This is a genomic window from Myxacorys sp., assembly GCF_059501405.1.
In genome coordinates, this window is record NZ_JCACCM010000161.1 from 1 (window position 1) to 56,483 (window position 56,483).

Here is a 56,483-nt window from a genome sequence, read left to right on the forward strand (position 1 = left end):
TCGTCACTTGAGTTATACCATCTGTAGCCTATCTTTGGAGATTTGGTATTATTCAGCCATTTCTAGATAAATTGACTAAAATTGTCGCTTTAAAATTTGCGTTTTCAGTGATCGCAGCCCTGCGATCACTGAAACCCTTGGTTGATGCCGCTTTTAATGTATTGCTAAATACGTTAGAGAACGAAATTTGCAGAATTTGAGAGTTTAGGTGATTATCTATCTTGCAAGTGACAACTTCAGAAGAGAATTTCGCTATGTTTGAAAGATAGCGAAATTTATTCCTAAATTCTGATATTGTCCGAATCGCTGGTCTAATTCATCCCGCAAGGCATGTCCAGGTTAATCTTTCCAAGGAACTCTTACTATGGAACCTGAATTGAAACAAGTGGAGTATTCAGACAACTCCCCCACTAGTGTCGCTGAGCCTACGACTCCTGCCATTAACCTAGAAGATGCAGGTTCCTTAGCGACAGTCTCTCCTGAGCAAAACGAGCAATGGCGTCAAGTAGGCGAAAAAGCTTACACGATCTTGTCTGCGCTGCCAGAGTATCTAGGAGCGTTCTTCTCGGAATATCGCAAGCCTCTTATAACGGTGGGTTTAGTTTTCGGATCGATTGTTTCCGTGAAGCTAACCTTAGCCCTCCTGAGTGCAATTAACGATGTTCCCCTTCTGCAACCTACCTTTGAACTGATTGGGTTAGGATACACCGCCTGGTTTGTTTATCGCTATCTCCTGAAAGCTTCTAATCGTCAAGAACTGGGTCAAGAGTTCGACAAACTTAAGAACCAAGTTGTTGGTAACGAGTAGTCTTTCACCTCTAATATCTTCACCTCTGTGATATGAAGTGCTGAAAGGGACGCAAAAAGCGTCCCTTTCTTCGTTGCGCAACGACGCATTTGCGATACAAAATTTGGGTGAGCAATCCTCTAAACTTCGCGATCGCCTTCAAACACTTTAGCTAGGCGAATAAGAACCACGATTTAATCTAAATAGAAAATCTCCTATCCCTCTATGCCGCCCTTCATTGTCTCTCCTCGTCGTCCTCTCCTCGCTTGACCTTTGACCCAACTTCCTTCATATTCAGTGAATAGATATCTACCAATTTTTTATTTCTCTACCAGGAAAAGTAACGCTTTATCACGGTCAGGCACAGCAGAATCATAAATCGAGTCTGTAGTCATAATAATTTAGTATTCATTGTTAGGGCGAGTTATGCGACTGAGAGTTCTAGGAGCTATTGGGATCAGTGTGATGATGGCACTGCCTGCTCAAGCACAAGTTACAGAAGTGCAGGTAGGACGAGCGGTAGAAGCCCTTCGCCAAGCCTCAAAGCCAGATAAACCAACTCCCAATTTATATAGTGATTGGCAGGTTGAACCCGCTAACATCGGTCGGTGGTCAAGGCTATGCACAGGACGAGAAGTGACGCCGCTCCAGTTTCAAAATAGTCCTGCAACGGCGCGATCATTAGTGACATGCGTTGTCCGCGATGTGCTGAAGCAGGAATACAAGGCGAGCCGCAATAATGAATTGCTGGCAGTTCAGCGCTTAGCAGCGTGGTGGTTGACGGGTAATTCTAATCGATACAATAGCCCTGAAGCGTCGCCCTATGTCAAGAAGGTGAGTAGTGCTTACCAGTCCATAGGGCCGATCGCGGCTGTTCGCAGCCCAGAAACTCCTGCCAAGCCAACCAGTCCAGCCGCGCCCACAACTCCTGCCCAAGCGCCGAAGGTTACACCAGGAAAGCAGACAACGTTCTACGATCGCTACATGCAAGCGGGCTATGCTGCCACCCAGAAGAAGGACATGCAGACTGCCATGCTCTACTTCAAACGAGCCTTAGATGAGCGTCCCCAAGATACCTTTGCATCTCAAGCAATTCGGAACTTGGAGGCAGCTAGTAAGCCCAACCGAGCCACAAATCCTACCCCTGCCAAGACTGATCCTGTGAAACGCTAAACCCGCCGTGACTGCGTTTAGATTCTGTTGCCTTTCCACACTGACTATATTTTTGCCTGAGAGATTGATCTATGAATCCGTTCTTGAAATTTCTGGTCGCAGGCGCATTTCTAGCCTACAGTCCTTCTGCGCTAGCCGTAGAGTGGACTAAAATTACTGAGAATTCTGTTAACGATAAGTTCTTTGTCGATGTCAGTTCGATTCAGCGTAACGATCCGTATGTTTGGTACTGGGAGTATCGAGAGTTTCCAGGGCCTAACAATGCGCTGTTAGACACGACGGTAGAGCAGCCCATTTACGGAGCGGTTATGCGTTGGTCAGTCGATTGTACGAGTAAGACGCAGCGGCTGCGAAAGGTGAATGCCTACACCAAAAATCGGCAGTTGATCCAAAAGTTTGATTATGGGGATAGTGGCATGCTCAGCCAGCCTAAACGGGGAAGCAGCGCATTTACAGTAGTAAATTATGTCTGTAGCCCAGAAACGAACGCTGCTCAAGCTAAGCCAGCTCAACCTCAGTAAGCCTGTTTAAAACTCAACCTTTTTAGAAGAATGGGGAAGATGAACACTTCATCTTCCCCATTCTTCTTCTGCTTAACCACGATTGCGCTCTAACAGAAGCATCATCAACAAGCTGAGCAAAACTTGAGGTTCTTCATCATGGCCCAGTTGATCGACCTGCTGAATGGAGAACACTCTTGATAAGAACGTGGGCTTTTTAGAAAGCCGCATCACGGTTCTGCCATCCGGGCGATTCACTAAATAGGTTGGGTTAAAGAAATACCCAGTAAACATTCCAATCACAGGAACCTCTGCAAACAGGGTATCTACTACTTTGACCCAAGGATTTTCTTCTTGAATGGTAAAAGCGACGGTTCCGCCGTCTAAAACATCATAGTGAGTTCGCCAGAGCGATCGCATTCCTTGCCGTTTGACCGCACCCAAGGTTTTGCCGTTGGCATCTGAGAAGTGGTAGCAGGCGGAGAAGTCAATAATGCGATCGGCTTTGATCTCATAGACAAGAGTGCTACGCTGGCTGTCTGAAAAAACGTGAATGGCTTCTTTCAGTTTGAACAGTTTTTGGCGAACGTATAAAACAACGTTGCCTTGAGCATCTTTTACTGAAATCTGGGGGGCTAATGCCCAAAATTTGAATGTGAGTTCCAAGGGATACTGCATACTGTTGTGGAGTAAAGATCTGCATTCAGTAATTCCCAAGGTAGGAGATCTGGGAACAGCAGAAGATAGGGTAGATGATCGGTTCAAGTTCCTAAACAGGATTCATCAAACAGGCAATAAAAAAGACGCAGGTACTAAAAACCGCGTCCGTTTGTAAGATTGTGAACAAAAGCAGGATGCTATTCGTGTGAGACGGACAACATAACTTTGAAAACAAGTTAGTTATCGTAGGTACTTCGCCTCAGCTTCAAGCATTTTTAGCAAGTTCTCGTCCCCTCTAGCTCTTGCAGCTTCCATACGGCGCTGAAGATTTTTTTGAAGATTTTCGCGATGGATATTCGCAACTTCTGTAGAATTAAAACGATTTCTGTTCATTGTAAACATTCCTAAAGGTAAAGGTGTGCATGCTCTTAATTCAATACTAGCATTTTAGGATCAAACGGTAGTTTAAGCTACCAAAGTTTACAGTTAACCTTATTTTTACTTCGGAAATAAAATCTGATTGAAACGGCTAAGAACGAAGCTATATATGATTCTTACTCTTTTGACCGACTTTGGATTAAGCGATAGTTATGTGGGGGTTATGAAGGGCACGATCGCGGGCATCAACCCGGCACTTCATGTGATCGATCTGACTCATCAGATCCCGCCTCAAGATATTGCTATGGCACGATTTCAGTTGATGAGCGCCTATCCTTACTTTCCGTCGGGGACAGTGCATGTAGCGGTGGTTGATCCTGGGGTGGGCAGTTCGCGGCGATCCATCGCGATTCAGTGTGAGTCTGGATTTTTAGTTGGGGCGGACAATGGTTTGTTTAGCGGGGTGTTGAGTCAGACAAGCGCGATCGCGGCTGTGGAGTTGACGAATTCTAACTATTGGCGCACTTCCACTCCAAGCAACACATTTCATGGGCGGGATATTTTTGCTCCGGTGGGCGCTCATTTAGCAAGCGGAGTGGCGATCGAAGAATTGGGAGATGCGATCGCGATCGATACTCTAGTCCAGCTTCCAATTCCAGAGGTGGTTTCGACACCAATGGGAGTGCAAGGCGTGGTGCAAGCGATCGATCACTTTGGCAATCTGATTACAACGATTGAAGGACAGCACGTTCGCGATCGCAACTGGTCGGTTGAGTGTAATCTCAAGCGGTATCCCGGTCAGCAAACTTACGCAGATGCGGCTCCGGGAGAGATGATTGGACTAGTTGGCAGTCACGGCTGGGTTGAGATCGCCGTGAATCGGGGTCATGCTCAAGCTCAGTTAGGTCTAGTCGTAGGTAGTCCAGTCAGAGTTAGGTTCGCTTAGCGACGGATTTGACCAATGGTTCGAAGGCGGGAATGAGGTCAGCATAGCTAACGACCAGTGTGGGATACGATCGCTGGGTGTAGTCTTTGCCGACCGTCAGCGGAAAGGTTGGCTCTGATTCTAAAGAGTACCAAACTGCCCCCGCCGCTTGCACAATCACCCACACGGCGGCAATGTCCCAAATCTTTGGAGTGGCTTCGACGCTGCCGAGCGTGACGCCTGCCCCTACAGAGAGCAGATTGTAGGTGGCAACACCCAGAATGCGAATTTTGGCAGGAAACGGATTCTTGAGAATGCTGACGCTGCGAGCGCAGATGTTAAAGAATTCGTTGTTAGATAGGGTGGCTCGGCTTGCTTGAATCGGCGTGTTGTTGAGAAATGCACCCGACGGCATCTCTAAGTCTGACTTGCCTTGCCAGAAACCATGAAACGCTTGTTGGAGCGGCGGCAGGTAAACGTAGCCAAAGACGGGCGTGCCGCGATAGAGCAAGCCCAAGGAAATTCCCCAAAGGGGTAAGCCGCGGGCAAAGTTGGTGGTGCCGTCTATGGGATCGATGATCCAGCACCATTCGGTGTCGGGGAAAATGTGTTCGACTTCTTCACTCAAGACGCCATGATCGGGAAAGGCTTGTGCGATCGCATTCCGTAATTCTGCATCTGCCCACTGGTCGGATTGGGTGACTAAGCTACCGTCGTCCTTTTCGGATGCGATCGCGTGTCCAAAGTCTTGAAGGAGCTGAGCGCCGACACGCTGAGTGGTGGATTCGGCGAAGGATTTAACAGTCGTCCAAAAATCGGGCATGAAGGGGATGGAAGATGGGGGGTAAGCGATGATGAACCTCTGCAACGCTCGTGATCAGGAATAGCGGCTTGAGGTTCTGACATCAGTAATCATAGTGTATCGAGCCTCGTCGGTTTGTGGAGGATTGAGTGTGAAGGATTACGCTAGGTTGGTCGAGATTCAGCTTTCGAGCGTGAATTTCTGTGGGCTAGTTGAGGAAGGTAAACCTTTAATGACAAAGGTTGAAGGTTCAAGCGCGAAGGTTTGAACTTCAAGCGTGAATGTCTGGGCTTCAAGCGTGAAGGTTTGAGCTTCAGCGTTGAATGTTTAAGCTTCAGCGTTGAATGTTTAAGCTTCAAGCGTGAATGTCTAAGGTTCAACGTTGAATGTCTGAGGTTCAAGCGTGAAGGTTTGAACTTCAGCGTCGAATGTCTGAGCTTCAGCGTTGAATGTCTGAGCTTCAAGCGCGAATGTCTGAGGTTCAACGCTGAATGTCTAAGCATCATTGCTGAACCTTAATCCATAGCCGCGCTAGTTTGACGAGAGAGCAGGTGCAGGCGCAGATTTGGCAGGCTTACTCCGAAAGGCTTTGAATAAGTTGCCGAGTTGTTCTGAAATAGTTTTCAAACCGGGGGTTTTCTTGGCGGCTGTCTTGATGTAGTCATAGACCGTTAAGCTGCTGCTCATCGCTTCGCTGCCGACCGCTAGAAGAGTATCATCGACTTGCTCAGTCAGTTGAGTGAGCAGCATGAGGAGTTCGCTGAGGTCAGTGGCGAGTTGATAGTCGTTGGAAAACCCTTGCAGGTCAAAACTAGCCGGAAGAATGTTGGGATTGCTTTGAGCCGCTGAGAGACTGTTTTGCACAAAGGCAAGGCGTTTGTCGCCCATTTTGTAGAGACGTTGGCGATCGTCAGCACTGAGGGTAATGAGGAAGGGCATCTTTTGTTGAATCAGTGCGATCGCTTGCTTAATGGCTTGACGATCAGAGTCGCTCAGCGTGGTGTTGATGTCTGTGTAAGGCATGGGTAAATCTTTTAATCATGGATTATGAGATGCGTTGAGGGGGTTAGTGTAGAATTCCCGGCGGGCAAAGGGCAGGAACATTACGGCCACTTTCGAGTCCAACGGTAGAGAAGAGCAGGTATAAAATGAATCTTGCATTCGATTCTTTGCATGGCAGCCTGCTCTGAAGCAAAGTCCGAGCTAAGCAGGAAAAACCTGTCTCAACAAACGACAATCGTTTCCTTGCTCTCCTCAACAAACTTGAGGTAACCAATCTTCGAGAGAGTTGCTGGTGAAATGGCAGTGCATCGAATCAGAACTGCTAATACACGCCTTGATTTCTCTAGCTTTTGTCAGGAATGCTTAGAGTTGCTATTGATGTAATAGATTAAACCTCTGCGATCGCTAGACTACCCAAAGCAGCTTAATCAGCATAGTGCGGATCAAACATGAAAGATTCCAAAGAACTTTTTGACTACTGGCACGAACAAGTGCGGCTTAAAAACTTTGATCTCATTGGTGATTCACAGCCTGTGCCGACTCAGGACTTACGGCATAACTGTACAAATTACGACGAATTGCGGCATCTGCGTGAAGTGCTGCTACTAGATGAAGAAGAGAGAAGCAAAGTCATTGCCGTAATCAAATATCAATGTACGGCGCAAGTGTTGCAGCGCCGGGTCGGACTCCTACGGGAAAAGACAGACCAGCAAGAGGAAGCTTACCAAGACCTAGAGCAAAAGCAGTCTCGTTTTCTACAACTCCTTCGCGTTTTGCAGCAAAAACTACTCGGCAAAGATCAAGAACTTGCGAAGCTACAAAATCGCATCACTGGGCTAAAGACTGAAAATGAAGCCCTCAGAGCCGAAGCTGAAAACACTAAAGCTTATGCGGAATTGCTCCAAGAGCTTGAATCACTAAGAAAACAGTACGAGAGCGAGAAAAAGAAAAGAGAAGCACTCGGTCGAAATAATCAGCGTTTGGGAGGACAAGTCTCTCATGCCAAACGAAATAAACAGAAACTCGACGAAGCAAGAGCGGCTCTTGCAGAATGTCAACGGCAACTCACGAACCTAGCCCAAGACAATCAGCGTCTTCAGCACGAAAACCAATTGCTGCTTGCCAAACTAGAAGAGGTTCAGCAATTTCTTAAACAGAACAGTCATGAGAGCCGCAACCATGAAACTTCATGAACTGAAAACTCAAGTGTTTGAGTTGGCTGAGGTAGAAACAACTCAACAACTCAAGGCGAAATGTGCAGCCCTGCGATCGCTAGATATGCGCTACACAGCTTCTTGGGAAAAGGCGCTAACCGTTCTCAAACCCTCTGACTCTGAGTTTCAAGCTTGGCTCGACAACCCTCCCGAAGAGTACCGCGAAGTGTTTGCTGAGATTGACACAACGGCTAAACAGTTTGATCAAGTGTTGACTCAGGCGCGGCAATTAGGACAAGACATCAACGCGATCGCGGAGAGTCTTGAAGAATCTGTTGCTGACTTAGAAGCCGAAGCAGAACAGTTGCAGCAAGAAATAGAGGTCGGTCGCCGAGTTGCTAAGCAAGCGGAGCGAAACTAGAGGACAAAATCCGCCTCTTTAACAGTCCGTACTGCTTCGATCAAAATGACGTTAGGAGATGCAGTCCGCTTGCAGCACAATCACACTTTCACTTTCAAATGCTGAGCAGTCCTTGATTCGCGTTGTCAATGCAGGGACTTTTCCTTGCTGCAAACTTGTTAACGCCTGATCAAAAGCTGGCTGAAAACTTTGAAGCCATGTCTTGTCCGTCAAATACTGAGGCATAAACGCCGCGCGATCGAGCAACCAAAAATCAACGCCATACTTGCGGATCACTTGCTGCACGGAGGCTAAGTTTTGGCTGTACTGAGCCTGAATTAACTCAATGCTGCGCTGACGAATTTGGCGATAGTAGCCGAGATGAAACGGAAGCGCATATTCTTTCCCAACCAAAACAGGTCGTTGAGCAAACGTTGGAATATTGTTTGCCTCATCCGAGAGCGTTGCAATCAGGCTATCTTGAGGCTGTTGCTGTAGAAACTCGTAGAGTGCCGCCTCGCCTGACACACGATAGTTCGTCGCTGGAAAATTTCGCGTCACCGTCGGAAACAGAAAGAAGACTGCCCCAACAGCGATCGTCAACGTGAGTTTCCAGACCACCGATTTCCAGCGACCAGACCTCGCGAGTTCTGCACACGCGAGCAGCATTGCATCTAGCAAGACGGTCAGCACAATGCCCGATGCGATCGCTAAAACAATGCGCCACGTATGAGTCGTGTATCGAGTTGGAAAAAATAGCCTCAGCAACAAGGCATGAGCCGCTAAAAACAGTCCCAAAGAAACTAGCGCCGTTTGAGCGAGAACGACGACTTCACCTTTAAGCTGTTTGACCAATGGAAAACGTGACGATCGCGACACGATCGGTAACGCTAACCCAACCCAGATCAGCGGCGGCAACAGTGGCGGTAAGATGCCGCTATGTTGTCCGGTCAGCCAGAACCTCCAGGGGTTGGGATCAAAATAAGGATGTCGTCCACCCGGATAAAGTTCTGGCATCGTCAACGCTTCAGCCTTAGTTACAAGCGGAGCAAACTCAGAGGAAGAAACCGCATAGGGCAGGAGTGCCAAACACGCCAATCCTGCTGCCACTCCAAACCGTAGAATGTGTCCCGGCTGAAACCGAGGTCGCCAACGTTGCCAGTTCCACAACCGCAGAAACAAAACTGCGATCGTAATGAACACCAACGGCGGATAAATGAAAGCTTGCAGCGCGATCGTGATCATCACACCCAGCCGGACACGGCGCAGCAAATAATATAAAAACGCCAGAAACAGCGGATACACAAACGATCTCGGAGTCGAAGAACTCAAATCATCTCTAAACCACAAACTTTGATTCAGCAACACCATTGCCATAAAGCCAGAGGCAGGCACTGGAAACAGTTGCAAACAGACGCTAAATCCGTAAAGCGTCGTTAGTACGCCCAATATCATGGGCAGAAGCTTACTCAACAAAAGTGGTTGAATGCCGAGAGTTGCCACGAGATGGTAAATTGCCGCATATCCGCTAGGCGTAATCGATTTAAAGTAGTCGGTAATTAAATCCTGCGGAAATAAGGCTGGATTGACAAATTGCTGCATCCAAAACACATACTCTCGGGCATCGTCTTGAACAACATAGTCAGCTCTAAACGCTTTTTGAAGTCCTAAACTGCCGTAATAGATAGCAAATCCGAAGCTTAGAGCTAGCCAAACTGCGGTTCCATCGGAGTTGCGCTTTGCGCTAATCGCGATAGACGTGTCGCGACGAGAGGTCTGATCAATCGGCGTGGTTAAAAGGCGACGCAGACGCAAAAATGGCATGACTCGTTCGGTAAGATTTCAGTCTGTCCTAGTCAGCATCGTTTTGGATGACTGCCGCGATCGCATCTTTTGCATTCGCGCGAAACTCTTGCACGCTGACTCGACTCAGCAACCAAACCGCTAAAACCATACAGCACGCCTGCAACGTAAACACTAATCCATACGCAATGACAAGATTAGGGGACAGCCGTTTACCTACATCAAGCGCGGCTCCACCGATCACAGTAGACAGTCCTTTCGCCAACGCTTGAGATAATCCCCACGCGCCGATAAATGTCCCTGCCGTTTCTGCCGCCGTGAAGTCGAGCATTAACGTCAGCGCTCCAGTGGTGGTTACACCAGAGGCTAAACCAAAAATCAAAAGCGCTAACTGCAATGCTTTAGGATTTGCCGTGAATCCCGCGAGAATCACCCAAATCAGAGAGGCGGCGGTTAGCAAACAGCCCCACTTTGCCGTTCGGCGTTTGCCGATTCGTGGACTCATCAGAAAGCCTGCAATCATAATCCCAATCACCGTTCCAGTCCCCCAGAACGCATTTAGGCTCGCGGTTGCACCAATCGGCATTTTAAACACATCGCCGCCATAGGTTTCCAACACCGGATCTTGCATAAACAAGCCCAGCGTCATGGCGACTAGAAACGTAAAAAATAGCTGAGTTTGACGACTAGCGGTTAGAATTCGCCACGCTCGCCCCAACGAAAGCTTACCCTCGGTATTGATCACCGATCGCGAAGCAAACCGTGAATACTTGCGCTCAACGCCCCAGGTAGCGATCCAAGCCAGACCCAAGACGATTAGCGGCACAATGATAAACAATCGATTCACCGCCGCCTGAATGGCTTCGATCGAGGCATCAATCGAAAGCCTTTTCAGCAAAACGCCAATAATAATCGCCCCAATAATTGTCCCGCCAATTAGCATCGACCAATCGATCGCGATAACCTTCGAGCGATCCTCTTCTTCGGTCACATCCACCAACAGTGTTGCAAACGGCGTGGAGCAAGCACTGACGGCAATTCCGTATAGCCCGAACATCAGCGCGAGAAAGCCTAACCAACTATAGGTTTGAATCGTCCAGCCCGTTGCTTGCAAACTCGCTCCCGCTTGCCACATCACCTGAACCGTGAGATAGGCCAAAATCGCCAAACTCGCGGCTCCAATCAAAACATAGTTCGTCCGGTGCATTCCCCAAAGCGGCTTTGAGTCGGAGAGTTGACCAAACACAATCCGAGCTGGGGCCACAAACAGCGTTAATGCCAAAATCACCGTGGCGATCGTCGCGGGCACTCCCAATTCTCGAATCAACACGCGATTGAGCACGCCAAACACCAGCACCGACATCATGCCAAGTCCCATCTGAAAGAGACCCAACCGAACCATGGTGAGGATACTCAATCGAGGCAGCCTGACGCTGTTCCCGCCTAGGGATGAATCTGAAAAATCATTGGTTTCCATGGCGATCAAAGCCTTCTAAGAATGATTCTAGATAAGTCTTAATTGTGCATTTCTCTAAGCTATCAGGTTGAAGAGGCATTGTTCGCGTCGGCTCAACAAAAGCATAGCTTCAGCCTTGCGATAGTGAGTTCTTTAGGAGCGATTGTTACACTATGTAAAGAAGATGTGTAAAGAAAGTTTTACAAAGGAACCTATGGAAACCACAACTCAAACTCTCACCTTGGGTACGACGGATATCGTCGTGCCCCCGATTGCCATTGGCACATGGGCTTGGGGCGATTCATTATTTTGGAGCTACGGCAAAGAGTACAGTGAACCACAACTGAGAGAAGCCTTTGAAGCCGCGATCGCGGCTGGCGTCAATTTCTTCGATACAGCAGAAATTTATGGGTTAGGCAAATCGGAACAGTTTTTGGGCCAGTTTATGAAACAGACTGGGCAACCCGTTTCTATTGCCACCAAATACATGCCGTTGCCGTGGCGATTCTCAGCGCAATCGGTGCATGACGCCATTACAAACAGCCTCAGCCGCTTACAAGTCGATCACATCGCGCTCTATCAGGTTCACATGCCGTTCGATTTCTTCATGGGCAAGAAAGCTTTGATGGACGCGTTAGCAGACGAAGTGAAACGCGGTCGGATTGGCGCGATCGGCGTCAGCAATTATTCTGCAAGTCAAATGCGCGAAGCTCAGGGCTACCTTGCCGCAAAAGGTGTACCTCTGGCCGTGAATCAAGTGCGCTATGCCTTAATCAATCGCGAGATCGAGACCAACGGAATTTTAGAGACTGCGCGCGAGTTGAACGTCACCATTTTGGCGTATAGTCCGTTGGCACAAGGGCTGTTGACCGGAAAATACACGCCGGATAACGCCAACCAAGTCACAGGCGCTCGCAAACTTGACCCCAAATTTAGCCAACATGGGTTAGAGCGGCTCGCTCCAATCGTACAGAAATTACAGCAGATTGGTGAAACCCACGATCGCACGTCTGCCCAAGTTGCGCTGAATTGGCTGATTGCTCAAGGGAATGTGATTCCGCTTCCGGGTGCTAAAAATGCAGAGCAGGCACGGCAAAATGCGGGGGCAATGGGCTGGTCGATGAGCGATGACGAATGGACGCAACTCGATGTGTTGACGCGATCGTACCGATAGGAATTAAGTTAAGACCGGGATTTGCCCTCACCCTAGCCCTCTCCCTAGGGAGAGGGAACTAAAGCGCTTACTCTCTTTTCCTTGAAAGAGAAGAGTTGGGATGAGGGCAACTTTACTGATGATGAGCAACGAAATAGGCTTGCTAAACATGAACAAGACTAGAGGGCTCTGACGCGACTTCGGATGAGGTTAGCGGGTCGTAGCCGAGTTGCTGCGAAATTCGTTCTCGTGCGATCGCTCGGTACTCCAAAAAATGTTCACCTGTTGCGCACAAGCCAAGGTACACATTCAAAAATTGCGGTTTTTGAGTCAAAATCACCCACAACTGTCGCCAAAACTGCTTGCGAATTCCAGGGCGACGAATGCCTTGCAGCCAAAGCAATTGGCTCATTAGCCTCAGTCCTTTACCGGGGGGAAAGTGCATATTCTGCTGGAGCCTGGGATTGGGGGTGATTTCTAGGCAATGCTGAAAACAGCGTTTCAGATAGTTGGCAGGTTCGTACATCGTCCAAAGTGCGGTGAGATATTCCTTGGCAATATCACCGATGGGACGGGTCGGGGTAAAGTTCATGAGCGTATTTTGATCCCCCACTTCCAACGCTCCGTGGATCGTTTGAAAGAGGCGTTGTTCCTGATCTAGACGAGTCCACAATGCGGTATTAGGCAAAGCTTGCAACACCCCTAGCATCGGCTGTGGAATGCTTGTTTCTTCAACAAAGGCTTGAATGCGATCGCCCGCGCCGTCTCGCTCACCATCAAACCCAATAATAAACCCAGCATAAATCAGCAGTCCTGCTTTAGTGATGGTGTTACATGCCTCTGCAAGAGAGTGGCGCGTGTTCTGATATTTGTGGGTCACTTCCAAACTGTCTTGATCGGGCGTTTCAATACCGAGGAAAACACCATAAAATCCTGCCTGTGCCATCAGATCCAACATCTCAGCGTCTTCAGCGAGATTAACTGAGGCTTCGGTGAGAAACGTGAAGGGGTAGTTGTGCGATCGCATCCACGGAATTAGCTCTCGCAAAAATCGTTTGACGTTACGCTGGTTGCCAATAAAGTTATCATCAACGATTAACACAGAGCCACGCCACCCCAAATCGTAAAGAGTTTGGAGTTCCGCTAACGCCTGCTCCGGGTTTTTCGTGCGAGGTTTGCGACCGTAGAGCGTGATGATGTCACAAAATTCACAGTTAAACGGGCAGCCACGCGAAAACTGAATTGCCATCATCAGATATTCATTGATGTTAAGCAAGTCAAATCGGGGCATGGGGCTAAGCGTAACATCGGGCTTTTCGCTGGCTCGAAATATTTTAGGTGATGGCTCTGAGGGTGATGGTTCTAGTACAGATTCTTGAGCGTGAGATTCGGCTTGCAGCGCTTCTAAAAACATTGGCACTGTCAGTTCGCCTTCATCCAAGATCAAATACTGTGCGCCCGATGCGATCGCGTCTTGCGGAATCGAGGTGGGATACGGGCCGCCTACCGCAACTTTCTTGCCCGCTTGCACCGCTTTGCGGATTAGATGATGAAAATCATCTCGTTGCGCCAGCATAGCGGAGAGAATGACCAAATCACACCAATCCCAGTCGGCATCGGTTTCGGGATTAACGTTGCGATCGTAAAAGCGAATCTCCCAATCTTGGGGCAACAGTGCGGCGACGGTAATGATCCCTAATGGCGGAATGAACGCCTTTAGGTTCGCCATTTCCATAAAGCGATCGTAAGACCAAAACGTTTGAGGAAAGCAGGGGTAGAGTAACAGTGCCTTCATATTCTGTCCTTGTAAGTGAAATGGACACGAATTGAGATTCACCTTCTGTTATGTCTATGTTGCGGCTTAGCGATTCATCTTTTGATTCGTCTTCGCAATGATGGGTCTGTTGTAGATTTAGCGCTACCGGGATTTGGATCAAGCCGCAAACCATTGCGATATCTGCCAAAAACGACGTTTTGGCAGATGTCTACCTAAAACGCTGTTTTGAGGGAAACGATGACTACCTTGAGTCGCCGTAGACGTGTTTCCATCCAAACACAAAATAGAATTTGAAGTAGCGTTTGGTAATTTAACGAAAAGGTTTGCAATGATATGTTACTGACCGAACCGGAGTTTGCCTTGAGAACAATACCCCTATAACGCCCTCAAGACGTAGCTCTGAGTTATCTCAAAGTTTCTGGAGGTGCGACGCTGAGGGTCACATTTGCAGAGCGGGATTGGTTACTCTGAGATTTAGCATTTGGAGTCGTCACCCGTGGCGAATTTAAATCGATCGCGTTAGGCAGAGGAGCGGGAGCAGGCTGATGAGAAAGCCATGCTATCCCCCCCGCCAGCAGGGCAGCATACCCCACATAAAGATGTGCTGGACGAAGAGCAAGATGACCGAAACTAATGGGAGAAGAAGACTTAGTTTGAGGATGATACCAAGACGGCAAGATTGCTTTTACCGGATCGGGAGTAGGCACAGTGTCTAATAATTGCTCAGCGTTGAGATTCAGAGCTTTTGCGATGCGACGAATGAAACCACGCAGATAAATGTCTTCCGGCAAATGAGCGCCGTGTCCTGACTCGATCGATTGGAGTTGATGCAATGGCACAAGCGTCTTGCTACGCAATTCTTCAAGTGACATCAGTTGTGCTTCTCGTGCAGTACGAATTCGATCGCCTAAATGATTTAATCCGACTTGCCGTTGCTGTTCTTCGAGATCAATTCGATGAGATGGATTGGCTCGTTTGCGCCAGCCTGGAACAAGATTCAGCAGATCAGGATCAGAGTCATCTGAAGACTCAATTCTAGGTTTCTGAACCTGAACTGGTGCTTGAGGCTTGACCTCTGCTAAAGGTGCTTCTACTGTGTCTAGCTGCTGAACCACTTGCCGCAAGGCTAAGCGAATCGCTTCCCGTCCTACGCTTTTTAACAAAAACTGAACGCTGGCGGCTTCATTTTGGGCTTCTTCTAACCGCGCCATCGCGCCTCGAAACACATCACTCTGGTATAGCTCTGCTTCAACTTGACTTAGCAGTTGCTTAAATCCCTCTATTGGCAGTTCGGCTGTGTCGGTATTGCTTGGAACTCCAAAACAGAAGGCGGTATCTTGTGCCAACATCTCCCCATCCTCAAAAAATATAATCTACTCAACGCTGATCTCCCGTACTCCGGCGGCCGTAGTTAGGCTCGGTTACGAGGAGATACAGAATCCAAATTCTCTTACGTTCTTTTTTCGCTAGATTGTTCGGTCTTCAGGATGGGTTTGAAAAGTTCGGGTAAGTTTTTAACAAATTCCAGTATTACGTAGATAATTGGTTAGCTTTTTGTGCCCAATACACATCATTATCAGTAATTCCACCTGAATCGTGGGTGGTGAGATCAATAGTGAGACGGTTGTAGACATTGAACCATTCGGGATGATGCCCCATCGATTCTGACACCAATGCCAAGCTAGACATAAAGCCAAACGCTTCAACAAATGAGGCAAATTTGAATTCTTTGTGCAATTTGCCGTCTTTAACCGTCCAACCGTCGAGTTGCGCGAGGTGAGCCTCTAGGTCTGAGGGAGAGAGTTTTGGAAGAGTCATAGCTGGAGAGAGGGGGTCAACGGCAGGGGTAAAAATAGCTACACGGCATCAAGTACTCAGGGCGGCAGGTTTGACAGAGAGTTCAGTACGATTAGTACCGATCGCAACTTCATAGGAAACGCCAGGTTGGGGTTCTACCACTTGTGTCGTTGGGTGATGTTGCGCTAATTTCTCTCGAAATTTATTCGGTGAGCCGATCGTGTTTAGCACTGACACTAACATTCCCTCGAACGTGATATCGCCTCCGGCAGCAGTCGGGATCATCACTTGAGGGTGGACAGCTTGCGCGAGTTTCAGCCCGTTCTGATTGCCTTTGATGATAGAACCAACTAATGGTAGTGCCAGATCGATTTGAGGTGTGATCACGACATCAATCGGTGCAAATTCCTTCAGCCTAGAGTCATGGAATCCGTGAGGTTCATAATAAAGCTTCATTCCCGTGTCTAATGCTGTGAATAGATAGCCATTCTCTTTGGTTGTCGGACCGACCAGAGAACCGACGGTCGCTAAGATTTGAACCTGGTCTGCTAGGGTGAAGGTTTCACCATGAGCAAGGGCAGTGACCTGATCAAATCCGAGGGATAAAGCAACCTTAGCGGCACTAGGCGACGCTACTACGGGAATTGACTTATCTAACTGTTTCAACGTTTCGGGATGAGCGTGATCTTCGATGCCTTGAGACAACAGAATCAGATCGAGGTTCTCTGGAATGGGGCGATCGCGCGATCGCGAACCGCGAAACAGCCAGGTTAGATTCGCAAATATCAAGTCACCAACCAGCCACGGATCAAGCAATATTCGCTTCCCCGCAAGCTCGATTAGCCAAGAATTATTGTCTAACCACGTTAAATACATTATCGAAATCCCTAACCTGAATGCCCATCTCAAGCTTAAAAGATTGGCTACAAATTTACCTCAAAAGTTTCTCCCATCGTTGTCACCTGGTCGCCGTTGCCTAATTTTCGGCCGCGCTGGGTTTCAATTTTGCCATTTACCCGCACTTCTCCGTCTTGAATCAGGAACTTTGCCTGTCCTCCAGTCTGAGCAATGCCAACTAATTTAAGAAATTGGTCGAGCTTAATTGTCTCTTCGCCATTCATATTGACTTGAACCTAGCCTTTGAACTTTACTCTATCGCGATTTGACAACTCCCCGTAACAAGGGAATTCATAAGGCCAGCCGGTTGAGCGTTATAAATCGCACCAACCCCACCGCCCGGCACCTAATACTTAAATAATTAGAGATTTTATTGACCTCGCTACCTCAGGGGTTTTACGGTAGCTAGAGATAGAGTGTGTTCAGATCATTTCTTTCCGTTTGACCTTGGGTTATCAGTTCCCCAGCTAATTTTACGGAGCAACCAGTTCATGCTAGACGCCTCCTCTAGCGAGAATGCATCTCTCGCGAATCGATCTCCATCTGTGCCCTTAGAAACCGACGCGACCTCTCATCATCCTCATGAGGTTGAGCTTGATCTTGATACAAGAGAACCTTCCTCGCGTTTTAATGCTGATCGAGACGAACAGCCTATAAAGAGCGACCGCTTCTCGGTGTCACGTCACGTGGCTCACCCAGACTCACTTCCTGCGATCGGGGATGACGATCTTTCAGCGCTTACGTTTCTGTTTGACCGATACGAGATGTCGGAAGTTGAAGCCGATCTCGATCGCGCTCTAGCGAAGCTAACCCCCGAACCTTACTGGGAAGATGAAGAACTGGAGGTCGTGCATCACGATTAGGCAGCACCAACCGCGTTGATGGCAGCTTCGAGCGCGATCGCAACATGCGTCCAATGCGTTCCTCCCTGGCAAAACACCGTGTAGGGTTCTCGCAAGGGGCCATCTGCCGAAAATTCTGAGGTGCTGCCATCGATAAATGTGCCGCCTGCCATCACCAATTCGCTTTCATACCCCGGCATTCCTGATGGAACCGGGTCCAAGTAAGACCCGATTGGGGAATGCTGTTGAATTGCGCGGCAGAACGCAATCACTTTTTCGGGCGATCCTAGTTTTATGGCTTGAATCACATCCCGACGCGCTGTCAAGGGAGCGGGATTCACCGGATAGCCTAACTGGTCAAACACATATGCCGTCAAATGATTGCCTTTTTTCGCTTCCCCCACCATCTGCGGCGCGAGAAACAAGCCCTGAAACAACAAGCGATTTTGATCAAACGTCGCTCCGCCAGAACTACCCACTCCAGGAGCCGTTAATCGACATGCTGCCAGTTCGACCAAATCCGCGCGGCCTGCAATGTATCCTCCTGCCGCTACGATCGTGCCTCCCGGATTTTTGATCAGCGACCCTGCCATCAAATCGGCTCCGACGGCAGTCGGTTCCCGCTCATTCACAAACTCGCCGTAGCAATTATCCACAAAGCAAATAGTGTTCGGATTTTGCTGTTTGACGTAGAACACAATCTTTTCAATGTCGTCAATCGATAGGCTGGGTCTCCAAGAGTAGCCGCACGAGCGCTGAATCGTCACCATGCCGGTGTGGGGCTGGATTGCAGACCTTAACGCTTGCCAATCGATAGCTCCTTCTGACGTAAGTTCTAACTGTCGATAAGAAATTCCGAAGTCCTTTAAGGAGCCTTGAGCCTCACCCCGGATACCAATCACCTCTTCAAGGGTGTCGTAAGGCGCACCAGCAACGGAAAGTAGCTCATCGCCAGGGCGCAAAACCCCATAGAGGGCCGCCGCGATCGCGTGAGTCCCCGACACAAACTGAACCCGGACGATCGCGGATTCTGCGCCAGCGATTTCGGCGAAGACCCGATCCAATACTTCACGCCCCAAATCATCGTGCCCGTAGCCTGTAACCCCTGAAAAATGGTGTACTCCAACCCGATGGCTGTGATAGGCACTCAGCACTCGACGGAGGTTTTTCTTGACTTGAGCATCAATATTTGAGAACGTCTCGGAGAGGGATTGTTCTGCCTGTTGTACTAGCGTTGAGCCGTCCATCCTGCCTCTTTTAATTATTCACAAACGTTAAAAAACGTTTACAGTAGAGATTGCGAACCATTTTGCCCCGTTTGGAATCCTGTCCAGCGCGATCAATGAATTGAGACAGCGTTGAACTTTAGGAGCAACCGGATAAGGAGAATCATTATAGTACTCTCCCCGTCCGCTCGTCTTTAACTACTGGGCAGAGGTCGCACCAACTAGGACACTATCGTTCGAGACTTTTTCATGACTGTTGCAACTCAAAAAACTCAGCTTAGTTTTGATTGGGCTACCTTCCTCTTTATGGTGGCGGTTCATGTAGGCGCGCTGTTTGCGCTGCTACCCAGCAATTTCAGTTGGTCAGCCGTTGGCTTAGCGGCAGTTCTGTACTGGGTGACAGGCGGACTGGGAATTACCCTGGGCTGGCACAGAATGGTGACTCACCGCAGTTTCCAGACGCCCAAGTGGTTAGAGTATCTACTTGTGTTCTTTGGAACGTTAGCGGTGCAAGGCGGGCCTATCTGGTGGGTGGGGTTACATCGCCATCACCACTTACACTCTGATGAAGATGTCGATCATCACGATTCTAAGAAGGGATTCTGGTGGAGCCACATGGATTGGATGATTCACGATGTCCCTGCTGTTCAAGAAATTCCGAAGTTCACAAAGGACATTGCAGACGACCCAGTTTACAAGTTTTTGGATGATTACTTCTTGCTGATTCAAGTAGCGCTTGGAGTTGTGCTGTACTTAATCGGCGGCTGGTCATTCGTCGTGTGGGGCGTGTTTGCACGTTTGGTGCTGGTTTACCACTGCACCTGGTTGGTGAACAGTGCAACGCACAGATTCGGCTACCGTACCTATGACTCAGGCGATAATTCCACCAATTGCTGGTGGGTGGCGCTGTTAACCTATGGAGAAGGATGGCACAACAATCACCACGCTTATCAATACTCTGCTCGTCACGGCATGAAGTGGTGGGAATTTGATATGACCTGGATGACGATTCGGCTGTTGCAGGCGCTAGGCTTGGCAACCAAGGTGAAGTTAGTTGAGAACACGGAAACGCCATCATAACGGATGACCTGTTCTTAACGGTTTAATTGAGTTGGGTTGCGGCGATGCTGTAACCCAATTTTTTTCGGTTGCGATCGCGATTGAGTGTCGCAACTTGTTCCTACTGATCTACTTCCTACTGATCTACCCCTGTCCCATGCCTTGAATAATATGCTTCATTGTTGTGAAGGACTCTAACCCGATCAATCCTCTGCGATGACCTTTCTGATTTGACATGCCGAGAAAAATGGCATCCCCTCGCTTCGGGTTGCGATAGAACCGGGGCGACGCATTAATGTAGGTCGAAGCACTGTAGACTCCCAGCGCAAACCGCCGGCTTTCTTGGTAAGACTCTGTGACAAGACAATCGGCATGACCGCTGCTGTGCTGATTAATCCAATCGATCGCTTCTCCCATTCCATCCATCGCCTTAAAGCTAATCACGCGATCAAGATACGCTTGCGACCACTCTGATTCTTCAGCCAAGATTAGGTCTGGAAACTCCTCGACAAGTTCTGCATCGCCGCGAAGCTGAAACCCCTTTTCTCTCAAGCTATTCCATAACATCGTCACCGACGACGGATTTTGCCGCCGATGAATCAAGACTTTCTCGATCGCATTCACTGGGTCAGGCTCACTCTGGTGGCTGTCTAGAATCATCCATCGCGCCATGTCCAAACTGCCCGATGACGACCAATATAGATAGCAATTCCCCATGGTTGATCGCAGGACTGGAGCAGTCGCTTGACGAACCACCTGCTGGACTAAACCAGGTCTGCCATAGGGAATCACTAAGTTCAAGTAGCGATCTTGAGTGACTAATTCTCGAATCGAAGTGCCTTGTTCAGCGGGTAGAAGTTGCAAACTTGCGGTTGGGATGCCTGAATCTTCCAACGCACCCCTCAAGGCTTGAGCAATCACACTATTAGAATGACTCGCTTCACTACCGCCCTTGAGAATGAGACAGTTGCCAGTCTTGATACACAAGCCCGCTGCGATCGCACCGAGTTCGGGGAACGCCTCATAGATGAGAGCAATCACACCCAGAGGCATTAACTGCGAATAGGTCTGACACTGATCAACCTGAAAATTTCCAGTCATCACCCGACCGATGGGATCGGGTAGCTCACTCAAGCGCTCTAGAATTTGAACCGCCGTCTGTAACCGCTCTGGAGTCAGCTTTAGCCAGTCCAGCAACAGGTCTGGAACCGCCATTTCGCGGCTAATTTCCAGGTCTAATGTATTCGCCTCTAAAATTTCATTCTGTTGGCTCTTCAGAGCATGCGCCATGGTTTGAACGGCATGGCTGCGGGTGAGTCCGCTAATATTTGTGACGTCCCATGACACAGCATAGGCCTCTCGCAAGGCTGCCAATGGGTCAATCGCTCCCTCCAAAGATGCTTCAGTCATCGGGCTACCGTCGATAAGCTAACCAAACCATAAGCGCAGGCAAAATCGCCAGCACTAACGCCACAATCGCCCACAAGATTATATGCGCTCCAGAGGGAGAATGGAGGGCTACGGGTAGCCAAATGCTCAGCAGCACCAGTAATATCCCTAATGCCAAGGGCAAATAGCTATCTCCTAAGCCGGGATGAACGACGTTCCATTGCTGCCCTGTCCAGCGCCACGATCGCTTGTAAGGATAGGTCGTAGACAACTGTTCAATCACATAGCCGTTGTCTTCGACAACAAAAATTTGCTGACAGCGAGTGCAGCCAAAGGCTTCAGTTAACGTAATCGGAGTCAAGCGTCCTCGACGCCGACAGGGACAAGGATAATCGGTGTTAAATTCGATTTTGTTCGGCTTTTGTGTCTGCACGAGTAATACAGAAACCAGAGTTTCTTAAAGGGATTGAGCTAAAGTTGCGATGGGTTTCGTCAAGCTCTGCGAGGGAGTGCAGAGCAACGTCTAGAGGAGCGCAGTAACTTCTATAACACGGTCTTTCTACAACACGGTTCAAACTGGCTAAATGACACTAGAGGTTAAAGGACGCTACTCGCTATGATGAAAATCTTATCACTCTCGCTTCGATGACTGACCCTGCCTTAAGATTCACTTGAGATTGTGAGCGCAGTTTGTTTCGTTCAATTCCTAATCTAATTCTTAATTCATGGCTAAGCAATCAAAACCGTCAGAACGCAAAGTTTGGTCTGAGTTTGGAGACTCGCCAGCCACAGAACGGGCTGTACCAGATTTGCCGCCGTCTCAGCAGGAGGTGAGAATTCAAGTGTCGCGCAAAGGGCGAGGCGGGAAAACGGTGACGGTGATCACAGGGTTTCAGCACAAGCTAGAGACGCTAACCAATCTGGCGAAGACGCTAAAAGCGCAGTGCGGCACAGGTGGCACCGCGAAGGAGACCACGATCGAGATTCAGGGCGACCACGCTCAAAAGCTGTTGCAAATCTTAGTTGGATTGGGCTACAAGGCCAAAGTTAGCGGGGGCAAGTAATGGTTATTACGATTTTTCTAGCTGCGAGTTGATTTAAGAGTTGTGTAACAAATTATCTCTGATTCTCGTTTCGATGCGAGAGTACTCAGTAGTTTCAGGGATAACTTCACCGTTGGGGTGGTTCACGATGCAGCTTTTTCGACAATTTTTTCGAGTGTTTGAAGCGCTGGCGCGGCAGGTAGTCAGGCCAAATTCTTTAAAACAGACGGGCTTGGGTTTCATTTTTGTAGTCACCGTAATTGGCGTTTTTTCTGTCAAATCGACCACGGCCCAAGTTCGGTTTACGGACATTCAAACTCACTGGGCGCAACCTTGTATCGAAGCCTTGGCCCAAAGAGAAATCATTGGTGGATTTCCAGATGGACGGTTTCGCCCAGATGAAACAGTGACCCGATCGCAGTTCGCCGCGATTGCCGTCAAGGCATTTCCGACAATCATCAGTTCCCCTTCCCGTCCAGCGATCGCCTTTAAAGATGTCCCTTCAAACCATTGGGCAGCCGAGGCCATTCAAAAGGCTTACCGCGCCAACTTCTTCTCTGGATTTGGGGATCAAACGTTTCAACCAGATCTCAAAATCATTCGGGCGCAAGCTCTGACCGCTTTAGCTAGTGGCTTAAAGGCGGCACCGTCGCAGTCTGTGGATCTATTCAAAACGTATAGCGATGCGGGGGCGATCCCAAACTATGCAGCGGGAGCGATCGCATCGGCCACGCAAAAAGGATTAGTCGTCAATTATCCCAACGCTCAACGATTAGAACCGACCAAACCCGCTAGTCGCGGAGAAGTTGCTGCGCTGGTATGTCGTGCCCTACCAGAAACCGCCGGATTAGTCTCTTCAAAATATCTTCCCTCCACGGTTGCAAAACGTGAGATTCGTGGCGTTTGGCTCACTAATATTGACAGCGATGTCTTATTCGATGCGACTAAGCTTAGCAATGCTGTCACTGAACTGTCTCGCTTAAACTTCAATACGCTCTACCCTGTCGTCTGGAATTGGGGCTACACGCTTTATCCCAGCCAAATTATGAAGCGAGATCTGGGGTTTGACGTTGACCCAAGAGCGATCGCGGCAGGACTACGATCGCGAGACATGCTGAAGCAAATTATCACTGAAGGACATCAAAAGGGACTAGCGGTGATCCCGTGGTTTGAATTTGGCTTTTTTGCTCCCAAAGATTCTGAACTCGCTCAAAAGCACAAAGATTGGTGGACAACGAAGCAGGATGGCTCAGTAGACGGTGATCCCCGAGGATTGGACGGTCGCCAAATTCCGATCTGGTTTAACCCATTGAAGCCGGAAGTCCAAAAGTTTATGGTGGATTTAGTTACGGAAGTTGTGACCAACTATGACGTAGATGGCATCCAATTCGATGATCATTTTGGCTTGCCTGTGGAGTTTGGCTACGACGCTTACACGGTGAAGCTTTATCAGCAGGAACACAACGGAAAGTCGCCGCCAAGATACGATACGGCTCGCTGCGATCGAGCGGGCATGAAAGATTCGTGCCCAGAATTTTTGGCAAAAGATCCCCAGTGGGCAGAATGGTTACGTTGGCGATCAAATAAGATCGAACAAGTCTTGAAGCAAGTTTTTCAAGCCGTTAAAGCCCGTAAAAGTAACGTAATCATTGGGTTGTCTCCCTTAGATCTGCCCTACGCCTATGAACGTGCAATGGTGGATTGGCATAAATGGCAGCAGGATGGACTGATCGAAGAGCTAATTCCACAAATTTATTTTCAAGGGCAAAAATTTGTCGATCGCATCGAGCCTGCAACGCATCCAGAACTGAAACAAGCCCGCGATCTCATTCCCACGGCGATTGGGATTCTGAGCGGCTTATCCGGAAACCCGCGATCCATTGACGAACTCCAGCGACAAGTGCAAGCTGTGCGCGATCGCGGCTACTCGGGCATGTCGTTCTTTTTCTATGAAACGCTTTGGAACAAATCGCCCGAACCGACTGATGTGCGAAAAGCGGGTTGGCAGTCTCTATTTTCGATGAAAATAGAGCGAGCGAAATTGTGATGTAAAGCGACGAGGCAAGACATTTAATCGTTAGCAATAGATTTGATAGATGTAGCGGATGATTCCTCTTTTTCATCTGCTACCAAATCTGTTGCCACTTTTCTCAACAGGCAATTCGTTCTATCAAGGCTGGCTTTTCCCACGGCGCGAGCTTAGGCATTCCCAGCCCAAACCCTTGACCTAAATCTACTCCGATCTCTCGGCAAAACTGAATATCTTCGGGCAATTCCAAACCTTCTGCCAACACCAAAATTTCTAATTCATGAGCAAAATGTAGCAAACTCCGAACCATCACCTGTTTAAGCTCGTAGCGGCTGCACTGATGCACCAACCGCCGGTCGAGCTTGATTACATCCGGGCGAAACTGAGTGCAGTAGTGATCGATCGCAACGTTACTTGCTAAATCATCTAACGCCAGTCCAAAACCCATGTCTCGAACTTGCTGAATCAGTTGTGGCAGATCGGGATGATCTCCAAGGGCTTCTACTTCGGTCAGTTCAAACACAATTTGCTCGGGGCGCAATCCTAGATCGAGGACTTGCTGACAGTTTTCTCTAAGAGAATTGGGATCTTGCGCGATCGCGTTAGGTAAAACGTTAATGAAAAAGGTGGGGCTAGGCTCAGATCCACTAAGCTGCTGACATACTTTGCCTAACGCATCCAAGCAAGCCGTTCGAGCCACGTTGTCAAACTCTTGGGTCATATTCATCTGCAATGCCGCTTCAATCAATTGCTGACCCGTAAATTCTTCGCCTCGCGCTCCCTGCGCCCGTGCCAAACATTCATGCGCTACGATTCGTTCTGATGCAAGATCGACAATAGGCTGGAAATTAAAAAATAAGCCCTGCTGGGTTAAGACTTGTATAAACCAAGCATGTTTGATTAACAGGGTTAAGTCTCGCAACGATTGAGCATTGAGAAACTCAATCAGAAATGCTTTGGAATCGAGTGGCGATCGTGTCAAGATAAATCGAGAATGGCATTGCCCATCATCTGGCAAATACTGACTAATTTTTAGAAATAGCTCCGGAACGGTAGTTTCTTCAACCGTACAATAGAGCAGTTGAGGAACCATCAGAACTTTCTGAAAGCCCAATTGGTACAGGGCAGGATAGGCTTCCCCATCGCTCGGTTGCACAATTAGTTTCAAAGAATCATTTAACAGGCTCACGTTTCGCACAGCTAACCGTTTCCTTTGCCTATAACATAAATTCACGCCACATACTAAGAGCTGCTGGCTCAAAGATGTATTAGATAAACAACATACATACTGCTTAAACCGTGTGTTGTGCTGTTCGCTAGCACACCTTACTGTACTTAGGTTCTTACTTTACTTAGTAAAGGGCCTCACATTTGTACTTAAGTTCTTACTTTACTTAGTTAAAGGGTCTCATATCTGTACTATATATGAGCATATGGTGGCCAGAGAGCGTTGAAGTCCCGATTGGTAAACGTAAAGCATTACTCCAACAGCGTAATTACGCCTTCAGAGTAATGTAAATTATTTACTCAAGCAACTTTTCATGTGCCGCCAGCAACATAGCTTATGATTCAACCTTCTTCATTGTGTGAAAACTTAGCAGAATCAAAAGATTTGTTAAGTTTTTCTACACTATTGCAACAACTGCTCGATCGTGAATCTTTATCGCTAGAGCAAGCCGCGTTTCTGATGCAGGGCTGGCTAACCGACGCGATTCCACCTGCTCTATCGGGCGCACTCCTAGTGGCGATTCAAGCCAAAGGCATATCAGCCTCGGAACTCGCAGGGATGGCACAAGTCGTTTATGCTCAAGCTGCTTCCCCCATCTCCTCTGCTCCGCACTCCACACCGTTAATTGATACTTGTGGAACCGGCGGCGATGGCGCTTCAACCTTTAATATTTCAACGGCGGTTGCCTTTGTCGCGGCGGCGGCAGGGGTTCGAGTGGCAAAACATGGCAATCGATCGGCATCAAGTCGGGTCGGGTCGGCAGATGTTTTAGAAGCGTTGGGCATTCATTTGAGCGCGTCACCGGAAAAGATTCGAGCCGCGATCGAGGCGGTCGGCATTACGTTTCTCTTCGCTCCGGGCTGGCATCCTGCCCTTAAAACCGTTGCGCCATTGAGACAGCAATTAAAGGTAAGAACGATTTTCAATTTGTTGGGTCCGTTGGTCAATCCCCTGCGTCCGACAGGACAGGTGATTGGAGTGTTTGATGCCAGCTTGCTCGACGCGATCGCAGGGGCACTAGACCAACTCGGCGTGAAACAGGCGATCGTGCTTCATGGCAGAGAGCGATTAGATGAAGCGGGCTTGGGCGATTTGACCGATCTAGCGGTTTTATCGAATCAGCAGGTTCACCGCATTAGTCTTGATCCCCAGCAATTTGGATTGGTCTCTGCATCGTTAGATGATCTAAAAGGCGGCGACGTAAATACAAACGCAGAAATTCTGCAAACCGTCCTGCAAGGAAAAGGAACGCCTGCCCAGCGAGATGTGGTTGCTTTCAATGCAGCTCTAGCTCTACACGTGGGAGAAGCGGTTACGTCCTATGAGCAAGGCATCGCTCAAGCTCGCGACATTTTAGACTCTGGCGCAGCCTGGGAGAAACTCAACCAACTCGTCGCATTTCTAAAGTAGTAGAGAAGTAAAAAAGTGGAAAGAAGTCTTGCCCGCTTATTCATCTAACTCATTTATTCTTCTGACATTGTGCAAATTCCACCACATCCCGTTTGATCGAGAGGTCACAGTCTCCAAATAGATCGTGACCGAGTAGCCCGATATCCAGTGGGCCGATCGAGACTGGCACATCCACGATCGTATTATTTCCTACCGCAATCGAGCGAAGAAACCCGATCTGCACGTTTGCGACACCTGCGGCAGTTTGGGCTTTGGTTGTGCCAACGACTTTGACGCCCAAGCGCTCTGCCATTTCCTCATTAATCATCGTGCTAGATGCGCCTGTATCGACCATCATTTCATAGCGCTGACTGCCGTTAAACACCACATCAATCACGGGAATTCGGTTTTTACGATATTTAATCTTGACGCGATAAACGTTGTCTCCCTCGCTATAACTCGGTGCTGACTCCGCTTTGCTGATCGGTGGGTCGATGCTAAACCCCGGATCAATAACCTTGATATTCTCCTTGCCCATTCCTCTGGCCCGACGTTCTGCTACGACAAGGTTGCGCTGATACTCTCGAAGTTTTTGAATCGCAAATTTTTTATTGGGATCAGCGTTAGGCACTTGTTTGAGCAGCGCGATCGCGTCTCGCCACCGTCCGATCACGAGTTCCCAATCTTCTGGCGACTGAGCCGATTCAGTAATGCTCTTTGCACTATCTGCGCGGTCCATTGCCAGTCGATAGCTCTCATCTTGAGGCGTCTCCTGAGGCGCAGGCGTCTTTTCTGGTACAGTCGGTTTAGCTTGTGGCGGTTTTACTTTGGCAGAATGCACCTGACTACACGCCAAGTTGCTCAAGGCAAAAACGCCTGCGATCGCGAGTAGGAGTGTGCCAGCGCGAAAAGACTTGGGCATGGAGTGACATCAGATAGGGAGAGTATTACCTTAAGAGTTCCAAAAATCAGCAGAACACCATCATCCCCTCGGCGAATCCGTCTACTCTTTACACATTTCCCAACAAACCCCGTTGCCACCCCCCGGAAATCAAAAACTCGTGGAATAATGAGGGGAATTTATCGTAACTGTGCTATGTCTCTCACTGCCGCTCAACCTGCATTACTTGTCTTAGCGGATGGCACGACGTATTCGGGCTTTTCGTTTGGGGCTACGGGAACTACCCTTGGAGAAGTTGTGTTCAATACGGGCATGACGGGCTATCAAGAAGTGCTGACCGATCCAAGCTATCGGGGGCAAATTATTACGTTTACGTACCCGGAGTTAGGCAATACGGGCGTGAATCTGGAGGATGAAGAATCGAATGCCCCCCATGCTAAAGGAGCGATCGCTCGCAACATCTGCGATCGCCCCAGTAATTGGCGATCGACGCAATCATTGCCAGATTACTTGAAGCAGCATAATGTCGTCGGCATTTACGGTATCGATACCCGTTCTCTGACTCGCAAGCTGCGCTCTGTTGGGGCTATGAACGGAGCCATCTCGACTGACGTTCTTGATCCGTCGGAATTATTAGAGCAGGTGCAAGATGCGCCCAGCATGGCGGGATTAAACTTAGTCAAAGAAGTGACAACGCCAGAAGTGTATGAATGGTCAGAAGTTACCGACAAAGAGTGGGAATTTAGTCCTACAGCACTACCCGATGGTTTAGAACTGTTGACGGTTGTGGCGCTTGATTTTGGCATTAAGCGTAATATTCTTCGTCGGTTGGCGAGTTATGGCTGTCGTGTGGTTGTTGTTCCAGCGGACACCCCGGCCGATGAGATTCTCAAGCATAATCCTGACGGCATTTTTCTATCGAACGGACCCGGCGATCCGGCAGCCAATTTAGACGGCATTGCAACCACAAAAGCGCTATTAGAAGCCCAAAAGCCTGTGTTTGGCATTTGTATGGGGCATCAAATCTTAGGGCTATCTCTTGGAGCAGAAACGTTTAAGCTCAAGTTTGGGCATCGCGGGCTGAATCAACCGGCGGGACTGAAGCAGAAAATCGAGATTACCAGTCAGAATCACGGCTTTGCGATCGCTGCTGACTCGTTGCCCGATACCTCGGTCGAGGTGACGCATTTGAATCTGAATGACCAAACGATCGCCGGATTGCGTCACAAGACGCTTCCCCTATTTTCTGTTCAGTACCACCCAGAAGCAAGTCCAGGTCCCCATGATGCGGACTACTTGTTTGAGGAATTCGTTAAAGCAATGCGGGAAGGGCGGTAGAAGGGATGAGGGATGAGCGGAGGTCCCTAGCAACGCTTAGCAGCAACAGGTCATGACGGTCGGGTGGGTGATGTTGTAGACCTGTGCTTGAACGATCCATCCTTGATCCAGCCCTTTAGAGGTAAATTGTTCGTCTTTACAACACGGCATTGAAGCTGATCAACAGGTCTACACCACTACTGGGCTATCTGAATCAAGTTACACCTATCCAAGTGCCATCACCATTTCACGTCTCATCCCTTTTTCAATTTCCTTCCCTGGTAGTAGCAAACTGCCTTACAAGAGTGTATACTTAAGCCTCGAATTCATAGATTTCATGTCAGCGCTAGGAGGGAGCTATTCCTGAGCAACTTACCCTAACAGTTAGTCTAAGAGGCACACGAGAAGTTAGGGATAATTATCAATTATTTCGCCTTACAGGTCTGTTGGATGCATTTTCTGAGCCAACCTTCCGCAAGGTTTTGTCAAAATGTGTTGATGATGGTCCAAGAAATGTCGTACTCGACTTGTCTACTATCGATTTCATTGATAGTTCCGGGCTTGGCGCATTAGTACAGATTGCTAAGAAAGCTCAGTCTGCCAGTGGTACGATGCAAATCGTAACCAACCCACGGGTGACGCAAACCGTCAAATTAGTACGCTTGGAGAAGTTTTTGGCGCTACAACCCTCCGTGGATGTGGCGATTGAGAATATCAAGTCCGCCTAGATTTGGTTTAGATCTAAAGAGCCGCTATCTATACTTAGATAGTCGGTTTTTTAGTGATTTGAAGAGCAGTCAGGTTCAGAGCGGGTAGGGTGTTGGAACAACACAGAAGAGCAGTGGATAATAATTCAGGGATCTCTAACAATCCCTCTCCTTTCATTATTGGCAGTTACTTAGGTTTACGGCTCAGTGCAAACCAATCTGTGTCTTCTGCTCAAGCTCAATGTCTTGCCCCTGCTGCTTTAGCCTATTTGGGCGACGCGGTTTATGAGCTCTACATCCGTCAGCATTACCTATTGCCCCCAAAACGATCGGACACTTATCATCGTCAAGTCGTCGCTCAAGTCCGCGCCGAGCAACAGGCAGACCACCTGCGATCGCTGCTGCCTCACCTAACCGAGATCGAACAAGAGATTCTCAAACGCGGTCGCAATGCTGCTTCTAACCGCCCAAAGCGGCTTAATCCCGAAATTTATCAACAAGCAACAAGCCTCGAAGCACTGGTAGGTTACCTTTACCTCACCGATCCATCGCGCCTTCTAGAGTTGTTGAGCACTCTAAAATTGGACGAAGAGATAAAGGGATAACCAGGGAAAGGAAATTAGACGCTAGAATCGATATCTTGCGATTTCAAGATTCGGCGTCTTAGATTTCCATCGCAACTGAATACCTCTTCACCGTTGACTGGTTTCTTTACCGTCGACCGATTATTCACTCTGTCAGGAAAAATTACTATGGCTACCGAGAAGCGCAACTTTAACTCCCCCAATCGGTCAGGTAAGAAACCTAGATTTAAGGGCAAGCGTCCCATTGTTGGCGGTTCGCGTCCTAGCGCGCCCACCCTGCGGCGAAAGCGCTTTGATGACGATGCACCCCGCGATCGCTCCGATTTTTCTGACAACTACTCGGAGGAGCGGGATGTGCGCCGTGAGAGCCCGAAAAAGCGCTCCGATCGCAGTTCTTCAGCATTTGGCAGAGCGAATCGAGAGGGCCAGCCAGAACGCCGATTTGACGAGCGTGGTGGCGGCTATCAGGGCAAACGAGATGCGCGTGACGGGTCGAGAGAGCGGCGGGACAGCAATTCTTCAGAGTTTGGCGGAGCCAGTCGCGGCGGGTATGACAAGCGCGATGGTCGGCGTCCTGAATCGCGAGAGCGGCGACCTGAGACGGGTGGCGGCAAGCGATTTGACCGGGATGAACCTCGGAACGCGTCACGAGAGCGACGATTTGAGGGCGATTCTCGCCCAAGTTCTGGCGATCGACGATTTGGTAAACCTGCTCGCTCGCCCCGTCCTGAATCGCGAGAGCGGCGACCTGAGACGGGTGGCGGCAAGCGATTTGACCGGGATGAACCTCGGAACGCGTCACGAGAGCGACGATTTGAGGGCGATTCTCGCCCAAGTTCTGGCGATCGACAATTTGGTAAGCCCGGGCGAGAGTTTCGCGAGGGCAAACAAGATCGCTACGGAAGCTTTAGCGGTGCCAACAAACGAGACTACGATCGCGCCTTAGATGCCGAGGTTGGTTCGCCGTTTGCAGAAGCAGAAGAATCTCTCGATCTGCTGTATGGACGCCATACGCTCCTATCTGCCTTGGAGGGCGATCGCACCTTAAACAAAATTTGGGTTACTTCTAGGCTCCGGTACGACAGCCGCTTTCATGGGTTGTTGAATCAAGCGAAAGCGAATGGTGCCGTGATCGATGAAGTTTCCCCTCAGCGATTGGATCAAATTACTCATCGCGCGAATCATCAAGGCATCGCCGCTCAAGTGGCAGCCCACGAATACTTGGAGCTAGGCGATCTGATCGAGCAGGCAAAAGCCGCTACCGATCAACCTGTGATTATTGTCGCCGATGGCATTACTGATCCCCACAATCTAGGGGCAATTGTTCGGACGGCTGAAGCGCTGGGAGCGCAAGGACTGGTCATTCCTCAGCGTCGTGCAGTGGGTGTCACTTCTACTGTGATGAAAGTGGCAGCAGGTGCGCTAGATAAGCTTCCGATCGCAAGAGTTGTTAACCTTGCTCGAGCTTTAGATGATCTCAAAGCAGCCGGATTCTGGATTTATGGAACCGCCGCCGAAACCAGTCAGCCAATTCATACTGTGAAATTTGCCAAAGCTTCTGTTTTAGTGATTGGTGCGGAAGGAGAAGGATTAAATCTTCTGACTCAAAAAAGTTGCGATGTCCTAGTGTCTATCCCCTTACAAGGTGAGACTCCTAGCCTAAATGCTTCGGTTGCCGCAGGGATGACACTTTACGAAGTGTTTCGGCAACGTTGGACAACAACGATTCATCTTGATTCAGTCAAGCCAACATGATCCCCAATGCGATCCCTGCATGATTTGGACACAAAGACGATTGCAAAACGAAATGCAAGGCAGTATAAAGAAATCTGTGCTTGCATTTCGTTTGTAAGTCATAGTAGAGCAGAGGTTTTTTTGGGCAACCTCGTTTAGTGTGAAACGTAGTACTAGGTTTTTGATCAAACTTCAAAACGTTCACAAACAGTTCTGTAATGTAAGTGGCATTTGATCTTATGAACGAACTTCTGACAACTCTTCTAGATGCGGTTGGACTGGCTTGGTGGGTTGAAATTAGAACAGAGAACCCACGCTGCATCTACTATTTTGGTCCGTTCCCTGCGCAGAAAATGGCAGCGTCAAGTCAAGGTGGATACGTGGAAGATTTAGAGCGCGAAGGGGCACAAAACATTACTGCCAAAGTAATGCGATGCAAGCCGAAGAACTTGACCGTGTACGATGACAAAAACGATCGCGTAGTGCCCTCTGGGATTTTGAGCGGTCAGTTTTAAGCGAGGCGACAAACATCTGATCAGAGGTTTCCGTGCTCCTCTGCAAGTTCTATGCAGTTGCGCCAATCGCCTCTGGATGCCACTCCAGCCAGTGATCAATGTCTTCTAAAATCTGAGTCGGGATCTCCCACGGCAGCAAATGTGCCGTATTCGGGTAAACCTTTGACTCGCAGTTCGGCAAGGCTTCCGCCGTTTCTAGGCTAGAGATCGCGCTGATGTGCCGATCTGCTTCTCCTGCCAGCATTAGACACGGACAATCAATCTTTTCATATCCCTGAACGCGAGTGTAGCCTCCTCGCATCGCTGTATTGAGCGCCCGGTTTGCTGCTGGCGACGTATTCAGGAACGCGTAAATGGCGTCGTCTGCAATGTATTGATAGGCAGACGGCGTATGCTGCTGAATCAAGTGGCGAAACAGCGATCGCTTCGCAAAGGTTTCAATATTCCAATCCCATCCTGGCTTGATCGAGTTAATAAGCGCCGCGATCCCGGTATACACATTATCCTGTAAACTCACGGGTGGGTGACCGCTCCACGGACGCCCTGCCGTTGCAACAAGAATTAGGCCGCTAAACCGTTTTGGATATTTGACGGCCAGTTCCAGCGCCAAGATTCCACCCAATGACCAGCCTAAAATGAGACCGCGCTCTATGGCATAGCGATCGAGTACCCGCTCCAAATCGTTCAGATGATCCGTCATGACAAAATCTTGACGCGTCTTACTTTGACCATAGCCTCGCAAGTCCGGCGCGATCGTCCGAAATCGCTTAGAAAGATGCTGAGTAAATACCCGCATACTGCGCCCCGATCCCGGATGCCCGTGCAGACATAAAATTGGATATCCCTGACCTTCAACCGTTACATTTAGCTCCAATCTATTTCCCTCCTATCCGCTAACCCTCATCCTTCAAGCTCCACAGTTCGCTTTCCCTCCTATCCGCTAACCCTCATCCTTCAAGCTCCACAGTTCGCTATCATTAAATCGAATTGCTCAATGAAAGATGAAAGGATTGTGAGCCATGTCAGACGAAGAGACCAAGCGCCCAGACGATGCGGAAACCAAGCCGCCTACCACCACCGAGCAGATAGACTCAACTGCTCAGATGGCGCCAGATGTTGTAGACGAACATATCAAGGGCACAGGCGATCCTGCCACTACCGATATTCCGACTGCGAATGCGCCTGATCCCGACGCTGTAAATGCTGAGGACAATCCTAACGCAACGGTTCCAAAAGTTGCGAAAACCGCAAAGCCTGATTCTCCATCTGATAAAGCTGTGAAAGCAGCGGTAGAGACTGCTGAAGAGACAGTTGATAGCGCACCGGACGCTGAAAAACCTGCTGCCAAGGCGAAAGCTGCCAAAGCGGCGACGGATGGTGAAAAGCCTGCGGCTAAGGCCAAAGCGGCGGCAGATGGCGAGAAGCCAGCTAAAGCCAAAAAAGAGAAGCCGCCCGCGTTGGAAGATAAGCCGTTTACCCAATTTATTCAGCAACACTATATTCCTGCCTTGAAGAAAGGACTCGAAACGATGGGCGCAACGTCGCTCGATCTCTCGTTTGAAAAGCGAAAAATTCCGATCAAAGGCTACAATCAGTCTCCGGAATGCTGGCAGATTGTTGGCAAGTGGCAATCCAATCAGAAGCAGTTGCGAGAATTCAATATCTTCTTCTTCGATGAAACGATCAATGGATTGAAAGGATTTTCTTGTGCAGAAAGCAATCGCTTCAGCACCATGGAATCTTTTCTCATCGATGAGCGCCGAGTCACGTTAGATCTGCTGGTCTATGGAGCGGTGCAGCGTCTCAACGGGCAGAAATGGCTCACGAGAAATTAAGGGAATTCTGAAGACAAGTTAACTTGAATACGATGGAGCGCGATTAGATTTCTAATCGCGCTTTTTCATGAAGAGCTTTTTCATGAAGAGATATGAGGGATTCAACGGCTACGATAATTCTTTGAATTCATATAAAACAATCCCGGTTTCGGGATCGTTGCTGACATCGACATACCCGCTCTTTAGCATGTCTCCTAGTAAAGCTTCGATCTCAATAAATCCAATTCCGGTTGCCATTACCCCTTGCGTAACTGAGAGTTTGCCGCCTCTGGCATCCGCTGCTTTCAACAAATCAATCAGGATCTGCTGCTTCGAGAAGCGAAGCCCCAATGGATCTGCGATCGGAGTTTGAGCAAGCGCGACTGCCTGAATCTGAGGCACAGTTCCCTGACCGCTACCTAACCGAGCATTATGCGACTCCACCATCTTTGGAATGAAGATTAGATCTGCTAGCTGACCGACCCCAAACAATCCCCAGGTAAACAGCCATAGCAAACCTGTGCGGACTTCGCCGTTATACAAGCGGTGCAGTCCTGCAAAGCCTAGCAGTCCTCCTAACCACAGAACATAGGTAGTGCCAACTTTGTTCATAGATTCTCAGCGACGCTTCAGAGACTACTATGAACAATCATAAAAACTTTACGCAGGATTCGCCAGAAACTGACACTGCAAGCCCTGAAACTCCGTATTGCGAAATGTAAACATCTGTTGCAAGTCTTAACGCGATCACAGAAATTTCCTTGCAGCAAGCTTGGTACACTGAGGGACGTAACTCCTACTCTGTGGTGAACTTATCGCCACTTTGCCAGAGGAAACCCTTATCAAGAGCGATCGGATACTCATGGTAGATTCCCTTAAAAAACCTAGCTTTGAAGAACTGCGCCCTGGAATCAAAGTTCCAGCGAAAGAGACCATTCTGACGCCTCGGTTTTACACCACCGACTTTGAAGAGATGGCGAGAATGGATCTATCGTGCAACGAAGATGAGATTCGGGCCCTCCTCCAAGAGTTTCGCACCGATTACAATCGCCATCACTTTGTGCGGGATGCTGAGTTCGAGCAATCCTGGGATCACATTGATGGTGAAACCCGCAAAATGTTTGTGGAATTTCTAGAACGCTCTTGCACAGCTGAGTTTTCTGGCTTTTTGCTTTACAAAGAACTGTCTCGCAAGCTCAAAGACCGTCATCCCCTCTTAGCTGAAGGCTTTGCGTTAATGGCACGGGATGAAGCGCGTCATGCAGGCTTCTTAAACAAAGCCTTGTCAGACTTTAATCTGTCCTTGGATTTGGGTTTCTTGACCAAGAGCCGCAAATACACCTTCTTCAAGCCGAAGTTCATCTTCTACGCCACCTACTTGTCTGAGAAGATCGGCTACTGGCGCTACATCACAATTTTCCATCATCTCGATCAGCACCCTGAAGATCGGCTCTATCCTATTTTCAAATTCTTTGATAACTGGTGCCAGGACGAGAATCGCCATGGTGACTTCTTTGATGCTGTTATGCGTGCCCAGCCTCAGTTTCTAAATGACTGGAAAGCGAAGTTGTGGTGTCGATTCTTCCTGCTGTCTGTGTTCGCAACGATGTACTTGAACGATATTCAGCGCTCAGGCTTCTACGAGTCGCTGGGCTTGAACACCCGTGAGTTTGAGTATGAAGTGATTGAGAAGACCAATCAAACCGCTGGTCGCGTCTTCCCCGTCATCCTGAACGTGAAGCATCCAGATTTCTACAAGCGGCTGGAAACGTGCGTTCAGAACAACGAGAAATTGAGCGAGATCGCGGCTAAGCAAGGCTCCAAACTCACAAAAACGCTTCAGAAGTTACCGTACTATTTCTCTAACGGCTGGCAGTTGTTGAAACTGTACACCATCAAGCCGATTGATATGGTTGCGACACACGGAAAAGTTCGTTAAGACCAATAAATCCAAGTTACCCCTTGGTGATGGCGGTTCTGTTAAGGCAGAGCCGCTTTTTTAATTTTAAAACTTCAAGAATTGTGCTGGATAGAACACTCAACAGTCAGTATGATGCATCAGGTTGGATGCAGGTTCTGAGTGCGGGGCGCGGATGAAACGAGTTTTAATGGCATGGCTAGGAGTGTTAGTGGGAACAAGTCCAGCGTTGGGAGATGAACTAACCTCCCTCGATCTGGATCCTCAAATCATTCAAAATAGCCCTGTGCTGCAACGATGGTTAAAAAAAGTTCCAACAGTGGCTGACGACATTCAGAATGATCCCAGCTTTCGGACTCGGGCGCGGATAGGATATTTGCGATTTTCACCAGAAGACGATCCAGGGCTGGCTCTGGGGATTGAAGATCTGAGGATTGGTAAAACTCGACTGACCGTAACCGCAGACTATCAAACAACATTTAAGGGACGAAGTGCGATCGGCGCAAACTTAAACTACTATTTGCGTCCTCTAGGAAGCTATGTCAATGTCGCTCCGGTAGTTGGCTATCGGCATCTAGAAACCGATCGATACTCTACAAGCGGCGCAACTTTAGGAGTTCGTGTTCTACTCGTACTGTCGCGAGGCGGCGGAGCAGATATTGCGTTAAGCCAAAGTTGGGTGGCTCCTGGAAGTGATTCGGAGGTCGGGCTCTCAACACTTTCGTTTAGGTATGCCGTGACGCATCACTTAAGAATTTCGACTGATCTTCAGCGGCAGAATTCTCGGCAGGGGCGCGACGATCGCATCGGAGTAGGTTTGGAATGGATGCCTTGAAAGGGTAATCAAATCGACTTGCAATTGGCGTTGCCAAACTCTAAAGGATCGCGGTTTAATTCTGCTCTAAGTCTCGATACAATGGAGGCTGTACTTTACTGGGTTCAGATTGTGACGACTACACCGCTTTCTCCCAACCGAAACAGTGTCTCTTCGGAAAATCGCCCTGATGCACTAGGAAGATTTGGTAAGTTCGGTGGTAAGTATGTTCCTGAAACCCTCATGCCTGCTTTGACCGAGTTGGAGACCGCGTACAAGCACTACAGCCAAGATCCAAGCTTTCAAGCAGAACTTGGAGGACTACTCCGCGATTATGTGGGTCGCCCAAGTCCGCTCTACTTTGCAGAACGTTTGACCGCGCATTACGCGCGACCTGATGGCACAGGCGCACAAATTTATCTCAAGCGAGAAGACTTAAACCACACAGGCGCTCACAAGATTAATAATGCGATCGCGCAAGCTCTCCTGGCCAAACGGATGGGCAAACAGCGCATCATTGCTGAAACCGGAGCCGGACAGCATGGCGTTGCTACGGCAACAGTGTGCGCTCGATTTGGTTTACAGTGCGTGATTTATATGGGCGTCCACGACATGGAGCGGCAAGCCCTTAATGTGTTCAGGATGCGGCTCATGGGTGCAGAAGTGCGTCCTGTGGAAGCGGGCACTGGAACGCTCAAAGACGCGACCTCTGAAGCGATTCGCGATTGGGTGACAAACGTTGAAACCACGCATTATATTCTCGGTTCGGTAGCAGGTCCTCATCCCTATCCGATGATTGTGCGAGATTTTCACGCGATGATTGGTGAAGAAACCCGCGCTCAGTGTCAAGAAAAGTGGGGCGGTCTGCCAGATGTTCTACTCGCGTGTGTTGGCGGCGGATCTAACGCAATGGGCTTATTTCACGAATTTGTTGGCGATCGCTCCGTTCGCATGATTGGCGTCGAAGCCGCAGGACATGGAGTTGAAACCGAGAAACATGCGGCAACATTAACGAAAGGACGAGTCGGCGTACTACATGGCGCAATGAGCTATCTGCTACAAGATGAAGATGGTCAAGTCATTGAACCCCACTCGATCAGTGCGGGACTAGACTATCCGGGAGTTGGACCGGAACACAGCTACTTGATGGAGACAGAACGAGCAGAATACTACGCTGTGACCGACGAACAGGCATTGACTGCATTCCAGAGATTGTCGCAATTAGAAGGCATTATTCCTGCTTTAGAAACGGCACATGCGATCGCGTACCTCGATAGTCTCTGTCCTCAACTAGAAGGCAGCCCTCGCATTGTGATCAATTGCTCGGGCCGAGGGGACAAAGACGTGCTGACCGTCTCTAAAATGTTGGATCCCTAACTGAATCTATTGTGGAGACTGCAACATTTGGATCGGGATGCTTTTGGGGCACGGAAGCTGCTTTCCGCGCCACCAAAGGCGTCGTTTCAACATCGGTCGGCTACATGGGCGGGCACTTCGAGAACCCAAGCTATCTAGACGTTTTATCTCGAATTACCGGACATGCAGAGGTGTGTCAGGTCGACTATGATCCAAACGTCGTCAGTTATGCCGAACTGCTAGAAGTATTCTGGCGCATTCACGATCCCACCAGTTTGAATCGACAGGGAGCCGATCGTGGTGAGCAATACCGATCGGTCATCTTCTGTCACACCTCTGAACAAATACAAACCGCTACACAGTCACGAGATGATCTGAGTCGCTCCGGCAAATACGAGAAAGAAATCGTCACTGAGATTCAGCCCGCGTCCGAGTACTGGTTGGCAACAGACGATCATCAGCAATACTTTGAGAAGAAGCAAAAAGCGCGACCCGTTTAAAGCTCTGACTTCGTATCAGGCGCGATCGTAGTGCCATCGATGCCAACCGAAACCTGATTATCTTTGATTAAATCACTCAGTTCATTGAACTCAATTCGCATATCGTTGCAGGCTTTTTCAAGTTCTGCCCGGAAGGTGTTGAGGTCACTGCCATAGCCGCACAAATTAGCAGCTGTCTCGACGCCTTGTTTCGCGTTAGCTCTGGCACAATCCACCAGATCGGTTCCGTGAAGGGGTGTAGGAGAAGCCATAAATTACTCCCTATCTATTTACTTGGTAGCTAGTATTGGCGAGAATGTGCGATCGCGCTACTGGCTTTTGATGGATTAAAACTCATCCGCAGGGCTGAAGGATACCAAAAAGCGCCCGAAATGCAATTCCAGGCGCTTGTGCACTATTGCGGCCCGAAGGTTCTTAAACGCTTACTGTAGCGGGTTCGCGCATCATGGACGCGATCGGATCAGTAATACCAGAACCATACACTTCACAAGAATTATTCGGGCTCTCAATCAGCTTCACTTTATAAAGCTGCGCTCCAATTTTGCTAATTGGCGCTTCCAGCAAATCGCGAATGTGAACTGCGATATTTTCTGCCGTTGGAACCACTTTCTCAAAATAAGCAATGTCCTTATTTAGGAAAGTGTGATCAAACGGTTCAACAACAAAATTATCCACTGCTTGTTGAAACGCGACCAAGTCTGCAATCATCCCCGTACGCGGATCAATGTCTCCTTTAATCGTCACTTCCAAGTGGTAGTTATGACCGTGACCATTGGGACGAGCGCATTTGCCGTAAATCTCGCAGTTTTGCTCAAAGCTCAGGTCGGGGCGAGCCAAACGATGAGCGGCGCTAAAATGCGTGCTAATAGTAAGATAAGCTTCCATATTGGTTCCTAAGTAGTCAGCCCAAAGTTCAGGATGTTCATAGACTCGAATGCGAACGATTGGTAGCTGAGGAGCAAGTCGATGCCAAATCGATCGTGCAATATGTTCGGTGGTTGGCAGAGTCTCCTGAAACTCTGTCCAAGTCTCGTTGAGAAACGAAAAGTCTAACTGACTGGTAACTTCTTTCTTGATGACGTGCTTTACATCCGACAGGTTAAGCACCATGCCATATTCGTCTAGATCGCCCAGCATTGAGACATAGAGAACATAGTTGTGTCCGTGCCCAAGATGGCGAGCGCAGGCTCCGAACCGCTCAAAATTTTCGGCTTCACTCAGTTCTGGCAAATAGTACCGATGACTTGCCGAAAACTGAGCGCGGCGATCGATGATGCATTTCATAAACAGGTTAGGGAAGAGCGCAGAATACTGAGAGTAGAGATAAATTTCAGCCAGAAGATATTAAGTTTGTTGAACTCACTTCTCTAGAATACCGAAATAATTCACAACTCGTGACTCGTCGTTCAGAATTTAGGCAACCCAGCAGCAACGTTGATTCCCAATTTTTGATTCCCAATTTACTTTCGACACCACCTGCGATCCTTCGGAGCTTCGCAAAGCGAATCGCTAGCAAGTAATGCACGTGGCTGGAACCGCCTGATATTCTCGAAGGCTTCCTTTCCCCGTCAATTAACGGGAGTTGTGAAGCCAAAAATAAGCGAATCCTAGCGTCAAAAGCGTGAGCGGCAACCCAAAACGGAGATGCTCTGAAAATGAGAGCTTGTACCCAAGACTTGCTGAAGCGTGAACGACAATCAGATTAGCAACCGAACCAAAGATCGGCTGAGCAAAAAGACAATCATTTTTGCATCAATCGCTCGCCACGCCTCTTCTAAACCAATTGATCCCACTCCAATTAGCAAACCAGACCCCACCAGCGCGATCGTCGCCCGATTCATCCGCAAACCTGGAAAATAGCCCAACGCCAGACCCAAAAAAGCAAATCCAAGAATCAAATCTTCCTCTCATAGCCCCACAATCACTTCTTCATGCCTCATCCTTCTTCTCTAGTCGGTTCTCCCCCACGTCTTTCGACAGTTTTCCACACCAGACTACTCCGCCATAATTTGACATTATAAATACATCAGATGAGGGACAAAAAACATGAAACTTCCGTTCTACGACTGGTATCGCAACACAATTCGCAACTCCAAGTATCGCTGGCTGATCATTCTGGGTTCCCTTCTTTACATCTTCAGCCCGATCGATCTGCTACCTGACTTTGTTCCCTTAATTGGTCAGATCGATGATACTGTTGTGCTTGGTTTACTAGTTGCTGAGATATCGACTGTATTAATGGATCGTCTCAAAGCGCAGAAAACAGGGGAAACCGCTTCCATGAATGGAGAAACTGCATCGGCAGATACGGTAGATGTTAATGCAACGAAAGTTGGTTAATTCAGAGTTAGTTAATCAAGTTTAGTGAGTTGATTGAGTTTAGATTCCAATCCAATAGCAGTTCCAGAGGCGTTGCACAAAGCGCCTCTTTGCTTTTAAATGAACTCACGCTGTTCTATCCGATTTCCAATGCCTCTACCTGAAGCGAGCCAATTTCAATTTACGTCTGACCTGAAAATTTGCCGGGTTCTCAACGGAATGTGGCAAGTGTCAGGAGCGCATGGTGGAATCGATCGGCGCAAAGCGATCGCGGCGATGTTTGACTACATTGATGCTGGATTTACAACGTGGGATTTAGCCGATCACTATGGTCCTGCAGAAGATTTTATGGGCGAATTTCGCAAACAATTGATCAACGATCGTGGAGAAGATGCAGTTTCTCAGATCCAAGCCTTTACAAAATGGGTTCCTCGTCCGGGTCGAATGACCCAAAAGATCGTTGAGGACAATATTAATATTTCACTGCGACGAATGGGAGTGGAAACGTTAGATTTAGTACAATTTCATTGGTGGGATTATCAAGATAAAAATTATTTAGAAGCGCTGAAGCATATGACTGATCTTCAGCAAGAAGGAAAAATTAAACATTTGGCGTTGACTAATTTTGATACTGATCATCTTGAAACTATTGTCAACTCTGGTATTAAAATTATTTCTAATCAAGTTCAATTCTCAATCATTGACCAACGCCCAAGCTCACGAATGGCAAAATTCTGTGAGAAAAACAACATTCACCTATTAGCCTACGGAACGGCAGCTGGTGGATTGTTGTCTGAGCGATTTCTAAAAATGCCAGAACCAGGAAACTCTGGATTAACAACGGCATCGCTTAGAAAGTATAAGAATATGATCACTAGATGGGGCAATTGGAATCTGTTTCAGCAATTACTAGAGATATTAGAACAGATTGCTAAGAAATATGGTGTGAGTCTCACAAATGTAGCCGTTCGATATGTTCTGGAACGTCCCACTGTAGCAGGCGCGATCGTAGGGGCACGGCTTGGTGTTTCAGAGCATATTGCAGACAACGCCAGAGTCTTTGGTTTTGCTTTGGATGAGGAGGATTATCGAAGAATTGCAGAAGTGACCTCGCGATCGCGCGATTTGCACAAAGTGATTGGCGACTGCGGCGACGAATACCGAGGTTAAAGAACAATTTGTCAAATTGTGTTGGAGTCCCTATTAGGGTTGCTGCTGGATTGGGATCTGAATCACAAATTCGGCTCCCTGTCCTGGTATAGAGTGACAGTACAACTGACCTTTGTGTTTTGCAGCCACAATCTGATAGCTAATGGACATTCCCATGCCCGTGCCTTTACCGACTGGTTTTGTGGTGAAAAAAGGGTCAAAGACCCGTTGTTGAATCTGTTCTGGAATGCCCAGCCCGTTATCAGCAATGCGGATAGCGATCTGATTGTCGGGTAATACTGCTGTTGTGATCTTAATAGTACTGGGATACTGTATTTGTTGGTCAAGCGATCGTTCTTGATCCCGTTCGTCTAGAGCATCGATCGCATTTACCAGGACGTTCATCAACACCTGATTGAGTTGTCCAACATAGCATTCTACAAAGGGCAACTTTCCGTAATCCTTCAGCACAGAAATTTCAGAATGATTGGATCGGGTCTTCAGCCGATTTTGCAGAATCATTAACGTACTTTCAATTCCCTCATGGATATCAACCTCTTTCATTTCCGCTTCATCTAAGCGAGAGAAGTTACGCAATGACAAAACAATCTTTTGGATACGTGCTGCGCCTACCCTCATGGACATCAGCAGTTTAGGTAAATCTTCAATTAGAAAATCAAGGTCAATGGCTGTGGCTACTGCTTCAATCGCTGGAGCAGGATGAGGATAATGCTGCTGATATAGCTGAAGCAAGTGCATTAAGTCTTGGACATAGTCAGCCGCGTGAGGTAGATTGCCATAGATAAAATTCACGGGGTTATTGATTTCATGGGCAACACCCGCCACTAACTGACCCAAACTTGCCATCTTTTCAGTTTGAATAATTTGGGCCTGATTTTGGCGCAATTGTTTCAAGGCTTGACCAAACTGCTGTGCCTGCGCAGCCGACGCCTCTATTAACGCGTGGTTCTTTGCCTCACTTTCTTCCAGTTTTTCTGCTAGTTGTTTGCGTTCAGCTTCGACTTGATGGCGTTGAGCGATCGCCTGTCGTAGCTTATTCTGATGCACTGTCAGTTCATGCATCAATTCTTGAGTGAGATTTTGCCAACAGGCTTCTCGATCCTCCGTGTGTTGACACGCGAGAATGTCAAAGCTGAGTGACCCAGCATTTTCTGTGTAATCTTCTGTAAAAATCATTTTGATATTTCTCAAGCAACAGCTACTTCGTCATCGATCAAGTAAGCGCCGTGAGCCGCTGGGTCAAAGCCCTCTGGAAATAGAGTTGTTTCCGTGTAGAGTGCTCGCTCCAAAATTGCCTCATCTAAATTGGTGCTGCGGAGGTCAGCACCACTTAAATTGGTTGCCCGCAAGTTTACCTGTGCCAGGATCGTCAACCGCAACTCGGCGTTCCGTAAGTTCGCCCCTTCTAGATTTGCCTGCCGCAAGTTACTATTTCTGAAGCGAGCTTGGCTCAAATCCACGCTACTGAGGTCAGCACCAGACAGATCTAGACCATCCAGATAAGCCTCACAAAATTGAGTTCCGTTGAACACCGTCCCCTGCAAGAGAGTGTCATTTAGTCTTGCATGGGTCAAATTTGCCCAGCTTAGATTTGCTTTAGCCAGATTTGTTGAGCGCAAGTTACTGTCGCGTAGATCAGCAGCACAGAGATTACTGCCTTCTAAGTCGGCTTGCCGCAAATTTGCTCCTGCCAAGTTAGCACCACTCAGCTGACCACCTCTGAGCGTTGCTTTCGCCAAGAAAGCTCCTCTCAAATCGGCTTTTGTCAAATCAGCAGCCGTTAAATTTCCCGTTCCTAACTTGACAAATCTCAAGTCAACACAGCGCAAAAAAGCCTGGCTCAAATTAGCTTGGGTTAAGTTGGCTCTGCTCAGAGTGGCTGAAGCAAGATAGGCGAAGGGTAGATTTGCCTCTGTTAGAGTCGCAGCGACCAAACTGATCTCTGCCAAAGCAGCACCTATCAAATTAATCCGAGCAAGATTGGCCCCATTAAAGTTTCTTTCTCCTAACAAATACTGTTGAAGAAACTCGTGGTCTTGCATAGTTCATAACTGGAATCATCCAGCACCTCTACGTTGATGCTAGAGTGCCCCGTGAGTTGATATCCATACAAAGCTATAAAATTCTATACGAAAATCAAAGAAAATACATGACATCTGTAGCACTGCTCCTAACCTAGCTAGAGATGGTTAAAGCATAAAACGTCTGTTCAGCACAGTTCGATAGCCTTTTTTCTCTACACCTAGAGATATTTATCTACTGATCTCAATCATTACTATCATGACCGATGTTAAATCCATTGTTGCGATCGCAGCCACTTCCCCACTCCTGTGGGTCGGCGCAATTGAATATTTTTACTGAAGTCTGACACAGTCTTCTGTAGCTCCGCTGTTGTAAAACAATACCCTAACCGATGAGATACGCTCAAAAATTCTTCGGGTGATTTAGCCGCTTCAAATTTCTCGCGGAGGGACTGATTATGAGCCACCGCTTTCAAAAACCGATCCGCACTTTCTAACGACATCTTGATTTCTTCCTCCCAATTCTTAAAGTCCGCTCTTTAAGCTTTAGTCAAAAGCTGTGCAGGAGGGCAACTTGACCTGCGTAATTTTTTCGACTTCTAGCCAAAGCAGAGACTGACTCTGGTAGGGGAATACCACTAGTCTTTATGAAAGAATTATTTTTTGAACTACATACAAAATACTACTTTTGTCCGTACTTTAGGGAGAAATTGAAGTAATTTCACCGAAAATTAGCACTTTTTGACTAATTTTTGACTAATTACTGACGATGGTAAAGAGCCTCATGGCGATGTACCGAACCCTAGTACTGACTGAGGCAAGATATTTGCGATCGCAAGACAGTTTCCCCTTTGAATTGAGTTATCGCAAGGCTTACCTTGAATCTAGGAATATCAACCTATACTCTACTGATGCCGTGAATTAGTACGCCGATCTGGATACAAACGATTTTTCTGGAAGAACTCTGAAGTCTGTCTATCTTGAGCGTTACCTAAAGGTGGAGCAATTTTGAGAATTTCTCTAGGTGATGATTCTCGCCAACGCTGTAGCAATCGGACTTCTCGCTCAAACTGAGCCTGCCCTCTTCTAAAAAAATCTTGCGAGTTTGTAGGAGTACTATCACGAGTAATGCGTTGTAATTGCTCAGAGGTAAAACTCGGCAGAGAAGACGCATTCGCTGGAGAAAAGAAGTTAGCAAAAATTGCAATCAGGGCAACACTCTGAAAAATCACAGTCCTTAACGGTAACATAGGTGCTTCTCCTAGAGATGGCACAGATTACAGGACTTACGCATTGGCAACAGATCTGATAGCAAATATAGCTCCCTGGTTCCAACTAGATTGTTAACCTGTTATATCGGCTATAGCGATTTCCATTCCCATGAGGTACGCTCTAGCCCCTTTTCCATTCAGGATGTACCTCACTTGATCGAAAAAGGCTGTATATCGGCAGGCGAAGCCTCTTCTGAAGGTATCCGCAATCCGCTGCCAACCAGAAACCTCTGCGTAGCTCCTAAGATTAGAAACATTACCTTTAGGCTATCGCGTTTCATGTAGATTCGATAAAGTAAGACAGTAAGCTTATCAAACCGTCAGAGTTTTCCGCCCCTTGTTTCAAAAATCCTCTCTGCACATTCACCTCAGTTTCGATGGATTAGAGTCTGCCCACGCCGCTTATATTGAGATGGGGAATGGAGCGCCATTGCTGATGTTGCATGGCTTCATGGGAGATGGAAGTTGCTGGATGCCACTAATGCATCAGCTTCAAGATCAGTATCGCTGCATTGGTCTTGATCTATTGGGATTTGGAGACTCAACAAAACCTCTGATTCAATACAACATTGCTAAAGAAGTTGAATTTGTGCAGCAGGTGGTAGAAGCGTTGCAGTTGGAAAGTTTTTATCTTTTAGGACATTCATTCGGCGGCTGGGTTGCGTCTGCTTATGCGTTACAGTATCCAACATCTGTAAAAGGTCTGATCTTAGCGGCTCCAGCCGGAATTCGGGATGACAGCTTTGCTGGGCGCTATGACCATTTGCGTCCATTGCTCTGGCAAACCCCGATCGTCGATTGGGCACTCCAGCTTGTAAAACCCATCGCTCAAGGGTTGAGGCAAGAAAAACCACTGGCACAGATTGCCTGGTTTCGACAGCAACTCAACGCCCAACCTGCGGCACGATCATTCCTCGTCAATCGCCTGCGCCCTGAAGATGCGATCGACACCGTTGAGAAAGAAATTCATCGTCTCTCTGTCCCCACACTAGTAATTACTGGCGATCAAGACGATACGATTCCGCTTTGGCATAGCCAAACCTACGCTGAGAAAGTTCCTCAAGCGGAACTCGTTGTGTTACCTTATGCCAGTCATGCACTGCCTCAAGATCATGCGCCGGAGCTTGCAAACCTAATTCGGCAGCGTATGGTTGCGTATTAAGTCATTGGTTTGGGAAGCCTAAACGAATAGCACTCACTAACTTAGCGTCGCCGCCTAAGTACAGGGGGTCTAGTTTAGAAAAAGCGCTTACTGATGGCCGCAAAGCGTTAGCTTCTTTATAAAGTTCCGGTTCAGTGAGAGGATTTCAGTATCAAATTTGAATAAATTCTTTTTCCTGAGTTTAAGTTCTCAGATTGATAAGCCCATCCCTAAATAGAGGCAGGTTTAGGCAATCTTCAAGGTTGCACCTTCAATAAATGCTCTACCTGCTCCAATCCTCACCTCATAAGCGGCATGGCAAACATCCTTCAACACTTGGAAGCAGAGAGTCCCAAAGAGCCAAGTGTGGCGACCGAACCCTACACTAGTGAGAGCCAGTTTGATCCAACCGCTAGAGAATCAAACTGGCTCTTGCAAACGGTGGTTGAGAATTTGAACGATGGGGTAGTGATCACGGACGTGCAAGAGCGTGTGCAGTTTGTTAATTCTCGGATGGCGAAGCTAGTCGGGTGTTCGACGGCTGAAATGGTGGGAAAACCCGCAGAACAGTTTTTTTCAGCGATCGAAGGGTGGCTAGATTTTCAGGGAGATGACCCTAACAAATCGCGACAGTTTTATGGGTGGAAGGAAGGACAACTCAAGCGAAAAGACGGCAGGAAGTTTTGGGCTGAAGTCAATTCGACGCTGTTGTGTAATAGCAACGGTGAACCAGTTGGAACGCTGATTGCCGTGAAAGATATTACCGAACGAAAGTGGTTAGAGGAGTATCTTCGACTTTTAGAATCAGTGGTGGTGAATGCCAACGAAATCGTGATGATTTCTCAGGCAGAACCAACCAACGATCCGCTTAGTCTCAGAATTGTTTATGTCAACGATGCGTTTTCTCGCGCCACGGGTCACAGTTCTGGCGAAATCATCGGTAAATCTGCTCAAATTCTGCTCGGAGAGGACACAGGAGCCTCCGAACTTGAGCTGATTCGTACATCCTTACTCAATCATGAAGCAGTCAGGGCAGAAGTGATTCTCTACCGTCGAAATGGCTCGCATTTTTGGGTGGACGTCAACATGGTTCCGATTCGCAACGAGCAAGGGCAAGTGACGCACTTTGTCTCTGTGATGCGAGAAGTCACAGAACGCAAGTTGGCGGAAGAACAACTTCGTCGCAATGCGTTTCATGACCCCCTCACCGGATTGCCCAATCGACTCTTGTTTATGGAGCGGCTAACGCAAACCATTAACCGGGCAAAGCAAGATAGCAACTACCAGTTCGCGGTGCTGTTTTTGGATCTCGATCGCTTCAAAGTCATTAATGACAGTTTGGGGCATATGATCGGCGATCAGCTTTTAGTTGCGATCGCGCGTCGTCTAGAAGCTTGTGTGTCTGCCCAAGATACCGTTGCACGGCTCGGCGGCGACGAATTTACAATTCTGCTCGAAAACATTCGGAATGAAAGGGACGCGATCAAAGTTGCTGAGCGCGTCCAGCAAGCCCTCTCCCATCCCTTTGCGCTGAGCGGGCATGAAGTCTTTACCTCTGCCAGCATTGGCATTACCCTCAGCACAACCAATTTTGAGCGTCCAGAAGATCTGCTGCGCGGCTCAGACATTGCGATGTATCGGGCAAAAGCTCAGGGCAAAGCCTGCCATGAAGTCTTTGACACCGATATGCACACGCATGTGGTGGCGCTAATGCAGTTGGAAAATGATTTGCGAAAAGCGATCGAGCATCAGGACTTTGAGTTGTACTATCAGCCGATCGTGGCGTTGGCCACTGGAAAGATTATGGGCTTTGAGGCGTTAGTCCGGTGGCAGCATACGGAACAGGGTCTAATTTCACCCGCTAAGTTTGTACCGATCGCAGAAGAAACTGGGCTAATCGTCCCCCTCGGACAATGGGTGTTGCGCGAAGCCTGCCGTCAGCTTAAAGAATGGCAAGATGTATTCCCCCACGATGCTTTAACTGTCAGTGTTAACCTCTCCGGTCGCCAATTTTCGCAGCCAAATTTGATTAGTCAAATTAAGCAAACGTTACTGGACACAGGGCTAAACGCCCATAGTTTGAAGCTAGAAATTACAGAAAGCGCCATCATGGAGAACCCTGAATCGGCAATGGACATGCTACTTCAACTCAAAGCCATGGGCATTCAGCTATCGGTCGATGACTTTGGAACGGGCTACTCCTCGCTGGGCTATCTGTACCGATTTCCAATGGATCTTTTGAAGATCGATCAATCGTTCATTAGCCGAGTGGATGCGGATGGAGAAAAATTAGAGCTCGTCCGCACCATTATCACCTTGGCATGGAACTTGGGGATGGATGTTGTGGCGGAAGGCGTAGAAACAACTAAGCAACTCGCGCAACTAAAAGCCCTCAAGTGTGAATATGCTCAGGGGTTTCTCTTCTCGAAGCCATTGCCCAAAACAGAGGCGGCAGCGCTGATTGCAAAACCAAATCCCTTCTTTCAGCTTGCACAAGTCCTGCCTACGACCGGGCGTTTACCTGAAAATATCTAGTTGCTGTGTTGGGTTATTGTCGTGGTGGCGAGTTGGCTCACTTCGTTTCCCTTTCCGCAGCCCGAGCGCAATCTTGCTGTGCTTCTCGATTTGATTCATGACCTGACGGGCGCGATCGATCACGGAGGACGGCAACCCAGCGAGGCGTCCTGCTTCGATGCCGTAAGAGCGATCGGCTCCTCCAGGCTGGACTTTATGCAGAAAGATAATTTGGTCGGGCATCTCTTTCACGGTCACCTGAAAGTTTGCCACGTTGGGCAGGATTGAGGCGAGTTCGTTCAGTTCGTGATAGTGAGTGGCGAAAATCGTGCGGGCGCGGATTTCAGTCGCCAAGTGCTCGGCGACGGCCCACGCGATCGAGAGCCCATCAAACGTGGCGGTTCCGCGACCGATCTCATCGAGCAACACCAGCGATCGCGGCGTGGCGTGATTTAGAATATTCGCGGTTTCGTTCATCTCGACCATAAACGTCGATTGTCCGGTAGCGAGGTCATCGACGGCTCCGACGCGGGTGAAGATGCGATCGCAAATGCCTAACTTCGCAGAGTGAGCTGGAACGAAGCTGCCAACCTGTGCCATCAGTTGAATCAGTCCAATTTGACGCAAATAACAGCTTTTGCCGCTGGCATTGGGTCCGGTGAGGACGATCAGATCGGGATGGGGAGCGATGGCATTGCTGCCCAACTCAGCCGAGTTTGGCACAAAAAATCCAGCGGGTAAGGATTGCTCGACGACGGGATGGCGACCTTCTGCGATCGCAATTTCTCGACCTGCGAGAATTTTCGGACAGCAGTAGCCCCGGTAGACGGCAACCTCAGCTAGACCTGCCAGCGCATCTACCGCCGCTACCGCATGAGCGACCGACCGAATCAGTTCTGCCTGTTCTCCGACTTCAGTTCGCAATCCCACAAAAACGTCGTACTCTAATTCGCCTAGTTCTTTGCGGGCATTCAGAATGCGGCTTTCGCGTTCTTTCAGTTCTGCGGTGATAAAGCGTTCTTCGTTGGTCAAGGTTTGCTTGCGCTCGTATTCGGGCGGAACCTGATCGGCTTTGGCACGAGAAATGCTGATGAAATAGCCAAAGGTTTTGCTATATCCCACTTTTAGAGTTGGAATGCCTGTGCGATCGCGCTCTAAAACTTCGAGATCGGCAAGCCATTTTTCATCTGCCGTGGCTTGATGGCGCATGTCATCCAACTGAGGCACAACGCCTAAACGAATTAAACCGCCTTCTTTTATCGCCAAAGGTGGACGCTCGACCAGATGAGCGTGGAGGCGATTTCCGAGGGTTTCTAGAAGGGGTGGAACGTTTTGTAGCGCTTTCAAGTACGGCGATCGCGCCTCTTTAACCAGCCGACTCAACTGAGGAAGTTTACTGATCGAATCTGCTAAAGCCACCAAATCACGAGGATTTGCGGTTCCCGATCCAGCACGACCTGCTAACCGTTCAAGGTCATAGATCTGCCTCAGTAATTGTTGCAGATCTTCTCGCAGGATCCCATCTTCAATGAGTTCTTTAATTGTGCTTTGCCTAGCTTGAATTTCGGAAATATCTAATAACGGTTGTAGCAACCATCGCCGCAACGCTCGACTTCCCATTGGCGTTATTGTTTTATCTAACGCCCATAACAGCGATCCATGAAATGTTCCATCTCGCACTGTCTGCATGATTTCTAAGTTACGTCGAGATTGATTATCTAGCGTTAAATATTCTGTTAGCGTATATGTGCAAATGGGCTGAAGCGGGACTTGTTGAGTGACAAACTGTTTCTTCTGACTTGAGATTGCGCGCTCTGATGTGCTTTCTAGATACTCTAACAATCCACCTGCTGCACGAACCGCTAGAGGAAGATGTTCACAGCCCATTCCTTCTAGCGATCGCACTCGAAACCGTTGTAGCAGTCGTTGCCGCGCTTCAACTTGAGAAAAGGGAGACTGCGATCGCAACGTATAGCAAAATTGAGTCGGCAAACAATCGGGCAACTGGCTTGACTTCTCCCCCGGTCGCAGCAGTCCACCTAGATCGGGTGCATTGGTTGGGAAAAGAACTTCTGCGGGCTGGAGACGTGTAATTTCGTGATTGAGCTGATCGAGCCCCGTGGATTGGGTGGTGAGAAATTCTCCGGTGGAAATGTCAGCGTAGGCAAGCCCCCAGTGATGACCCGCAATCACCACAGCCGCTAAAAAATTATTGCGCCGCGCATTTAGCATTCCTTCTTCGAGAATCGTTCCGGGCGTAATCACACGAGTAATTTCCCGCCGCACTAATCCCTGCGCTTCGGCGGGATCTTCGACCTGATCGCACACCGCGATCGCGTAGCCTTTCTCAACCAACTGCGCGGAATAGCGATCGAGCGCGTGATGGGGAATGCCCGATAAGGGAACACGCCCCACATCTTTGCCGCCATCTTTGGAGGTGAGAACAATCTCTAACTCGCGTGAAATGACGATCGCATCTTGAAAAAAGGTTTCGTAAAAGTCGCCCACTCGATAGAGCAAGAGCGCATGGGGATATTGGTCTTTGATATCTGCGTAGTGACGCATCATCGGGGTGAGAGCGTCTCGGTTGACGGCTCGATGATCGGCATAGCGCACCGCATGTTTGACGAGGCGATCGGGAACGCCGTGGGTCGAGTCTGGTTCTGGAGGAGAGACGGTCATGCCGAATCAATCAGTACGGGTCTACTAGACTGTAGCGCATGGAGATGGGCAGTTGGGAGCGTCCAACTCACTCGTTTATCCTCTCACATCTGCGTTGTAATGATGAGAATGTATTTCACGTTAATTTCCAAATTCTATCCATTGAGTGATAGAAAAACGAGGAAAATTTCTACATGATGAGGGGGTTGATTGGTTACTAGTCTGCAACTCAAGTGTTATCAGATTCTGTAGAAAGCGACATCAGTCAGGATTGGTCGAAGGTCAAGAATGTTCTAGTCATGCGCTTAGACAATATCGGCGATGTGATTATGACCAGTCCAGCATTGCAGGCAATCAAAGAACATCTGCCTCACGCCCAACTGACGTTGATGGCAAGTCCTGGAGGATCTTTGGCAGCACCGTTATTGCCGTGGGTTGATCAGGTCTTGACAGCTCGTGTTCTGTGGCAGGATCTGGGGCGATTGGCGTTTGACCCGGCGCGAGAGTGGGACTTAGTTTCCAGCTTGAAAGCGGGTCAATTTGATGCTGCCATTATTTTTACAAGTTTCAATCAATCGCCCCATCCGCCTGCGTTGCTTTGCGCTCTCGCTGACATTCCGATTCGAGTGGGAGAATCGAAAGAAAAAGGCGGGGTGCTCACTCATGAAATCCCGTCTGCACCGGATGACATTCATCAAGTTGAACGGAATTTACGGTTGATCGAGTCGGTTGGGTTAGAGGTGCGCGATCGCACCCTCACGATTCAAATTCCTGACGCTGCAAACCAGTCTACTGCTCAGCTCCTGATCAACAACGAACTCACTCTTGATACACCATTTATGGTGCTGAATCCTTGGACAAGCTGTCAGTCTCGCAATTATGATGCCGAACGGTTTGCGCTCGCAGCCCGTCAACTCGCTAAAACCACAGGCTGGAAAATCTTGATCACTGGAGTTGAGAAAGACAGAGAACATAGCGGCGGTGTCACAGACATTCTAGGAGAGTGGGGCGTTGATTTGATTGGCAAAACCGATTTATCAGAACTCGCCGCCTTGATCGCCCACGCTCGATTGTTGCTCAGTAACAACACGTCTACCATGCACATTGCGGATGCAACTCGGACTCCAAGCGTCATTCTATTTGCCGGAACCGAGCTTGAATGCCAGTGGCAACCTCGCAGTTGCCAGTCTCATTTGTTGCGTCAGCCTACAGGCTGTAGCCCATGCTATGCGTTTACCTGTCCTTACAACTTAGAGTGCTTGGACATTGAGCCAGAAAGAGTTGTTAGTGCGGGATTGGATTTAATTAACAACAGATTCTCTATCGTAAAGTAGATTAGAAACTTAAACAATTTCAGCATGATAAACAAATCATAAATGAGTACGTAAGGCATGGCTCGAATCGCACTTATTGCAGGAACCTATGCTCCCGATCGCTGTGGAGTTGCTCACTACACGGCTCACCTTAGAACTGTGTTAGCTCAGCGAGGCATTGAAACCTTTGTATTGACCACTCACGCAGTCGCAGGCAATGAGCCAACGATTTTAGGGGCTGTTGAAGACTGGAATGTAAGCAACTTAATCTCCCTGACTCAAGCGATTCATCGGACAAAAGCAGATATTCTACACATTCAACACGCGGCTGGAACCTACGGTTTTGATCGCTCGATTTTTCTATTGCCATTGCTCCTAAAACAAACGGGCTGGAATCGTCCGATTGTGACCACGATTCACGAATACGGTTGGTGGGAATGGCAGCCAAAGTGGATATCGCAGCCATTGTTAGAACGGATAAAGGATTGGGGACAGCAACGGTACTGGTGGGATCGAGAAGACGGATTTTTGCTCACTAGAAGCAACGCCATAATCACAACAAATGAGCAAGCAACGCAAACTATTGATCGGCGTCTCCCATTGCTAATGCACAAGGTTCATCAAATTCCGATTGGTGCAAACATTGAGGTTGCTTCTAGCGGTTCCTCCGGAGTTGCGCCTGGCGCTAATCGCGGTGTGGCCAGAAAAATGCTACTTCAAACTTGTGGTTGGTCACAGGATTCGGTTGTGCTTGCGTTCTTTGGCTTTTTGCATCCTGTAAAAGGGTTAGAAACGTTGCTTCAAGCGTTTAAAGCCGTGGTTCAAAAACAGCCTCAAGCTCGACTGATTTTAATCGGCGGGGTTGAGAGTTTGGCGTTGAGAGGCGAGGAAGCACAACAGTATTGGCAAAAGTTGGAAGCTGAAATTGCATCGCTCAATCTGACATCTTATGTTCACATGACGGGGTATCTCGATAGCAGAACTGCATCTCACTATCTCACAGGTTCAGACATCGGCGTACTGCCGTTTCATCATGGCGTCACGCTCAAAAGCGGATCGCTGTTAGCATTGATGGCGCATGGATTACCTATCGTTGCCACCCACTCAAATGATTCTGAGTTGTCAACCTTGGTTGAGCAAGTCGCGCCGCGCCAGGTGGATGACCTTGCGATCGCGCTCACTCAACTCATCGCAAATCCCACAAGAGCAAATGACCTAGCTCAGCAAGGACGTCACTTCAGCCACAACTTCACTTGGGACAGCATTGCCGATGCACACTTAGAGATTTATCGATCGGTTTCTCCTGCTATTTCAACCAACATGCGTGAAGAGATTGCTATTTATGGATAAACATCCTCTTCATGTTGTTGTCTATACTGATTCTGCTGGCATTGGCGGAGCGGAAATTAGTCTGGGCCATTTAGTGGCCACAGCCTCAGAGGATATCCAATTTACGATCACTGGTGTTTCTTCAGTTGTTGTCGATGCAATTGCAAGTCGCCGTTCTAGTGCTAGAAGAGTTGTTCTATCTGATAATCCTTTCTCTCATCTAGCTACTTTCTATTCATTACAACCCGATATTATTCATATTAATCTTTGTACTCCCTGGGCGTGTCATGCTGCATTAGCCGCTGCGTTAGGATTACCCTATACTCGCGTGATTCGAGTCGATCAACTTCCGCTTAGAACAACCGATGCGATCGCGCTTTGGAAAACCCGTTTTTTATCCCTCAGAGTCGATGCTCATGTCGCGGTGGGAGAGGCGAGTTGTCGTCGTATGGAAGACTTCTACGCTTTGGGTCGAAACTCGGTCATCTCGATTCCAAATGGCGTTCCTGACTGTGGAGAAGTGAAGGAACATTCTACAGATCAATCAATCACAAACAAATCAATCATCGTAGGTAGCGTTGGCAGATTAGACGCGATGAAAGCCCATGAAATTTTACTGAAGGCGATCGCACAGGTCGAACAGACAAAAGTCGTAATCCTGGGAGAAGGAGACGAACGACACTATTTAGAAGCATTAGCAGACAAGTTGAGCATTCGCGATCGCGTCCATCTCCCCGGCTGGGTCGAGCATCCTCAGTCATATTTATCCACCTTCGATGTCGTCGCACTGCCATCGCGCTCAGAAGGCTTTCCCTTAGCGATGGTGGAAGCGATGTTAGCTGCCCGTCCCGTTGTGGCTACCCGCGTTGGCAGTATACCAGAAGCGATTCTCGACGGTAAGACCGGACTGCTGATCGAGAAAAATGACGTTGACGGATTAGCGATCGCTCTGCAACGCCTCAGAGACAACCCGGCGCTTAGAATTCAGCTTGGTCAAGCGGCACGAGACATGGCATTGGCTAACTTCACTGTTGAGGCCATGACTCAACGCTATGAACGGCTCTGGCAAGACGTAATGACGCGATCGCGCTCCTCCCGCCTTTGGGTTCCGCGACCTCGTGATTGATCGTGTAGGGATTTACGCTCAGGGATTAGCACTCACTTGAGCAGGCTTTTGCAGCGTTGAAAAGGCCATCTCTGCTAAAAGTTGGTGAGTCTTTGTCGTCGGATGAATGCCATCCCAAAATAGAAATTCACTCGGTTTGCAGGCTGTGTTGTTGAGACAGGAATTCGTCACATTTTTTAGGCCAAATTTGCTGGGAGTTGCGATCGCAGTTTGATACAAACGACTCACATCCAACGCAAAAATTTGAGTCCCGTTGCCTAATTTCTGATTGAGCGCTTCGAGAGATCGCGACAGCGTTGCATTATGTGACTGTGACAAACTACTCAAGGATTTTGCGGAAGACGTGTTGCGTGTAGCTGGAAGAATTCCTAAATCTGGCAAATTCGCTACTAAAAATCGTTTTGCACCCGTTTTAGATAGTGATTCGATTGCTGTTGTTATGTTGTCAACAACACGTGTCGGATTCGTTGCATCACCTCCTAAATAATCGTTCGCACCGCCCCAAATCACATACAGCGCTTTTGGATCACCCTGGGGGTTAGTTTTGACAAAATTTTGAATTTGAACTAAAACGCCAGGTATTCCATTT

General features: G+C 48.4%; 56 protein-coding genes (1 of these 56 running past the window's edge). 29 read left to right on the top strand and 27 right to left on the bottom strand.

Annotated features, from left to right (window positions below):
- Window positions 1–364: 364 nt before the first annotated feature.
- From AC5I6P_RS21815 to AC5I6P_RS21825, 3 genes are all read left to right on the top strand, one after another.
- Window positions 365–808 (top strand): CAAD domain-containing protein, encoded by a 444-nt coding sequence (locus AC5I6P_RS21815; RefSeq protein ID WP_495695868.1) that lies wholly within the window; start codon window positions 365–367, stop codon window positions 806–808.
- A gap of 405 nt (window positions 809–1,213) precedes the next feature.
- Complete coding sequence (locus tag AC5I6P_RS21820) at window positions 1,214–1,960, top strand: hypothetical protein (protein ID WP_495695869.1); 747 nt, start codon at window positions 1,214–1,216, stop codon at window positions 1,958–1,960.
- 71 nt (window positions 1,961–2,031) lie between these two features.
- Window positions 2,032–2,481, top strand: a complete 450-nt coding sequence (locus AC5I6P_RS21825; RefSeq protein WP_495695870.1) for a surface-adhesin E family protein — start codon at window positions 2,032–2,034, stop codon at window positions 2,479–2,481.
- Window positions 2,482–2,553: 72 nt separating this feature from the next.
- Here the strand turns inward: AC5I6P_RS21825 and AC5I6P_RS21830 are convergent, their stop codons facing one another.
- Both AC5I6P_RS21830 and pirA read right to left on the bottom strand, forming a co-directional pair.
- Window positions 2,554–3,138 (bottom strand): LURP-one-related family protein, encoded by a 585-nt coding sequence (locus tag AC5I6P_RS21830; protein ID WP_495695871.1) that lies wholly within the window; start codon window positions 3,136–3,138, stop codon window positions 2,554–2,556.
- Between the two features lie 222 nt (window positions 3,139–3,360).
- Window positions 3,361–3,522 carry an arginine synthesis PII-interacting regulator PirA gene (pirA, locus tag AC5I6P_RS21835; protein WP_495695872.1) on the bottom strand — a complete coding sequence of 54 codons (162 nt, stop codon included), beginning with the start codon at window positions 3,520–3,522 and terminating at the stop codon, window positions 3,361–3,363.
- Window positions 3,523–3,667: 145 nt separating this feature from the next.
- Here pirA and AC5I6P_RS21840 point away from each other — a divergent pair, with 145 nt between their 5' ends.
- Entirely contained in the window at window positions 3,668–4,444 is a 777-nt protein-coding gene (locus AC5I6P_RS21840) for an SAM hydrolase/SAM-dependent halogenase family protein (protein ID WP_495695873.1), read from the top strand.
- Here AC5I6P_RS21840 and AC5I6P_RS21845 read toward each other — a convergent pair.
- Both AC5I6P_RS21845 and AC5I6P_RS21850 read right to left on the bottom strand, forming a co-directional pair.
- On the bottom strand, window positions 4,431–5,246 hold the full coding sequence (locus AC5I6P_RS21845; RefSeq protein WP_495695874.1) for an inositol monophosphatase family protein: 816 nt from the start codon (window positions 5,244–5,246) through the stop codon (window positions 4,431–4,433). The genes AC5I6P_RS21840 and AC5I6P_RS21845 overlap by 14 nt on opposite strands.
- A gap of 510 nt (window positions 5,247–5,756) precedes the next feature.
- Window positions 5,757–6,248, bottom strand: coding sequence for a hypothetical protein (locus AC5I6P_RS21850; protein WP_495695875.1), 492 nt, complete (start codon window positions 6,246–6,248; stop codon window positions 5,757–5,759).
- Between the two features lie 428 nt (window positions 6,249–6,676).
- On the opposite strand from AC5I6P_RS21850, the gene AC5I6P_RS21855 reads away from it, so the two are divergent.
- Together AC5I6P_RS21855 and AC5I6P_RS21860 are read left to right on the top strand one after the other, a co-directional pair.
- The gene (locus tag AC5I6P_RS21855) at window positions 6,677–7,420 is read left to right on the top strand and encodes a hypothetical protein (RefSeq protein WP_495695876.1); all 744 of its coding nucleotides are present in this window, start codon (window positions 6,677–6,679) and stop codon (window positions 7,418–7,420) included.
- Window positions 7,407–7,802 carry a hypothetical protein gene (locus tag AC5I6P_RS21860; protein ID WP_495695877.1) on the top strand — a complete coding sequence of 132 codons (396 nt, stop codon included), beginning with the start codon at window positions 7,407–7,409 and terminating at the stop codon, window positions 7,800–7,802. The genes AC5I6P_RS21855 and AC5I6P_RS21860 overlap by 14 nt, the downstream gene beginning before the upstream one ends.
- 51 nt (window positions 7,803–7,853) lie before the next feature.
- Here AC5I6P_RS21860 and AC5I6P_RS21865 read toward each other — a convergent pair whose 3' ends face one another.
- Window positions 7,854–9,605 carry a hypothetical protein gene (locus tag AC5I6P_RS21865; protein WP_495695878.1) on the bottom strand — a complete coding sequence of 584 codons (1,752 nt, stop codon included), beginning with the start codon at window positions 9,603–9,605 and terminating at the stop codon, window positions 7,854–7,856.
- A gap of 28 nt (window positions 9,606–9,633) precedes the next feature.
- Complete coding sequence (locus AC5I6P_RS21870) at window positions 9,634–11,061, bottom strand: BCD family MFS transporter (protein ID WP_495695879.1); 1,428 nt, start codon at window positions 11,059–11,061, stop codon at window positions 9,634–9,636.
- Between the two features lie 193 nt (window positions 11,062–11,254).
- Between AC5I6P_RS21870 and AC5I6P_RS21875 the strand changes: the two genes are divergently transcribed.
- Window positions 11,255–12,214: an aldo/keto reductase gene (locus tag AC5I6P_RS21875; RefSeq protein WP_495695880.1), complete on the top strand. Its 960-nt coding sequence runs from the start codon at window positions 11,255–11,257 to the stop codon at window positions 12,212–12,214.
- A gap of 142 nt (window positions 12,215–12,356) precedes the next feature.
- Here the strand turns inward: AC5I6P_RS21875 and AC5I6P_RS21880 are convergent, their stop codons facing one another.
- The 5 genes from AC5I6P_RS21880 to AC5I6P_RS21900 all read right to left on the bottom strand — a co-directional run bounded on the left by AC5I6P_RS21880 (window position 12,357) and on the right by AC5I6P_RS21900 (window position 16,888).
- Window positions 12,357–13,988, bottom strand: a complete 1,632-nt coding sequence (locus tag AC5I6P_RS21880) for a B12-binding domain-containing radical SAM protein (protein ID WP_495695881.1) — start codon at window positions 13,986–13,988, stop codon at window positions 12,357–12,359.
- Window positions 13,989–14,374: 386 nt separating this feature from the next.
- A complete protein-coding gene (locus AC5I6P_RS21885; protein ID WP_495695882.1) occupies window positions 14,375–15,319 on the bottom strand; it encodes a helix-turn-helix domain-containing protein in 945 nt (314 codons plus the stop codon).
- A gap of 181 nt (window positions 15,320–15,500) precedes the next feature.
- On the bottom strand, window positions 15,501–15,788 hold the full coding sequence (locus tag AC5I6P_RS21890) for a 4a-hydroxytetrahydrobiopterin dehydratase (protein WP_495695883.1): 288 nt from the start codon (window positions 15,786–15,788) through the stop codon (window positions 15,501–15,503).
- Window positions 15,789–15,836: 48 nt separating this feature from the next.
- Window positions 15,837–16,643 (bottom strand): MBL fold metallo-hydrolase, encoded by an 807-nt coding sequence (locus AC5I6P_RS21895; RefSeq protein ID WP_495695884.1) that lies wholly within the window; start codon window positions 16,641–16,643, stop codon window positions 15,837–15,839.
- 47 nt (window positions 16,644–16,690) lie between these two features.
- The gene (locus AC5I6P_RS21900; RefSeq protein ID WP_495695885.1) at window positions 16,691–16,888 is read right to left on the bottom strand and encodes an RNA-binding S4 domain-containing protein; all 198 of its coding nucleotides are present in this window, start codon (window positions 16,886–16,888) and stop codon (window positions 16,691–16,693) included.
- Between the two features lie 267 nt (window positions 16,889–17,155).
- On the opposite strand from AC5I6P_RS21900, the gene AC5I6P_RS21905 reads away from it, so the two are divergent.
- Window positions 17,156–17,527: a hypothetical protein gene (locus AC5I6P_RS21905; RefSeq protein ID WP_495695886.1), complete on the top strand. Its 372-nt coding sequence runs from the start codon at window positions 17,156–17,158 to the stop codon at window positions 17,525–17,527.
- Here the strand turns inward: AC5I6P_RS21905 and AC5I6P_RS21910 are convergent.
- Entirely contained in the window at window positions 17,524–18,753 is a 1,230-nt protein-coding gene (locus AC5I6P_RS21910; protein ID WP_495695887.1) for a methionine gamma-lyase family protein, read from the bottom strand. The two genes, AC5I6P_RS21905 and AC5I6P_RS21910, sit on opposite strands and share 4 nt — an antisense overlap.
- Window positions 18,754–18,981: 228 nt before the next feature.
- Here AC5I6P_RS21910 and AC5I6P_RS21915 point away from each other — a divergent pair, with 228 nt between their 5' ends.
- The gene (locus AC5I6P_RS21915; protein ID WP_495695888.1) at window positions 18,982–19,812 is read left to right on the top strand and encodes an acyl-CoA desaturase; all 831 of its coding nucleotides are present in this window, start codon (window positions 18,982–18,984) and stop codon (window positions 19,810–19,812) included.
- 123 nt (window positions 19,813–19,935) lie between these two features.
- Here AC5I6P_RS21915 and AC5I6P_RS21920 read toward each other — a convergent pair whose 3' ends face one another.
- Both AC5I6P_RS21920 and AC5I6P_RS21925 read right to left on the bottom strand, forming a co-directional pair.
- A complete protein-coding gene (locus AC5I6P_RS21920; protein ID WP_495695889.1) occupies window positions 19,936–21,201 on the bottom strand; it encodes a glutamate-5-semialdehyde dehydrogenase in 1,266 nt (421 codons plus the stop codon).
- A gap of 4 nt (window positions 21,202–21,205) precedes the next feature.
- Window positions 21,206–21,613 carry a hypothetical protein gene (locus AC5I6P_RS21925; RefSeq protein ID WP_495695890.1) on the bottom strand — a complete coding sequence of 136 codons (408 nt, stop codon included), beginning with the start codon at window positions 21,611–21,613 and terminating at the stop codon, window positions 21,206–21,208.
- 292 nt (window positions 21,614–21,905) lie between these two features.
- Here AC5I6P_RS21925 and AC5I6P_RS21930 point away from each other — a divergent pair, with 292 nt between their 5' ends.
- Both AC5I6P_RS21930 and AC5I6P_RS21935 read left to right on the top strand, forming a co-directional pair.
- The gene (locus AC5I6P_RS21930) at window positions 21,906–22,244 is read left to right on the top strand and encodes a translation initiation factor (RefSeq protein WP_495695891.1); all 339 of its coding nucleotides are present in this window, start codon (window positions 21,906–21,908) and stop codon (window positions 22,242–22,244) included.
- A 127-nt stretch (window positions 22,245–22,371) separates the two neighbouring features.
- Complete coding sequence (locus tag AC5I6P_RS21935) at window positions 22,372–24,270, top strand: glycoside hydrolase family 10-like protein (protein ID WP_495695892.1); 1,899 nt, start codon at window positions 22,372–22,374, stop codon at window positions 24,268–24,270.
- 103 nt (window positions 24,271–24,373) lie between these two features.
- Here the strand turns inward: AC5I6P_RS21935 and AC5I6P_RS21940 are convergent, their stop codons facing one another.
- Window positions 24,374–25,450 (bottom strand): EAL domain-containing protein, encoded by a 1,077-nt coding sequence (locus AC5I6P_RS21940; protein ID WP_495695893.1) that lies wholly within the window; start codon window positions 25,448–25,450, stop codon window positions 24,374–24,376.
- A 366-nt stretch (window positions 25,451–25,816) separates the two neighbouring features.
- On the opposite strand from AC5I6P_RS21940, the gene trpD reads away from it, so the two are divergent.
- Complete coding sequence (trpD, locus tag AC5I6P_RS21945; RefSeq protein ID WP_495695894.1) at window positions 25,817–26,890, top strand: anthranilate phosphoribosyltransferase; 1,074 nt, start codon at window positions 25,817–25,819, stop codon at window positions 26,888–26,890.
- Window positions 26,891–26,939: 49 nt separating this feature from the next.
- Here trpD and AC5I6P_RS21950 read toward each other — a convergent pair whose 3' ends face one another.
- Window positions 26,940–27,791, bottom strand: coding sequence for a retropepsin-like aspartic protease family protein (locus tag AC5I6P_RS21950; protein ID WP_495695895.1), 852 nt, complete (start codon window positions 27,789–27,791; stop codon window positions 26,940–26,942).
- A 174-nt stretch (window positions 27,792–27,965) separates the two neighbouring features.
- On the opposite strand from AC5I6P_RS21950, the gene carA reads away from it, so the two are divergent.
- The 5 genes from carA (at window position 27,966) to AC5I6P_RS21975 (ending at window position 32,627) form a co-directional block, all read left to right on the top strand.
- Window positions 27,966–29,108 (top strand): glutamine-hydrolyzing carbamoyl-phosphate synthase small subunit, encoded by a 1,143-nt coding sequence (gene carA / locus AC5I6P_RS21955; RefSeq protein ID WP_495695896.1) that lies wholly within the window; start codon window positions 27,966–27,968, stop codon window positions 29,106–29,108.
- Window positions 29,109–29,446: 338 nt separating this feature from the next.
- Window positions 29,447–29,815: an STAS domain-containing protein gene (locus tag AC5I6P_RS21960; protein WP_495695963.1), complete on the top strand. Its 369-nt coding sequence runs from the start codon at window positions 29,447–29,449 to the stop codon at window positions 29,813–29,815.
- A 113-nt stretch (window positions 29,816–29,928) separates the two neighbouring features.
- Window positions 29,929–30,399 (top strand): Mini-ribonuclease 3, encoded by a 471-nt coding sequence (locus AC5I6P_RS21965; RefSeq protein ID WP_495695897.1) that lies wholly within the window; start codon window positions 29,929–29,931, stop codon window positions 30,397–30,399.
- Window positions 30,400–30,546: 147 nt separating this feature from the next.
- Window positions 30,547–32,133 (top strand): 23S rRNA (guanosine(2251)-2'-O)-methyltransferase RlmB, encoded by a 1,587-nt coding sequence (gene rlmB, locus AC5I6P_RS21970; protein WP_495695898.1) that lies wholly within the window; start codon window positions 30,547–30,549, stop codon window positions 32,131–32,133.
- A 218-nt stretch (window positions 32,134–32,351) separates the two neighbouring features.
- Complete coding sequence (locus AC5I6P_RS21975) at window positions 32,352–32,627, top strand: DUF1816 domain-containing protein (RefSeq protein ID WP_495695899.1); 276 nt, start codon at window positions 32,352–32,354, stop codon at window positions 32,625–32,627.
- 49 nt (window positions 32,628–32,676) lie between these two features.
- Here AC5I6P_RS21975 and AC5I6P_RS21980 read toward each other — a convergent pair whose 3' ends face one another.
- Complete coding sequence (locus AC5I6P_RS21980; protein WP_495695900.1) at window positions 32,677–33,501, bottom strand: alpha/beta fold hydrolase; 825 nt, start codon at window positions 33,499–33,501, stop codon at window positions 32,677–32,679.
- 145 nt (window positions 33,502–33,646) lie between these two features.
- Between AC5I6P_RS21980 and AC5I6P_RS21985 the strand changes: the two genes are divergently transcribed.
- Window positions 33,647–34,462 carry a DUF2996 domain-containing protein gene (locus AC5I6P_RS21985; RefSeq protein ID WP_495695901.1) on the top strand — a complete coding sequence of 272 codons (816 nt, stop codon included), beginning with the start codon at window positions 33,647–33,649 and terminating at the stop codon, window positions 34,460–34,462.
- Between the two features lie 108 nt (window positions 34,463–34,570).
- Here AC5I6P_RS21985 and AC5I6P_RS21990 read toward each other — a convergent pair whose 3' ends face one another.
- Window positions 34,571–35,053, bottom strand: coding sequence for an NINE protein (locus tag AC5I6P_RS21990; protein ID WP_495695902.1), 483 nt, complete (start codon window positions 35,051–35,053; stop codon window positions 34,571–34,573).
- 250 nt (window positions 35,054–35,303) lie between these two features.
- Between AC5I6P_RS21990 and acsF the strand changes: the two genes are divergently transcribed.
- The 4 genes from acsF to msrA all read left to right on the top strand — a co-directional run bounded on the left by acsF (window position 35,304) and on the right by msrA (window position 39,029).
- On the top strand, window positions 35,304–36,380 hold the full coding sequence (gene acsF / locus AC5I6P_RS21995) for a magnesium-protoporphyrin IX monomethyl ester (oxidative) cyclase (RefSeq protein WP_495695903.1): 1,077 nt from the start codon (window positions 35,304–35,306) through the stop codon (window positions 36,378–36,380).
- Window positions 36,381–36,534: 154 nt separating this feature from the next.
- Window positions 36,535–37,194, top strand: a complete 660-nt coding sequence (locus AC5I6P_RS22000; protein WP_495695904.1) for a hypothetical protein — start codon at window positions 36,535–36,537, stop codon at window positions 37,192–37,194.
- Window positions 37,195–37,275: 81 nt separating this feature from the next.
- Window positions 37,276–38,550 (top strand): tryptophan synthase subunit beta, encoded by a 1,275-nt coding sequence (gene trpB / locus AC5I6P_RS22005; protein ID WP_495695905.1) that lies wholly within the window; start codon window positions 37,276–37,278, stop codon window positions 38,548–38,550.
- An 11-nt stretch (window positions 38,551–38,561) separates the two neighbouring features.
- On the top strand, window positions 38,562–39,029 hold the full coding sequence (gene msrA / locus AC5I6P_RS22010; protein WP_495695906.1) for a peptide-methionine (S)-S-oxide reductase MsrA: 468 nt from the start codon (window positions 38,562–38,564) through the stop codon (window positions 39,027–39,029).
- On the opposite strand, the gene AC5I6P_RS22015 is transcribed toward msrA, so the two are convergent.
- The 3 genes from AC5I6P_RS22015 to AC5I6P_RS22025 all read right to left on the bottom strand — a co-directional run bounded on the left by AC5I6P_RS22015 (window position 39,026) and on the right by AC5I6P_RS22025 (window position 40,927).
- Entirely contained in the window at window positions 39,026–39,280 is a 255-nt protein-coding gene (locus tag AC5I6P_RS22015; protein ID WP_162422082.1) for a hypothetical protein, read from the bottom strand. The two genes, msrA and AC5I6P_RS22015, sit on opposite strands and share 4 nt — an antisense overlap.
- A gap of 163 nt (window positions 39,281–39,443) precedes the next feature.
- On the bottom strand, window positions 39,444–40,313 hold the full coding sequence (locus AC5I6P_RS22020) for a 6-carboxytetrahydropterin synthase (protein WP_495695907.1): 870 nt from the start codon (window positions 40,311–40,313) through the stop codon (window positions 39,444–39,446).
- 413 nt (window positions 40,314–40,726) lie between these two features.
- Window positions 40,727–40,927 carry a hypothetical protein gene (locus tag AC5I6P_RS22025; protein ID WP_495695908.1) on the bottom strand — a complete coding sequence of 67 codons (201 nt, stop codon included), beginning with the start codon at window positions 40,925–40,927 and terminating at the stop codon, window positions 40,727–40,729.
- Between the two features lie 148 nt (window positions 40,928–41,075).
- Here AC5I6P_RS22025 and AC5I6P_RS22030 point away from each other — a divergent pair, with 148 nt between their 5' ends.
- The gene (locus tag AC5I6P_RS22030) at window positions 41,076–41,369 is read left to right on the top strand and encodes a YkvA family protein (RefSeq protein ID WP_495695909.1); all 294 of its coding nucleotides are present in this window, start codon (window positions 41,076–41,078) and stop codon (window positions 41,367–41,369) included.
- 129 nt (window positions 41,370–41,498) lie between these two features.
- Window positions 41,499–42,518, top strand: a complete 1,020-nt coding sequence (locus AC5I6P_RS22035; protein ID WP_495695910.1) for an aldo/keto reductase — start codon at window positions 41,499–41,501, stop codon at window positions 42,516–42,518.
- 33 nt (window positions 42,519–42,551) lie between these two features.
- Here the strand turns inward: AC5I6P_RS22035 and AC5I6P_RS22040 are convergent, their stop codons facing one another.
- From AC5I6P_RS22040 to AC5I6P_RS22055, 4 genes are all read right to left on the bottom strand, one after another.
- Complete coding sequence (locus tag AC5I6P_RS22040) at window positions 42,552–43,694, bottom strand: sensor histidine kinase (protein WP_495695911.1); 1,143 nt, start codon at window positions 43,692–43,694, stop codon at window positions 42,552–42,554.
- 11 nt (window positions 43,695–43,705) lie between these two features.
- Window positions 43,706–44,560, bottom strand: a complete 855-nt coding sequence (locus tag AC5I6P_RS22045) for a pentapeptide repeat-containing protein (protein WP_495695912.1) — start codon at window positions 44,558–44,560, stop codon at window positions 43,706–43,708.
- Between the two features lie 248 nt (window positions 44,561–44,808).
- Window positions 44,809–45,042 carry a Nif11-like leader peptide family natural product precursor gene (locus tag AC5I6P_RS22050; RefSeq protein ID WP_495695913.1) on the bottom strand — a complete coding sequence of 78 codons (234 nt, stop codon included), beginning with the start codon at window positions 45,040–45,042 and terminating at the stop codon, window positions 44,809–44,811.
- A 402-nt stretch (window positions 45,043–45,444) separates the two neighbouring features.
- A complete protein-coding gene (locus AC5I6P_RS22055; protein ID WP_495695914.1) occupies window positions 45,445–45,789 on the bottom strand; it encodes a hypothetical protein in 345 nt (114 codons plus the stop codon).
- Between the two features lie 358 nt (window positions 45,790–46,147).
- Here AC5I6P_RS22055 and AC5I6P_RS22060 point away from each other — a divergent pair, with 358 nt between their 5' ends.
- Window positions 46,148–46,972, top strand: a complete 825-nt coding sequence (locus tag AC5I6P_RS22060; protein ID WP_495695915.1) for an alpha/beta fold hydrolase — start codon at window positions 46,148–46,150, stop codon at window positions 46,970–46,972.
- A 294-nt stretch (window positions 46,973–47,266) separates the two neighbouring features.
- The gene (locus AC5I6P_RS22065) at window positions 47,267–49,486 is read left to right on the top strand and encodes a sensor domain-containing protein (protein WP_495695916.1); all 2,220 of its coding nucleotides are present in this window, start codon (window positions 47,267–47,269) and stop codon (window positions 49,484–49,486) included.
- Here the strand turns inward: AC5I6P_RS22065 and mutS are convergent.
- Complete coding sequence (gene mutS, locus AC5I6P_RS22070) at window positions 49,469–52,147, bottom strand: DNA mismatch repair protein MutS (RefSeq protein ID WP_495695917.1); 2,679 nt, start codon at window positions 52,145–52,147, stop codon at window positions 49,469–49,471. The two genes, AC5I6P_RS22065 and mutS, sit on opposite strands and share 18 nt — an antisense overlap.
- Before the next feature lie 212 nt (window positions 52,148–52,359).
- Between mutS and AC5I6P_RS22075 the strand changes: the two genes are divergently transcribed.
- The 3 genes from AC5I6P_RS22075 to AC5I6P_RS22085 are packed head-to-tail and all read left to right on the top strand — an operon-like array spanning window position 52,360 to window position 55,894.
- The gene (locus AC5I6P_RS22075) at window positions 52,360–53,460 is read left to right on the top strand and encodes a glycosyltransferase family 9 protein (RefSeq protein ID WP_495695918.1); all 1,101 of its coding nucleotides are present in this window, start codon (window positions 52,360–52,362) and stop codon (window positions 53,458–53,460) included.
- Between the two features lie 57 nt (window positions 53,461–53,517).
- The gene (locus AC5I6P_RS22080; RefSeq protein ID WP_495695919.1) at window positions 53,518–54,789 is read left to right on the top strand and encodes a glycosyltransferase; all 1,272 of its coding nucleotides are present in this window, start codon (window positions 53,518–53,520) and stop codon (window positions 54,787–54,789) included.
- Window positions 54,782–55,894 carry a glycosyltransferase family 4 protein gene (locus AC5I6P_RS22085; protein ID WP_495695920.1) on the top strand — a complete coding sequence of 371 codons (1,113 nt, stop codon included), beginning with the start codon at window positions 54,782–54,784 and terminating at the stop codon, window positions 55,892–55,894. Before AC5I6P_RS22080 ends, AC5I6P_RS22085 begins: the two co-directional genes overlap by 8 nt.
- An 18-nt stretch (window positions 55,895–55,912) precedes the next feature.
- Here AC5I6P_RS22085 and AC5I6P_RS22090 read toward each other — a convergent pair whose 3' ends face one another.
- Window positions 55,913–56,483 carry the 3' portion of an SGNH/GDSL hydrolase family protein gene (locus AC5I6P_RS22090; RefSeq protein ID WP_495695921.1) on the bottom strand. The gene runs 332 nt beyond the window's last position, so 571 of the gene's 903 nt are visible here — the last part of the coding sequence; its start codon lies beyond the right edge, outside the window — the gene reads right to left on this strand; its stop codon occupies window positions 55,913–55,915.

Coding starts and splice junctions, on each gene's coding strand:
- AC5I6P_RS21815 (WP_495695868.1), top strand. CDS start 365: ATGGAACCTGAATTGAAACAAGTGGAGTATTCAGACAACTCCCCCACT.
- AC5I6P_RS21820 (WP_495695869.1), top strand. CDS start 1,214: ATGCGACTGAGAGTTCTAGGAGCTATTGGGATCAGTGTGATGATGGCA.
- AC5I6P_RS21825 (WP_495695870.1), top strand. CDS start 2,032: ATGAATCCGTTCTTGAAATTTCTGGTCGCAGGCGCATTTCTAGCCTAC.
- AC5I6P_RS21830 (WP_495695871.1), bottom strand. CDS start 3,138: ATGCAGTATCCCTTGGAACTCACATTCAAATTTTGGGCATTAGCCCCC.
- pirA (WP_495695872.1), bottom strand. CDS start 3,522: ATGTTTACAATGAACAGAAATCGTTTTAATTCTACAGAAGTTGCGAAT.
- AC5I6P_RS21840 (WP_495695873.1), top strand. CDS start 3,668: ATGATTCTTACTCTTTTGACCGACTTTGGATTAAGCGATAGTTATGTG.
- AC5I6P_RS21845 (WP_495695874.1), bottom strand. CDS start 5,246: ATGCCCGATTTTTGGACGACTGTTAAATCCTTCGCCGAATCCACCACT.
- AC5I6P_RS21850 (WP_495695875.1), bottom strand. CDS start 6,248: ATGCCTTACACAGACATCAACACCACGCTGAGCGACTCTGATCGTCAA.
- AC5I6P_RS21855 (WP_495695876.1), top strand. CDS start 6,677: ATGAAAGATTCCAAAGAACTTTTTGACTACTGGCACGAACAAGTGCGG.
- AC5I6P_RS21860 (WP_495695877.1), top strand. CDS start 7,407: ATGAAACTTCATGAACTGAAAACTCAAGTGTTTGAGTTGGCTGAGGTA.
- AC5I6P_RS21865 (WP_495695878.1), bottom strand. CDS start 9,605: ATGCCATTTTTGCGTCTGCGTCGCCTTTTAACCACGCCGATTGATCAG.
- AC5I6P_RS21870 (WP_495695879.1), bottom strand. CDS start 11,061: ATGGAAACCAATGATTTTTCAGATTCATCCCTAGGCGGGAACAGCGTC.
- AC5I6P_RS21875 (WP_495695880.1), top strand. CDS start 11,255: ATGGAAACCACAACTCAAACTCTCACCTTGGGTACGACGGATATCGTC.
- AC5I6P_RS21880 (WP_495695881.1), bottom strand. CDS start 13,988: ATGAAGGCACTGTTACTCTACCCCTGCTTTCCTCAAACGTTTTGGTCT.
- AC5I6P_RS21885 (WP_495695882.1), bottom strand. CDS start 15,319: ATGTTGGCACAAGATACCGCCTTCTGTTTTGGAGTTCCAAGCAATACC.
- AC5I6P_RS21890 (WP_495695883.1), bottom strand. CDS start 15,788: ATGACTCTTCCAAAACTCTCTCCCTCAGACCTAGAGGCTCACCTCGCG.
- AC5I6P_RS21895 (WP_495695884.1), bottom strand. CDS start 16,643: ATGTATTTAACGTGGTTAGACAATAATTCTTGGCTAATCGAGCTTGCG.
- AC5I6P_RS21900 (WP_495695885.1), bottom strand. CDS start 16,888: ATGAATGGCGAAGAGACAATTAAGCTCGACCAATTTCTTAAATTAGTT.
- AC5I6P_RS21905 (WP_495695886.1), top strand. CDS start 17,156: ATGCTAGACGCCTCCTCTAGCGAGAATGCATCTCTCGCGAATCGATCT.
- AC5I6P_RS21910 (WP_495695887.1), bottom strand. CDS start 18,753: ATGGACGGCTCAACGCTAGTACAACAGGCAGAACAATCCCTCTCCGAG.
- AC5I6P_RS21915 (WP_495695888.1), top strand. CDS start 18,982: ATGACTGTTGCAACTCAAAAAACTCAGCTTAGTTTTGATTGGGCTACC.
- AC5I6P_RS21920 (WP_495695889.1), bottom strand. CDS start 21,201: ATGACTGAAGCATCTTTGGAGGGAGCGATTGACCCATTGGCAGCCTTG.
- AC5I6P_RS21930 (WP_495695891.1), top strand. CDS start 21,906: ATGGCTAAGCAATCAAAACCGTCAGAACGCAAAGTTTGGTCTGAGTTT.
- AC5I6P_RS21935 (WP_495695892.1), top strand. CDS start 22,372: ATGCAGCTTTTTCGACAATTTTTTCGAGTGTTTGAAGCGCTGGCGCGG.
- trpD (WP_495695894.1), top strand. CDS start 25,817: ATGATTCAACCTTCTTCATTGTGTGAAAACTTAGCAGAATCAAAAGAT.
- AC5I6P_RS21950 (WP_495695895.1), bottom strand. CDS start 27,791: ATGCCCAAGTCTTTTCGCGCTGGCACACTCCTACTCGCGATCGCAGGC.
- carA (WP_495695896.1), top strand. CDS start 27,966: ATGTCTCTCACTGCCGCTCAACCTGCATTACTTGTCTTAGCGGATGGC.
- rlmB (WP_495695898.1), top strand. CDS start 30,547: ATGGCTACCGAGAAGCGCAACTTTAACTCCCCCAATCGGTCAGGTAAG.
- AC5I6P_RS21975 (WP_495695899.1), top strand. CDS start 32,352: ATGAACGAACTTCTGACAACTCTTCTAGATGCGGTTGGACTGGCTTGG.
- AC5I6P_RS21985 (WP_495695901.1), top strand. CDS start 33,647: ATGTCAGACGAAGAGACCAAGCGCCCAGACGATGCGGAAACCAAGCCG.
- AC5I6P_RS21990 (WP_495695902.1), bottom strand. CDS start 35,053: ATGAACAAAGTTGGCACTACCTATGTTCTGTGGTTAGGAGGACTGCTA.
- acsF (WP_495695903.1), top strand. CDS start 35,304: ATGGTAGATTCCCTTAAAAAACCTAGCTTTGAAGAACTGCGCCCTGGA.
- AC5I6P_RS22000 (WP_495695904.1), top strand. CDS start 36,535: ATGAAACGAGTTTTAATGGCATGGCTAGGAGTGTTAGTGGGAACAAGT.
- trpB (WP_495695905.1), top strand. CDS start 37,276: ATGGAGGCTGTACTTTACTGGGTTCAGATTGTGACGACTACACCGCTT.
- AC5I6P_RS22015 (WP_162422082.1), bottom strand. CDS start 39,280: ATGGCTTCTCCTACACCCCTTCACGGAACCGATCTGGTGGATTGTGCC.
- AC5I6P_RS22020 (WP_495695907.1), bottom strand. CDS start 40,313: ATGAAATGCATCATCGATCGCCGCGCTCAGTTTTCGGCAAGTCATCGG.
- AC5I6P_RS22030 (WP_495695909.1), top strand. CDS start 41,076: ATGAAACTTCCGTTCTACGACTGGTATCGCAACACAATTCGCAACTCC.
- AC5I6P_RS22035 (WP_495695910.1), top strand. CDS start 41,499: ATGCCTCTACCTGAAGCGAGCCAATTTCAATTTACGTCTGACCTGAAA.
- AC5I6P_RS22040 (WP_495695911.1), bottom strand. CDS start 43,694: ATGATTTTTACAGAAGATTACACAGAAAATGCTGGGTCACTCAGCTTT.
- AC5I6P_RS22045 (WP_495695912.1), bottom strand. CDS start 44,560: ATGCAAGACCACGAGTTTCTTCAACAGTATTTGTTAGGAGAAAGAAAC.
- AC5I6P_RS22050 (WP_495695913.1), bottom strand. CDS start 45,042: ATGTCGTTAGAAAGTGCGGATCGGTTTTTGAAAGCGGTGGCTCATAAT.
- AC5I6P_RS22055 (WP_495695914.1), bottom strand. CDS start 45,789: ATGTTACCGTTAAGGACTGTGATTTTTCAGAGTGTTGCCCTGATTGCA.
- AC5I6P_RS22065 (WP_495695916.1), top strand. CDS start 47,267: ATGGCAAACATCCTTCAACACTTGGAAGCAGAGAGTCCCAAAGAGCCA.
- mutS (WP_495695917.1), bottom strand. CDS start 52,147: ATGACCGTCTCTCCTCCAGAACCAGACTCGACCCACGGCGTTCCCGAT.
- AC5I6P_RS22080 (WP_495695919.1), top strand. CDS start 53,518: ATGGCTCGAATCGCACTTATTGCAGGAACCTATGCTCCCGATCGCTGT.
- AC5I6P_RS22085 (WP_495695920.1), top strand. CDS start 54,782: ATGGATAAACATCCTCTTCATGTTGTTGTCTATACTGATTCTGCTGGC.